We start from the raw sequence: 57155 nt of genomic DNA, 5'->3' as shown, positions 1-57155 counted from the left end.
TCTTCCCCGTCGATTCAGTCGCGGCGCTCCGCGCGAGCGGCCTGCTCGGGCTGGTGATCGGCGAGGACGCCGGGGGCATGGGTGCCGGTCCAGCCGAGTTCATCGAGGTGATCGGTTCTATCGCTGCCGCCTGTGGTTCGACCGCGATGATCTATTTGATGCATATCGCTGCCGCGGTGACCGTGGCAGCCGCCCCGCCGGCCGCGATGCCGGACCTCCTCTCGCGGATGGCGTCGGGCGAGGTTCTGGGCACACTCGCCTTCAGTGAAAAAGGGTCGCGCTCGCACTTCTGGGCTCCCGTGTCGGAATCCGTCGCCGATGGGGACGACCTGCGCTTCACGGCCGACAAAAGCTGGGTGACCTCGGCCGGCTACGCCGATGTGTATGTGATGTCGTCGAAGAGCGCGGTCGACCCTGAGACAGTCGACCTGTACGCGATCCCGTCCGCCACTGCGGGTCTGGAGATCGCCGGTCCATGGAGCGGGCTGGGGCTGCGCGGCAACGCGTCGAGCCCGATGTCGGTGTCGGTGACGATACCGTCCAGCTATCGCATCGGCGAGCCGGGCAGCGGATTCGGCACGATGATGGCAACCGTGCTGCCATGGTTTAACTTAGGCAACTCGGCTGTCTCGCTCGGGCTCTCTCGGGCGGCGGTGGATGCGGCGACGACCCACGTGACCGGTGCCCGATTGCAGCATCTGGATCAGGCGCTGTCCGCGTTGCCGACCATCCGCGCTCAGGTGGCGAAAATGAGCATTGCACTCGCCGCCCAGCGCTCCTACCTTGCGCAGGCGGCGGCACGGGTCACGACCCCAGCGGATGACACCGCACTGTTCGTGCTCGGGGTGAAAGCCTCGGCGAACGACGCCGCGCTGGCGATTACCGAATCGGCGATGCGGGTCTGCGGAGGAGCGGCGTTCTCGAAGCAGCTGCCGATCGAGCGGGCGTTCCGGGATGCGCGCGCCGGCTCGGTCATGGCGCCGACCGCCGATGTGCTCTACGACTTCTACGGCAAGGCCCTCACCGGCCTTCCGCTGTTCTGAGCGCCGGATGTCGCAGCTAATTGGAGCCCCTCTGCTCGTCGGAGCAGTCGCCTACACGCCGAACGTCGTTCCCATCTGGGAAGGTATTCGCGACTACTTTGACGAGCCCGCTTCGGCCATGGATTTCGTGCTGTTCTCCAACTACGGCCGCCTGGTCGACGCATTGCAGGCCGGGATGATCGACATTGCCTGGAATACCAACCTGGCTTACGCGCGTGCCGTGCTGCAGACCGATGGGCATGTGCGGGCGCTCGCCATGCGCGACACGGACGCCGCGTTTTCGACGGTGTTCGTGGCGGCCGCGGGAAGCGGCTGGTCCGGCCCCGGCGACATCGCGACCCGGCGCTTGGCACTCGGGTCGGCGGACTCAGCTCACGCCGCGATCCTGCCCCTGCACTACCTGCGCACGGCCGGGGTGGATGTAGACCACATGCAGCTGCGACGCTTTGACAGTGACATCGGCAAGCACGGTGACACCGGGCGCAGCGAGCTGGACGCGATCGACGCGGTACTTGCCGGTGATGCTGATGTCGCCGCCATCGGCATCACGGTCTGGGAGAACCTCGGCCGCGGCGAGCTGATGCCCGGGATGCTCGAGCCGGTATGGCAGACCGAGACCTACTCGCACTGCATGTTCACCGCACTCGACACCCTGCCCGAGTCGGTGTACGCGCCGTGGGTGGCGAAGCTGCTCGCCATGGACTGGGAGGTTCCTGCACACCGGCGCATCCTCGAACTAGAGGGGCTGACGGCATGGGTCGAGCCGCACCTCGAGGGCTATACGGGTCTGTTCGAGGCGATCGAGGAGCAGGGGGTGGACGCTCGATGGTAGTCATGGCGCTGATGCGCACCGTCGAACAGCTCGCCGAGGGTGACACCGCCGAGTTCGCGGTGGCGTCAGCAAGCGAACTGGAACTCGTGCGCCGCTGGTGCGAGAAGACCGGCAACACCCTCGTCAGTACCCTGATGGTCGAGCAGGACACCGGTAACGTTACCGTCGGCCGGGGCCGGCCGCGCAACCCGGCCTCGATGATCCCCGCCGACCGGATGCCTGGGGCCCGGCTGTGGCTGTACACGAACTTCCACTGCAACCTGGCCTGCGACTACTGCTGCGTCGCGTCCTCGCCGAAGACCGACCCGCGACTGCTCGGGATCGACGCCATCCAGGCGCTCGTCGCCGAAGCCGCCGGGTGGGGCGTGCACGAGCTGTATCTCACCGGCGGCGAGCCGTTCCTGCTGCCCGACATCGATACGATCGTGCGGGCCTGCGTCGACCGGCTGCCGACCACGCTGCTGACCAATGGGATGCTGTTCCGTGGCCAGGGGCTGCGCAAACTGCGGGCGATGCCGCGCGAGGGATTTGCGCTGCAGATCAGCGTGGACTCCCCCACCGCCGAGGTCCATGACCTGCACCGCGGCGCCGGCAGTTGGATGCGGGCGCTTGCCGGCATTCGAGTTGCACTCGCCGAGGGCTTCACCGTGCGGGTCGCCGCGACGATCTCGGCGCACGACGACCCGGCCCTCGACGAGCTGCACGCCCTCTTCGACGGGCTCGGGATCCCGCGAGCCGATCAGGTGATCCGGCCCATCGCGCACCAGGGCGTCGCGGATGAGGGGGTCGCGTTCTCGCGCGAATCGCTCATCCCCGAGGTGACCGTCACGGCGGAAGGCATCTACTGGCATCCGGTTGCCGCGCTCGACGAGGACGCTCTCGTGAGTCGACAGATCCTGCCGCTCGCTCCCTCGCTCGACCGGGTGAGCGAACTCTTCACCCAACAGTGGTCGTCGGTGACGGCCGCCACCTCGATGTTCGCCTGTGCCTGAAACGGAATGAGAACGCCATGACTAGTGGTGTGTCTCCAAAATAGTTTATGACTTGTGGATTAAGCTGGGAACATGTCGAATCCAGCTCCCGCATTGACCCTCACCGACGCCCAGCACCAGGTCTTGGAGGCCCTGTCCAAGTCTCGGCTTGCTTCACATCGCGAGGTGCAGCGGGCGCAGGTTCTCCTGATGGCTGCCGAGGGCCTGGCTAACGAGTGGATCTCCCGGGTGGTGGGTGTAAGCCCGGCGACGGTGCGGGCTTGGCGTGCCCGGTTCGTAGGGGAAGGGCTGAAGGAGTTCGGCAAGGTCAAGGAGGGGCGGGGGCGCAAGCCGGCGATCCCGGAGTCGAAGATCGCCGAAATCGTTGAATTGACGCGGTTTTCCAAACCGGAGGGTGCGACGCATTGGTCGGTGCGGTCCATGGCGGCACGTGTCGGTGTGTCTCCGGCGCAGGTGCAGCGGATTTGGGCGGCACGTGGGCTGAAGCCGCACCTGATCAAGACGTTCAAGCTCTCCACCGATCCGAACTTTGACGAGAAGCTCATTGATGTGTGCGGGCTGTACCTGAATCCGCCGGAGAACGCGATGGTTTTCTGCATGGATGAGAAGACCTCGATCCAGGCTCTTGACCGTTCCCAACCGTCCCTGCCGATGGTCAGGGGTCGGGCCGAGACCGTAACGCATGACTACAAGCGCAACGGAACCACCACGCTCTTCGCGGCCTTGGAGGTCGCCACGGGAAAGGTCCTGGGATCCTGCGTGCCCAAGCACCGGCACGATGAATTCCTGGGGTTTCTAAAAACCATCGAGAAGGAGGTCCCCAAGGGCCTTCAAATCCACCTCATAGTGGACAACTATGCGACCCATAAGCATTCGAACGTGAAAGCGTGGCTGGAGAAGAACCCGCGGTTTCACCTGCATTTCACCCCAACCTCCTCCTCCTGGCTGAACCTGGTGGAGCGCTGGTTCAGGGACCTCACGGAGAGGGCACTGCGCCGCGGGGTCTTCCACTCGGTGCCGGATTTAATCGAGAAAATCGAAGCCTACATCCGCGTCAACAACGAGAACCCCACGCCGCTGATTTGGACAGCGACCGCCGACTCCATCATCGAAAAAGTCCGCCGCGGACGCGTAGCCCTCCAAGCCACAAAACAAAACTGAGACACTACACTAGTACGACCCGGACCGCCGAAGTGTCGGGCATCAACCAGATCGAGACTGGTCGAGCCGCGCGCGCTGTGCTCGCGGCCGTACGGATCGCCGTGGGGCTCTTGTGGCTTCAGAACGTGGATTGGAAACGTCCGCCCGACTTCGGGCAGGCCTCCCAGAGTGGTCTGTACCAGTTCACCTCCGACGCGGTGAAGCATCCGGTGCTCGAGCCCTTCAGCTGGCTGGTGCAGAACGTTATCTTCCCTAACTTCGCGCTCTTCGGCTGGGGGGTGCTGATCGTCGAGTTCTGCCTCGGGGCGTTCCTGCTCGTGGGATTTTTGACGCGCTTCTGGGCGGCCATCGGCATCCTGCAGACCGTGGCCATCACCCTCTCGGTGCTGAACACGCCCGGGGAGTGGCAGTGGAGTTACTACCTGATGTTCGCCGCGCAATTCGTAATCCTGGCGACCGCGGCCGGGCGTATCGCCGGCGTCGACGGGCTGCTGAGACCGCGGTGGTCGTCTGCGGCGGGTCGTCCGGCTCGGATCGCGATGGTGCTCTCATGAGCGGCGCCAGCGGCCCCGCGGATACCCGTTCTGCCCGCACGCCGATGGGTTGGCGTGCCCGCGGCCTGATAGTTGCCGGCTTCACCGCCCTGAGCTCCCTGTTCGCGCTCGTGCACTACACGCCGCTGCAGTTCGTCTCGGTCAACCTGGTGCAGGCACTTGTGTTCGTCGGTCTGGGCACCCTCGCCGCCCTGGGATGCGTGCTGCGGATGCCCGTGCTCCTGTTCTCGGCCGGCACGATCCTGATCGTCATCGGACTGGTGCGCCTCGTCACCTACGGTCAGACGATCGGAATCATCTCCGGCTCGGTCAACGCCGCCTCCTTGATGGTCGGCCTCGGCGCTGCGTTCCTCGCTATATGGCTCACCTCGCGGCCGTTGCCAGAGAAAAGTTGACGAGAACATCGTTAATTTCCGGATACTCGACGAAGACCACGTGCTATCGCCGCGAGATAAGTCGCCGCGAGGCTCAGCTGTCGTGGACACAATTTCGACACAACCATTCGCGGCCACACAGATGGCCAGTTGTCACCATATCTATCAAAGATTCTGGGCTTCTCCAGGTCGTCATTGCACCTCCCGGCCAAGCACACGGCTCACAATCGTTGTCACTTTGCCCCGCAGTCGTACTCCCCGCCGTGAGCCGTCGTTCCGCATCTTAGCCTCGTCGTGAGTGTCCTCGTCAGAGTTCTGATCGTTCTCCTTCTTCCGCGTGCTTTCCGGACACGGAGACCGCCGCGGCGCTGTGCTGGTGTGTATCGTCGTCGTGCTGGTAGTAGGGGTACCGACGGTACTGATAGGACAGTGCCTGGGTCGTCGACTCACTGGTGACCGGATCGAGGTCGCGCTCCGCACGCCAAACGATAGGTGGCAGCATGGTGGTGTCAACGTCGGCTTGGCACACCTGAGCTTTCAGCCTGACCTTTGGCAGGTTCGCATACCCTACGGGCGCCCGCTGGAGCTGGAAGTGAAAGAACTCGGCCAGGATACCGGCGACGCCCCCGGCTAAGCCACAGCTTGTCGATCAATCACATTTTCACATCATCGACGTACCGACCGACTACGGCCCCCAAGAGCTGGCAGCCCTGCCGGGCCAGATCACGGAACTGAAAGATCTGCTCAATGCATCAGGGACCCCAAAACCCTAATAACTCTCAGCAGCGTAGAAGAAACCACTAATTCCGCTGTCCGAAATCCCCGCGGCAGCTCCGATCTGGGCGCCATGGCTATCCCGCGCAGCGGGACCTTTTAGTAGCAGATGTCAACGATACGGAACAGGCTGGGGCCGTGCATTTATGCAGGCCGATTTCTGCCCGGGGCTGTAGGACAAGGTCCGGGCGTTCGATGTATCGTGTTGATCCGCTCGCGGGGTTGAAATGATGTGGCAGATATCTGCGTCGGAGCAGTCGGCGGGATCGAGATCGTGGCTCGATTGAACGAGTCGTCCAAGTTCAGCTGCCAGGGCGGCGAGTTCGAGCTGGCGGGCTCGGACATCGGAGAGTTTTTCCTCGAGGAGGGCCGAGACGTGGGCGCAGGGTGCGTCACCGGAATCACGCTGGGCGAGGATGCCCTTGATATCTGACAGGGTGAGTCCGGCGGACTGGGAGGCGCGGACAAACTGCAGCCGACGGATGACAGTATCATCGTAGATCCGGTAACCGTTCGGCGCCCGGGTTGCGGTGGGCAGCAGTCCCTGGCGTTCGTAAAATCGGATGGTTTGAGTGTCTATGCCGGTGACGGCGCTGACTTCCCCGATGAGCATGATCTCAGTCTAAGGCTTGACCTTATACCGAACTTCAAGGTTTAGGGTTTCGGGTATGGAGATCACCCTGCAGTATTTCGACGGTTGCCCGAACTGGAAAGTCGCCGAGGCCGGGCTGATGACTCTTGCCGCGCAACGGCCCGACGTCGTCCTGACCCGACAGGTCGTGGACACGGTAGAGGAGGCAGAGCGGGTGGGCTTCCACGGCTCTCCAACCATCCTCATCAATGGCGCTGATATGTTCGCCGCCGGTGCGACGGTGGGATTGGCATGCCGCCGGTACATGACCCCGGAAGGGGCCGCGGGCTCCCCCAGCATCGAACAGCTGCGTTCAGCCATCGGCGCGGGCTGAAAGGCGGGGACAACGACGGCGAACCGCAACGGTCTGCTCCGCTTCCGGGGACCCATCAGGCGTGAGTGCTCCTATCAACGAGAAATGTCAGGGCAGCCACGCGATATTGACTAAGAGAAAGTTTGAAATGCCTCAGAACTACGATCTGCTGGTCATTGGTGCCGGGATGGCCGGGACCGCCGCGGCGACCAAATGCTCTTCGGCGGGGTGGCGCGTGGCGATCGTCGATGCACTTCCCTATGGCGGGACGTGTGCGTTGCGAGGATGTGACCCGAAGAAAATCCTGCGGCGCGGCGCTGAGATCGTGGAGAACGCCCGGCTGATGAAGGGCAAAGGAATCGACAGCGACGCACTGTCTGTCAACTGGGCCGAGCTGATGAGGCACAAGCACGGCTTCACCGGCCCAGTGCCGCAGAGCATGGAAAACAATCTGCACGATCAGGGGGTAGAGACCCTGCACGGGACCGCCAGCTTCACCGGACCAGCTCAGGTTCAAATCTCCGGGACGACGTTCGAAACGTCCAAAGTCCTGATCGCCACCGGCGCCACGCCCCGATCCTTGAACTTCCCGGGCACGGAACACCTCATTGACAGCACCGAGTTCCTCAATCTTAAGAACCTTCCTGCCCGCATCGTGTTCGTGGGCGGCGGTTTCGTCTCCTTCGAGTTCGCTCACATCGCTGCCCGCGCGGGCAGCTCCCCGGTCATCGTTGATCGGGGAGAACGCACGCTGAAATCCTTCGACGCGGACCTCGTCGAACTGCTGATCGACCGCGGCGCGCAGGGCGGGGTTGAAGTGCGGCGCGGCACAAGCATCACGGGCGTCGAGAAGACCCCCGCCGGCTACCGGGTACACCTCGATGAGGGCGGCAGCTCCGCAACCCTTGATGCGGACCTGGTGGTTCACGGTGCCGGACGAACCCCGGACCTATCGCGGTTAAACCTCGAAGCGGCTGACGTGGCTTACGGAAAACACGGCGTTGATGTCGCCGAGCACCTGCAGAGCACCACAAACCCCGCTATCTACGCCGCGGGCGATTCGGCAGACACCGCAGGTCTGCCGCTGACTCCGGTGGCCGTTTTCGAGGCGAAAGTCGCCGCTTCCAACATGTTGAACTCCGGTTTCACAGTTCCCGACTACGCCGCCACTCCGACGGCAGTCTTCACGATCCCTGAACTGGTCCGTCTCGGGATGCTGGAGCACGAGGCCCGGGACAACGGACTGAACGTGGAGGTCCGGTATTCCGACACCAGTAAGTGGTACTCGGGCTACCGGATCGGGGAAACCGCCGGCGCGGCCAAAATTCTCATCGACAAATCAACCCAACGCATAGTCGGCGCGCACCTATTCGGAGCCGGATACGCCGAACTCGCCAACACGTTCAGCCTGGCTATGAAACACGGACTGACCGCCCGGCAACTCAAATCCATGACGCCCACCTATCCGTCGGTCGGGTCCGACCTGAGCTCAATGCTTTAAGGCGGGGTCACCGTCACGACATCGAGTTCAACCGCGCCCGTTAGCCAGCATCGCGGTGATCAGCCGAGTCAGCGAGCAGCAGCGAGCCACGCGCCCTGAGGCATCGGAAGTGGGCAAAGCCCAAACGCCGATAACAGCGCATATGTAACCCAGAACCGGGACGGGCTCCGCAAAGTCAGCCCGTCTTCCCAGTGAAGGCCAACCGGTTGTTGAGCCTGTAGGCCTCGTCGAGGACTTGGGTCGCGTCCCACACGCGGCGGCGCTCTAGAACACAGGCCGCTCCAGCAGCCACGGGATGATCTTCTCGTCCGCGGATCCTTTGCGAGACCGGGCAAGTTTCAGCCACATGGCCGGCAGGGTATCGAGTGCGGCCACGGATTCCCGGGCCACCTCCGAAGCGCGGACCGCGGAGTGCGCCAGGTAGAGCACGAACGCATCGGCATCACCAGACCGGTAGTTATTGACCAGCCTGAAATACGAGCCGACGTCGGCGATCATCGCGGACGCGATCGGAGTGAGCGTGTTCTTCGTGAGCCCGCGACGGCGGGAGATCGCACCGATCGGGGTCCGCCCGATGCGGCCGTTGCCGTCGGTGAACGGGTGGATGGATTCGAATTGGGCGTCCCCGATCGCCGCCTGCGCCATGATGGGTACGTCGGGACGGTTGCAGAAGAGCATCGGGTCCGCTATCAACTCCGGCACGAGTTCCGGCGGGGCGGGACGTGAATGGCGCCTCGCGGTGAATGATCGCCCGTCTGCTTGCTGCAAAGGACGGGGTGAAGTACTCCGCCGCGAAAACGGGGGCTCACATGCGCCCTGTGTGGTCATTGCTCCAGCGGTCGATTCTTCGCTCCGAGTAGCGAGTTGCGGGAGTTTTACCCGCGGCGCTGAGGTCGTTACGTCAACCAACGCCAGTGGTGTATCAGCTGTCCTGGAACTGACGGCACCGACACCGGCCGGGAACTGCAGTTCAAGGGCGGGGCAGGTGCGCGCTGCGCGCAACGGGCTTCACCACGTGTCGACGGTGACGTGCATCGCGTTGAGGTATTGGTGGATCTCATCGGCGTCGGCCCCCGAACGCATGATGACCTGCAACCCCAACAGGTAAGTGATAACGAGGTCCGTACGCGCTTGGGCAATCGCAGAATCGGCCTCCCCTTCGGGGAGGGCCCGATCGATGAGGGTGCGGATCTGCTCGCGCATCTGTCGTCGGTAGCTCTTCGAGAAGTCATAGCCCGGCAGGGTGCCACGCAGCTCGTTGGAGGCCATCACCATCAGGCACCCGTCGCGGCCCCGCTCGGAAATCGCGTCTACTTCGAACAGCTCCAGGAACCTGTGGACGCCCTCGGTCCCTGGCCCGGCCTGTTCGATCAGTGCGGCGAACATTGCAATCCGCTCGGCGAGGTAGCGGCGCAGCACGGTCGCGAAGAGTTCTTCCTTGGTGCCGAAGGTGCGATAAAGACTCGGCTTGTGGACCCCGCTTATCCTCACGATCTCCGTCATCGAGGTCTGGCCGTACCCCTGGCGCCAGAACAGAGCGGTCAGCTTGGCGAGTACAGCTTCCTCATCGAAGAGTCTCGGGCGACCGATCGCGGCATTCACGCTAAAGCTCATTTGCTCAGTCTACGTCGCCTGGAACGGCTTTGGTACCTCTCGGTAACAAAGCCCTGAAGATATGGTACCGTTTGGTACAGAACGAGAGTTCGTTCCCCCGGGTCGTGTCTGCGGCCCGCGACCTCAACCAGGAAGAAGCTTCATCGTGGATCTCAACAAACGCCGCGGCATCATCACCGGTGCAGGCCAGGGAATCGGCCAGGCGCTGGCCCTCGAGTTCGCTGCCAAGGGCGGTCACCTGCTGCTCGTCGGACGCAAAGAAGAAACATTGAAGACGACGGCGGATTTGGTGCAGGCCGCCGGCGGCAGTGCCGAACTCCTGGTGCAGGACTTGAGGACGCCGGATGCCGTCGACCGAGTGGTCGAGGCGGTCGCATCCTGGGACACCGTGGATTTGCTGGTCAATAACGCCGGCAACGTCCGGGCTGGCCGACTGGAGCAGTCCAGTGAAGAGGAGGTCCGTTCGATGATCGATCTGAACCTCACAGCACCGTTGCTTCTGACCAGGTCCCTCCTTCCGCGACTGCGCAGCAGTGGAGCCGGCACCGGAAGTCTGGTGCTGAACATTTCCAGCGGGATCGCGCTGGTGGGCATGCCGTTCTACGCGGTGTATGCGGCCACGAAGTCTGGCTTGGCGTCCTTCGGGGAGTCTCTGCGGCGCGAACTGCACGGCACGGGCGTGCACGTCGCGACCGTCTACCCGGGCGCCACGGACACGGCAATGATGAGCACCCAAAACGCCGACTGGGCGCGCCGGCCAGTGGCCGACGTCGTGGCCGACGTGATGGCCGGGCTCGCAGCGGGCGATCACGAAATCAACGCCACTCCCGAGGAAGGCCGAGGTCTGCAGCAGCTTAACGTCACCGACCCGCTTGCGGTCGATGCCGCGATTGCTCCGGGACTGGGCGAGCTGGAAGGTGCAGTCAAAGACCACAACAGCATCTGACCGGCGACTTACCAGACACTCTTCGAAGATTCCCTCAACCTCTGGCCGGCGATGGCCGGCCGAGACTGAAATGGAGACACCCATGATTGATTTCCAACGGCACGACGAAGACACAGCACCCGAAGAGAGCAAGGCTCTGCTCGCCAAGTCGAAGAAGCAGAACGGGAGGATCCCGGGACTGCACGCGACCATGGCCGAGGCGCCCGGCCTGCTCGAGGGTTATCAGCTGGTGCATCAGCTGTTCCTTAACTCGAGCTTCGACAAGGACGAACTGACTGTCGTCTGGCAGACGGTTAACGTCGAACACTCCTGCACGTACTGTGTTCCGGCCCACACCGGTATTGCAAAATCCATGAAGGTGGACGATGCAATCACCGAAGCGCTGCGCAATGAAACGCCATTGCCCAACGCCCGCCTGGAGGCCCTGCGCACCTTCACTTTGGGTATGGTGCGTGAGCGAGGAAACGTGGACGACGACGCCGTGCAGGCCTTTTTGGATGCTGGCTTCACCAAGCGCCAGGTCCTCGAAGTCGTCCTTGGCGTCTCGCAGAAAGTGATGTCGAACTACACCAACCACCTGGCACAAACGCCCGTCGACGCGCCGTTCGAGAAGTTCGCCTGGCACGAAGCAGCCGCAACGGCCTAATGTCGTCGCAACGCCTGCCAAGAGAAGCCTGTCCTCAACAAATCAGTCGTTCGGTTGCCGGAGTAGACACCGTTGCCGGGACATCCACGACAACCTGTTCGTGGGAGACCAGGAACTGGGAGATGCTGTGGCCCAAGCCTTTGGCGCCCTCAACAGCGAATGTTGGGTCAGCGAAAGTCGATGACCATTACACCAGACCGGGCCCGGTTCCCTTGCTCATAGTGAATCTTCGCGTTCCAAGGTTCTTGCCACTGTGATCCACGGCGACCGCCGTGATTGAAGCCTTGTGCGGATCGATGCCAATGATGGTCATGATGCTCATTTCCGATACTTTTCCAAAGGAAAGCACCCGCCGTGGACATCCTGACTCCAAGTAAATGCACGCCTCTGTCGAACCACACCAAGGGCCGGTGACGGCCGGCACGGCACTATGTTTGAGCCAGCTCCAAGAGCGGCAAGGGAGATAGCGCTCGTCATCTTCACCGACGCTACCTAGACAACGGGAAAACCACGGCCGTACGCGGCATTGGTCGAAGCGCTATCCCCCTTCTGCGACGACTCCCGCGTCGACATGCAGTCGACAAATACCATCACCCTGCCGATGGCCACCGCGTATCCCAACTCAGGTGCCGCCGTTGAGCATTTCAAGGGCACTCTCGAAGCCACGGAGGGCCAGGTCGCCATATCGCGGGCCAGAACCCTGTGGGCCATGATCCTCGATACAGGATCAATTCCCGGGACCAACAGACCGGCGAGCTGCTCGCGGACCTCCAAATCCCTGCCATCCGAGATCGGCTGATTGCCGATATCCCCGGGATCGATGAACCCATCACAGAGATCCTCCTCGCACGGACCCATCAGGCACCACAATGGAGCCGCGTGGTGATGCTCAGGGCGCGGCGGATGCGAAGGTCATCTTCCCGGGCGATGATGACGCCTTCGACTGATTGTCCCGGTTCCAATAGCTCCTCCTGTACGTAGCCCATGTAGCGGTGGATCTGGCCGACGACAGCGTCGCTGGCGCGTTCGCGTTTGAGTTCCCCGTGGGCCGTTCCACTGTTTACCGCACCGTCGAACGGGCGCGCCAGAAAGCCGGCATCACAGTCGACTCCTGACGCTCGGCGAAGCCAGGCCAACGGTGCGAAAACCGCCAAACTGAGCTGCGGAAAACCCGCCATTCTCTGTTAACGGTCACCCGCATACCCGATGTCCATCAGTGATCCTCGGATATTTCACTTTTCACAAGCTCTGGTAGCGGATGTAGTTCGACTCCATGCTGGGTTCCATGACGCCCTGTCAATCATGCGTGAACGTTCCCCCGCTGCCGTGACAGAGGCAAGGATCAGTGGCGTTTCGCTTCGCGGCCAGCGGTGGCCGGTCCCACCGTCGCAGGCTCCGTCGGTTTCGATCCTGTTGTGTTTACGGCGTTTCTTGCTGCAGACCGCCGGAATGGGAGCTAGCCGCTACGCGCTGGTGTACGGTATTCGCTTGTCCGGCCGTTAGGGCCAGGAAACCGTCACGGATTTTAACTAGGCTCGGGTTCCTGGGATCCTAGACTTGATGGCGGGATCGTAAATATTCACGCACTTCTTGCGCGATATGAGCCGGGGTTTCAGTGCGACTGGGAAGGCTGGCGCTGTGGCTGCGGCCTGGATGGAGGGTATCCCAAGCGGATTTTTTGCCACCCTCTCTGCCCGAGCCGGGTGCATTTGAACCAAACCCTGGAACAACCGTGTTCCAGACTGGTCCTGTTTGCGTTATCAGCATCGTCTCGCCCAACGGAATGAAGATGGGCTCCACAGTCAGGAGACGGAGGCTAAAGTGATCCACGTTTAGGTTCTCAGCTGCCACAGCGTTCCGCTGGTGGTTCCGAAGTCTGTTGCGCAACGTGAAGGTTTCTACGCCGTCGCTCAGACCGAGGCCTGTCCGCCCACCCTCCGGGATGGCCTTGCCGACATAGATTGGGTACTGGGGGCCTTCGGGGCCGGAGTTTAAATCCGATAGCAGTTGGTACGGCTCAAAATCGCCGGCGTAGTAGATCGCATATATGCCGGCTCCGGGCTGATTTGGTACGGCTGCCAGCGGTACCGGCTCCATGAGCATCATGGCATTGGCAACGCTTATCCCTAAGTTTCTCTTATCCAGTGGATTGAATGGGATCATAGGGCGGGTTGCAGCGCGTCCTGCGCCAGCATATTGGCGCGGAACTCGGCCATCGCGAGATGTTGTGCGACACTTCCGGCAACGACCTGGGCAAGCTTTACAGGTACCGCGTTTCCGAGCTGGCGCATGGCTTCACCCCAGGCGCCGTGGAGTTCGTAGCGGTCCGGGAAAGTTTGCAGGCGGGCACTTTCCCGGATTGTGAAATAGCGGACTGTGCCGTCAACTCTGCGCAACATGTTCTCGCCTCCCGGAACGCCGTGTCCTCCTGCTTTCAGTGCCTTGGCTGGGAGGTCCAAGGGACTTCCGGTGTGGCCCGGATAGGCCTTCGCCCCAGGTTGCAGCAAATGATTCAAATGGACCCTTGAGCCCTTGACCGTCGGCTCCGGAAGATCTTCAAATGCGTCACGGACCGTTCGCCACGGGCGGCCTCCCAACTCACTCTGTGTCAGTTTCCTAAGCCCTTCCACCCTCCGATTCTCGCGATCAGTGAGCAGTGGACGTTTACTGACAGGGACCTTGTGTCGTTCCCAATATGCGCCTGTCACCCACTGATCATGGAGCAGAGCATCGTAGGAGTGCGTGGGAGCAGGGAAGGACCACTCGGCTTCCTGATCTGAGCGGAATCCCACAAGAAACACCCTGTGTCGCTGCTGGGGAACTCCGTAATCAGCGGCGTTTACCAGTGTAGGAACCAGTTGGTATTCAAGATCCTCGTTGTGACCGGAAGTGTGCTCAGCCTGTAGTCGCGCGTAGTGATCGGCCCAGGTTTCTGCGTCGCGGGCAACCATGAGCGGATGAGCCAGACGCAATTGAATGTAGGAAAAGTAGTTGCTGAATGCCGATCGGGTCAGGCCCCGAACGTTCTCGAGTATGAACGCACGGGGCTTGAGCTCACGAATGACCTCCGTTGCCGCAGGGAACATATCCCGCTTGTCGTCGGCGGACCGTGCTTTCCCGCCCATGCTGAAAGGCTGGCAGGGCGGTCCTCCGGCGACCAAATCGATTTCGTCAACACCGGACCAGTCGACCAATCGGACGTCCGATTCAACGACGTCCCAGTCAGCTACGAGTGGGTATTGATGCGCCTTGTTCTCGCGCATGGTGTCGCACGCCCAGCGGTCCCATTCGACGGTCTTGACAGAGTTGAACCCTGCCAGCTCGCATCCCAAAGCTAGTCCACCGGCGCCGGCAAAGAGTTCAACTGATCGCATTCGAATATCGTAGCCGAAAGCTGCCGTGCTCTTTTGCCTTCATAAGGGTGTCAGATCAGATTGCACCACGAGCATCCACTCACCGTCCCCGAACCTGATCTCAAACAACGGCTCACCCCGTGCATCGTTTCCGCGCGGATTGGCCTCAAAATATGGCCACCCATCCCTTGTCTGAGCCACAGCATCTCTCGTCTGAACCGAGTGGAAGATTCCCAGCGCAGGAGCGCCTCGGTACGCGTCATCATGATCTTCCACGGACTTATTCTCCCCTGAAGCAATGGCGTCCGTCCGACAGGACGGATGAGGCGTCCTTGAGCATGCCGGGACGGTGGCGGGATCAGCCTTAGCGGGTTGACTTGGAAGTCCGGTGAGCTAAGGAAGACCGTTGGGACAGCCGGCAGCGCAGCCGTGGCGAAGCTCCACAACCATCACGTTGGTGTTGAAAATGACGAATAGGGAGCATCCCTCTTGGAGTCCGAATTCTTGCGCGAAAGTCCGCAAGCTCGAGATACTTGGTCCGCCCGAGAGGCGGCGAACGGTGACCGGGGTAACCCCATCGAAGTCGAGATGAGAGGGATAAGTATGAAGGCCCAACTTCCAGGTCAGCCAGACGTTGACGCCGATTCCGCTGCCCCGCAACAACTCGGCGTTGACAGAAAGTTTCACTGCTACCGTATTACCCGACTCAGCCATATATTCCGGCTTGACAGGCTCCTGCAAAAGTATCGGCGTAGCGCCGCGACGGATGAGATCATACGTACCGTCTTCTGTTTTCCCCACGTCTGAGCTGAAAATGCATTGGTTTACCCGCCACGGGGTGACCGGATAGCGGCGGATTGTCTCCGCCGTTAGTTGCGGCAGGGTCAGCGGACCCAAGTCCTGAAGGACGTCGATCACGGCTTCCGTGGCGTCTCTATAGGTAGTGCCACTGAGATGGCTCCATTCTCGGAGGGCCCATGTTCCCTCTGGCCTAATCTGCGTGAAACGGGCGTCATTTCTGCGCATCACTTCCGACAGCGCCCTGGCGGATACAGCGCCGATTTCGGCGGCGATTTCTTCTGCCTCGGCCGGCTCCACCCGCTCCGATAACCAGAGATAAGCTGAGTCTGCGCTCTTGCTGGAGCGGCGGATCCAGCCGCCGCTTTTGTCTTGAAGAATCCCGGATCCCGGTGCCGTCAGGGCATCTTCAATAGGAAAGCCCGCAGGAACCTTCGCCGATGAGCAACGGTCAGCGAACTCGTCGCCCTTGAACGGGGCATCCTCAATCAGCGCGCTGAGTGAACTGAGAACGATAGTGGGGTCCTTCACCCACCAGTCCGGAAATCGTCGCCCCCACACTTGGCAGTGCTGATACCCCATGGACTGCAAAAAGGCAGCAATGCCATGTGAGCATTTGGTTTCAGCCGTATCTTGCACACTGTTGATATTGAAGGCGCCGACGTCGTCGGCCAACCGGTCCAGCTCGGCTGCGAGGGTTGGAAGGACCAGGGAAATTGCCGATTTCAGCAGGTTCCGGCCCTTCTTTTCCAGCTGACGTACGCGTTCGCGCGTGACAAGCAGGTCCTGTCCTATTTCGTCGAGCGTGAAGCCCAGCAACCGAAGTTCCAGAATGTTACGAGTACGGGCGTCCAGGCCATGCCATATCGCCCCGACGAAGTCGACGTTTTCCTGCGAAGTTTCGTCGCTGGTCATTACCCCTCCGTCAGTGAGAGATGGATTACTTTCAGTCCGCAGCGCTCGGCCAACCGGATGTTGTGGGCTTGCACGTTCCTTGGGGTGGGATTGACGAAGGAGGCTGTAAGGCACAAGACCCAGCTCCGGGTCTCGCCTCCGGCAAGTGATGACAATGCAGCCCAGACGAGATGCTTGTAATCGCGTACGGGACCCCATGCAAAGGTGATCTCCTCGTCATCACCATATGCAGTGACCCTCAACGGTTTTATTTTCTGACTTCCCGGGATCACCTGCCATTCGTCACCGAGGGCCTTCCGAACGATATGCTCTGGCGACGGTGCGCGTCTGGCTATGAGGTGCCCGTACTTCCCCTGGCCATGGACGGCTCGCGCGAACTCCTTCATGGGGCCGTCTTTGATCCATACGCGGGCTTCCTCGCTGGCCATGAATCGGCAAAGAGTCCCCCCGATGCGCGGGTCCAGCAACCATTCCTTGTACTGTCTCGACCGTTCCGTCAGGTTCATATGCGTCCATTTCAGGCGCTCGGCGTCAGCGAATAAGTGGGTCACAACCTCAAGTTCGATCTTTTCCGGAAGCAATCCCGCCATCGTTCAGTCAAGCCCTATCGGCGAAGGGAAGTTCAGCTGAACCTCATCGGATGCGGTCTCCAGGCTTGCGGCATCCTCTATCCAGTAATTCAATAGAGATCCTGCAGGCGTGTCATTGAAAGTTACGGAAGAGGCACTCGGTAGGGCCAGTTCCTCCGTTTCTAAAGTCTCCAGTGACCGCTTCAGATTCAAGGTCGCGGCCACACGGCGGATATCCGTGACAAAGTCCAGAACCCGCAGGGAGTCCTTGCCTTCACGCAGGCGTAGTCCCCGCCCCAGCTGTTGGACGAAAATTCGGCGGCTGTGGGTCACCCGCAGAAATCCTATTAGGTTGACATCCGGGACATCGACGCCCTCGTTGAACACATCGACGCAGGTAATAATTGGTACGCGGCCCATCCGGAATGCGTTCAGCAGGATTTGACGTTTTTGTCGATGAAGTCCGCTATGAAGGTATGCCGCATTTTGCCAAGCCGGGTCGGCCGTCTTGAGCAGCTGGGCAATACGCTCAGCATGGTCGATCGTCTGGCAGAACAGGATCGCCCGCGGCTGCCTGGTCTGATGCCATGCGATGCGCAGCTCATCAATTATCTGTTCGTCCCGTTGAGGCAGGAACAACGCCCGGTTCAGCTCGCGCAACGAATACCCGTGTTCACTGGCGGATTTCACGAAGTCCCAGTCGAGGTTGTCGACATACATCCGATAATCGATTTTTGCCAGGTAGCCCTGGGACATGCCTTCGGCGATGCCTAAGCTGTAGGATGAAGGACCAAATCTGTCCGTAATGTCGAACTTGTCGCCCCGCCAGGGCGTTGCCGTGACACCGAACTGTTGTGAGTCAGGGCAAAGGTCCAACAGCTCCGAAAACATGCCCTCCTCACCCATATGATGTGTCTCGTCAACCATGATCAGCCCGGGGCGGTATCCAGACTTAACAGCCGTAAGGGCGGAGTCCACGGTGGCGACGGTTACCCCGTCCAAGGAGCGGGCCTTGCTATCACTGTGAAGAGCCTGAGTGGGCGTGTTCTTGTCCAGATGACCCCAAATGGCCTTCTCCAGTTGATCGACTAGCTCCTTCATATGCGCAACGATTAGAACTCTGGCGCTGGGATCTACCTCGAGGTGGCGGCGGATCACCTCGCCTCCTACGACTGTCTTGCCCAAGCCGGTTGCGAGAATTAAGAGCGCGCGTCCCGCGCGTACCAGGTCACGTTCGATGGCTTCGACTGCGCTCTCCTGATAGGGGCGGAGCGCATAGCGTTGAGGAACCCGATCCGGCATTTCAGACCAAATCTTGCTCAGGGTCGCACCGTGCCAGACGAAGGTCCGTATTCCGACTCCCCCGAGGGCCGCAAGACGCTCAAGAGCCGGCCTATTGAGGCTAGTATTGGTTGCGATAACTGCCTGATCCGCGCCATATCGTGTCCGGGCGCGTTCGATATCATCAACGCCCGTACGGTCGACAGGCCCACGACTAGACCATTTGCATTGCACAACCCACTGCGCCCGATCCCGTACGGCAAGGATGTCAGCTCCGTGATCATTCGCACCGTCAATCACTCGGACATCCGAGAACCCCAAATGCCACAACGCGCGCTCCACCGCAAGGGTCAAACCAACGGGTCCCCGGGCCAGGAGCGCTTCGGCGCTAAGGAAGCTGGTCATTATCCAGAAAGTTCATTGGAGAGCAGGTCGCAACTCCATCGGATGCGCTGAAGCTGCGCCACCGAAGGGGTCGTCTGTGCGGTCAGGACGGTGGCAAGATCGTTGAGATAGCCAACAACCTTAGCCACGCTCAACCGCTGGGTGGCGGGTGACGCCAGGGAAGAGTACGGCCCGCGGAACACCTTGCCATCCATGAAGGCTTCAGGCCATGACTCCAGGAGCTTAACGAGGTAGAGCGGGGGTGCGTACAGGAGGAAGGTTCCGTCCTTCCATACGTCAGACGTGTATTGACCACCCTCGCTGACTATGCCGTTTTCGATCGTGGTGCGCTCGTCGGGGGTGAGATATTGAACTGCGCGCTGGGGTTCGCCCTCAACCTGCTTTGAGACCAGCATCCGGATCTCAAGGACCAGGTCGTACGCCTGGCCTTTGATAGTGGCAAAGTCGATCGCGGTATCTATTAGACAAGCCGTGCGGAGTTCAGCGATGATCTGGGTGAGGCTCAGCGTAGTCTCCGCGCGGACTTTCATCAGAGGAGCCACCTCCATGAGCAATGCGTCAGCATAGGTAGCACCAAAACGCGCAAAAAGCGGGTGTTTGGGATCGAGAAACGCCTTGGCTGCGCGTCCAGCACCGAGTTTTAGCCACACCGGTGTGCGGTTGCCCAGTTCGTCAAGCAAGGGAGTCGTCTTTGAGGCAAAGGTTTCAACGTCCAATGATCCCAGTTCGGGCAAGCCGAACGTGCGGGAGAGCTCAGGAATGTTTACGGAATCGACGGCGAGGCGATCCAGTCGTTCCTGCACCGTTTCATTGGGCGGGGCAACTTTCGCCGCCTCCCGCCCAGCTTCCTCCGGCGCCTCAGGCATGGCGGTGGTAATCCCCCCAAGGGCCGCCAATACAGCATCCACGTCAGCTTGATCCGGTGATCCTTCAGTCGCGGTGGCCACCTTGTCAGAGTTCTTGCGACTCTCGTGGCTCTCTACCGCTTCCCACCACTTCGCGTCTGTTTGATACTCCGGTACGCCAGCCCAAAAGTGCCGCGCCCATTCGCGCGTCTGGTTGTGGATGGGGCCCTTGCCGTCGCCGGGGACGAGATTCCGCCTGCCCGCATCGACCCGCCGGTAACCTTCCACGAGCCGGGCGAGCGGACTCGTATTCCTTGGATAGCCGAGACGTTCCGCAGATTTGGGCAGCAGCGGTCCTTGTCCCCTTAGAAAGTCCATCGCTCCCCGCCAGCTACGGTCGCTGTACTCGAACGCGTCCTTGCTGTAGGTGACAGGAACGTGGTCGAGATGGATCTCGCCGACGATGCGGCCACCCATATGCACCAGTTCCACGGGGTACTCAGGGGTGGTTCCGGCGACAGGATCATTGGGGTCAGTCCAGTCGAAGACTTTCTTATCGAACTGGAGAATCTTCCGGCCGTTACGAAGGAAGTCGACGCCGTACTCACGTTTGTCCAGATGACGTTGGATCCCGAGCCAGCCGTGGATACGCCGTTCACGTGTCTGCAGGATGGGAGAAGCGCACTCCTGGCACGTGTTGTAGCCGATCTCTTGCCAATTTCCGCATTGACCGCACGCATCCGCGGCGCTGTACGGTTGATCGATTTTGATGACAGCGGGGATCTGTTCGGTGTTTTTCCCGGAACCATAGGTAACGTAGCGGTCTTCTCCCCAGACGCAGGCACGCCGTGGACGGACCTGTACACCTCCTACCCAGAGTTCGATGGGGGACGAGTCCAGAATCCAGCTGTATGTGCGGCCAAGTACTTCGCGGAGCTGGGTTGCATTGCGTTGGAGCCATTGAGCATGCCGCGTTTTAAGCTGTCCGATGATGATCTTGGTTCCATGTTCACTCAGATCAGTTTTGGCCTCGCTCAGATCCTTAGCCTGAAAATCCTGGTTGATTCTTCCCAGATCGATTTCAACACCGGTCCATTCCGGATCCCCAGCTTGGGTCGTGAGGACCTGCGTCCTGCCACCGAGACGTGCGGTGCTTACGTTGAACCCCATGCCGAAGAGCCCCAATTTGTCCCAACGGTCATTGCTCGACCAGCCGGCACGAACGGCATTTTCGAGCGCTGCCCGGCTCATCCCGCGACCAGAATCCTGAATCATGACTTCCGCATCCTCCAGCCGGCCTCTAACGTCCGGGAGCGCCACACTCACTCTGAAACCGCCTGGCCAAGCCATGCCTGATTTGAGGATTTCGGTGAAATCATCGAAGGCATTGTCAATGAGTTCCGCTATGCACTGCCACTCGGCGAACTCGATTTCCCCGAGCATGCGCAATATCCGGGGTGAGGGTGTAATATCCACAAGCCACTTCTTTCTTAGGCAGTAGCAGTGGAGTCCACTTTCCCCAAAGCACGATGGATCTCCAGCATAACGTCTAGATCTGACAAGTTTCCGGTGTCGGTCCTCCAACCGACGCTGTTGACCATTGGAGTCCCCTGGCAGGCCATCGAGCCGATGGTCGATTCTCGGTTCCAGTACACCTCACGGCCTTGTTAGTCGGGATTTCGGCATCCGGGGGCTGCGAGGTGGTTCGGGTAGGCCAGCAACGAACGCTTAGGTCCTTGCCGACCACGTGGTCGTGAGAGTTGGTGGCGGCTGTCGAAGCTGTAGGCAGAGGCGCACGCTTGTTAGAGAGATGTCCATGACGGGAGTGGAAGGAGCACCGCCGGGTGAATGAAGAGAATCCCGTCGAAATCGATCCGCTGGTCAGTAGCCGTATGGCGAAGGTCCGAGCCGGGGACACTAAACCTGAAGTCGCACTCAGGAAGGCCCTGCGTTCTCTTGGGTTGGGAGGATACAGGGTCAATTTTCGGCCAGTCCCCAAGTTGCGGCGAACCGCCGACATCGCCTTCCTGAGGGCCAGGGTTGCCGTAATGGTTGACGGTTGCTTCTGGCACCGCTGCCCCGAGCACTACAGACCCGCAGTCCAGCGTTCCATTTTTTGGTCAGACAAGATCTCTGGCAACGTTGCGCGGGATCAAGAGACAAATCGTGCCCTCGCTGAGCATGGCTGGCTCGTAGTCCGCATCTGGGAACACGAGGACTCCCTGGCTGCGGCGCACCGTTTAGCCGAAATAGTGAAGGGTCGTCTACCCTCGAAGCCACTAAGAAAAGAGCCAAAGCTTTCCTCATTCAAAGGTGATCAGTCCAACGGACGAGACGGCCGAAACTGACGGGCACGAATACCAATTACGATGGGCTTATGATGACAGGTCCGCGGTGTGGCTGGTCCCAGCCGGGGAGCGTTTTATCTAGCTGGTGGCCCTGTTCCGGGGATATCAGCCGCCGGTGTTTGTTATGCCGTTGACCATGCAGCCAGACACCCAGAACCCGTTCTTCTTCAGTGTCGAAGCCGTGGTAGCGGGGCCAACGGATCTGATCTTTGAGGAACTGTTGCGTCTGGCCGAGTCTGTAGTACCAGCGGGCAGTGTCCTGTAGTTCCCGGACGGTGGTTCTCCACTCCCCTGTATCATCCAAGGCTTTTTGCTGCGACTCAGTGAGCTGTAAATGGCGCTCCTGCACGCGTTGCCTGCTCAACCAGTGGGCGAGGCCTCTTTCAATCTTTGTGTGGCCGGTTGTGACGGGTGTCCTGCTGGTTTCTGCCATGAAGCTCTGCAGCTGCTGGAGTCGTCTTAGCCATTCCTTGGAAGGTTTGAGCTGCTGTGGAGTTTTCGGACAGTGGGCCCTCTTAAAATGGGGGTCTACTGAAAGTAGAGATCAGCATGACTGCAGCACGCCGGCGTTTCACCCAGGAGTTCAAAGACGAGTTGTGTCGTGAGGTGATCAACACGTCCAGACCCATCAGGGATGTTGCCACCGCTTACGGTGTCGGCCCCGAGACTCTGCGCAACTGGCTGAACAAATACCGTGAGGCCAACGGGGGCACCGAGACGGACCTGACGTTGCCGGAACGGGCTCGCTTGAAGGAGCTCGAGAGGGAAAATCAGGAGCTTCGAGCCGAGACTCTCTTCTTAAAAAAAGCGGCCGCTTACTTCGCGCGGGAGCAGCGGTAGTGAGCAAGTACGAATACATCGACTCCCAAAAAACTGAGCCCGCCAACCTGAATTCGGTCGTGAAGATGTGCCGCTGGTTAGGCGTCTCGACGTCCGGCTTCTACCACTGGCTGACGCGCCCGCAATCGGCGACTGCCACTCGCCGGAAGGCCCTGATAGCGCGGATCCAACACTATTTCGAGGAGTCTGAAGGCACCTACGGGTATCGTCGGATCCACGCCGACCTCGCCGCGGAGCAGACTGAATGTTCACCCGAACTTGTGCGGCAGCTCATGGGCCAGGAGGGCCTTGTGGCCTGCCAACCCCGGCCATTCCGGGTCACGACCGAGGCCGACGCCTTGGCTGCGGCCAACATGCCCGACCTCGTCAACCGTGACTTCACCGCCACTCGCCCCGGGGTGAAGTTTGTCGGCGACATCACCTACATCCACACCTGGCAAGGGTTCATCTACCTGGCCACCGTCATTGACTGCTACTCCAAGAAGGTCGTCGGCTGGTCCATCGCCGATCACATGCGCACCGAACTCGTCGCCGACGCCCTTAACAACGCCGCCGCAACGACCCTGATAGAGCCGGACGCGATCTGGCATTCCGACCGCGGCAGCGTGTATACCTCGGCCGGGTTTCGGGCCTTGGTGACCGGCTTGGGGATGCGCTCATCGATGGGCCGCACGGGCGTGTGTTGGGATAACAGTATGGCGGAATCCTTCTTCTCGATGCTCAAGAACGAGCGTGTCTACCGGACCGTTTACGCGACGAAATCACAAGCCCGCAGCGACGTGATCCGCTATATTGAGGGGTTTTACAATAGTCGGCGCCGACACTCTGCGCTCGATTACCGACGCCCTAATGAAGTCCACTATGGTTATCAACAGCCAGCCCTTGCAGCGTAGAAGAATCCACCAATTCCGCTGTCCGAATTCCTCGCGGCAGCTCAGTTCGGCGCGCACTTGTATAGGTTTATTGGCCAGGTAGTCGTTCCGCAAGCCAGGGTCGAGAATGGACCGTCGCTGTAGGTGGCGATGCACGGTACTGCCCGGAGCACCGCACAGGTCCGCGATTCGGCGGAAGGAGAGGCCTCTCCGGTACATCAGATCCCATTCCGGGTGGAGGCTCTCCCGGACTTCTGGAGACATGCCTCGATTCTAGAACCATCCGGCGTTGGACGCCGTGGAATTGGCCACGGTGCTGGCCGGAAGTGAGGGTAACCGAAGCCTGTCCCTGTGTGGGGTCATAGGTCTAACCGTGAACGCCAAAGCGGTTCAGGCCCGTTTCGAGATCTGCTCGGAGGGTGTGGTCACGCCTGCCTTTTATCGTGACTCCTCTTTCGTTCGTTGTCCTGGGCGTGCTGTGCCGGGGCTGCCGGGGCTTGCTGTGGTTGTATTCAATTCCACAGAACTAGCATCCCATTTCGACCGATCGTGACCGCGCGGCGCCTGTCGCGTCCTTCTACCGAACCCAAAGCGGGACATCAGCCGGCGGTCCAAGCCAACCGCCATGCGCAACGTGTTTCGCCATTGGACGTCGACCGGGGTGCGGTAAACGGACGGCTGCAGTGAATGAGATTATGCTCGCCATATGGACTCCTTCGAAGTCTCCGTTGATCACGAACTGTTCCGCATCAGCGAGAGATACGAGCCAAATGGGACAGTCAACTACAACTTCGCTTGGCTGAACGGGCCGGCTGATGGAAACTACGGGTTCACTATCGGCTTTCCCACGGCTGATCCAGCGTCAGCCCAGTCAGGCAGTTCTTCAAAAATGTCCAGAGAGCAATTAGTCGTCCAGACGCAAGGCTTCCTGGATTCGTTCTATGGAATCGGAGGCATCGGGGAAGAAGATTTTCCGGATCATGTTCCAGCGCGAATGCGTGGAACGAGTAAAAGCTAGTTGTATTCTTGCAGAGTGACAGTTGGACCGTAGAGCGCATCAAAGCCCAAGCTTGGACGCACCGCTGTCCCGGCGGGAAACCTTCAGCGGGACGGAATTCTAGATCTTGAGGTCTTCCCATTCGAAATCGGTTATGATGCCGTTTTCCCAGTCTTGTCGCAAGATCGAGTAGGCGATGGAGGCGACGCGCCCGCCCGGCTCTTCCGCCCACCTTTACCTCATCTGTAACGGCAGCTGGCCGTCAGCAACAGCAATCCCACCGATCCCGGTTCGTGCACACACTTCCGTCACTCGCCAACATTCCTGATCGAGCCGCCTATAGGACCGCCCAACTCAGCCCATTTCACACACTTCCGTCACTCGCCAACATTCCTGATCGAGCCGCCTATAGGACCGCCCAACTCAGCCCATTTCACACGTCTGGCATCCAAGGTCCTGCCCGTCTGGTTAGATCCCGACGGGCAGTCATGCCGTGGAGCTTCACCAGCCCTATGAACGGGTATGAATACGAAGATATGCAACCAGTGCGGAGAGTCGTTTGAACCGAGGCGGTCCACCCAGCGGTATTGCTCTCCGGAGTGCTCGCATAGGCATCGAGATCGGGAGTGGCGTAAGCGTCACCAGCTAAAGGCGGCACAGTCACTGCGCGCGCAGTTTGCCGTCGCCGCGATAGAGAATCGAATAAATCGAGAAGGCGCCGTCACAAAGTTCCAGCGTCAATTGGTCGAAGCACAGCAAACCGCCCGTGACCAACTCGAGCATGAAGTCAACCGGCACGATCAGGAGTTAGGGAAACTCCACACGAGACTCCGCGATCTGGCATCAGTCAACGTCGACCTATGTAGTGAAATCCCCGAGCTGAAGGCACAGGTCACCGAGCTGCAGCTGGACAACGCACGTCTGCTCCACGGTCAGCATGCCGATTCCGAGGAGCTGATGCAGATCGCGGGCAGGTTGTTTCAGCTGTCGTCGCGGCTGGGCATCCCGTTGGATAAGGCCACCAAGGAGATTTTCCAGCGTCGCGGATGGCGGACAAATAGTCTGGTCAGCGAACCTTGACCGTCTCGATTGCCAAGCTGACCGCCGGCGTCGGTCTCAGATACCTGCTGAAAACCACGATGCAGGACGACCTGATCAAACCCGTCGCCGACGTCACCAGTTACTACATCAAGGCCGGGACCCCACAAGGACGCTGGCTCGGCCTCGGGCTGGCCGGCATTGACCGAAAACTGCAAGACCCAGTGACGTCCGCAGATGCCAACGCCTTATTCACACACGCTGCCCATCCAGACACCAAGGTAATCCTGGGCCGGCCACATGGCCGGATCACCGTCGCCTACCAGAACGGCGAGGAGAAGCAACGCCATGCGGTCTCAGGATTCGACCTGACATTTAGCGTCCCCAAATCCGTCTCCGTGCTCTGGGCGCTCGCCAACAAAGACGTTCAGGAGCAGATACTGAGAGCACACCACTCTGCCGTCACCACCGCTCTCACGTGGCTGGAGCAGGAAGCTATCCACACGAGAACCGGCCGCAACGGCGTCGCCCACGTCGGCACAAAAGGAGCCATTGCCGCAGCCTTTGACCATTGGGACTCCCGGGCCGGCGACCCCCAGCTCCATACGCATCTAGTCATAGCCAACCGTGTCCAACGCCTCAGTGACGGGGCATGGACCACTCTTGATTCCCGGATGCTGTACAAGGCCGTCGTTGCCGCCAGCGAACACTACAACGGCCTGCTTTTCGACGAGCTGCAACGCAAGCTGGGTACTGACGCCGAGTTCCGTCCACAAACCACGGCGCAGAGAAATCCCGGCCATGAGCTCTTCGGCATCGATTCGGAGCTCATCAAGGAGTTCTCCAACCGTTCGCGGCTCATCGACGCCGAAGCTGAGAGACTCAGCCAGGAGTGGACCCGCGAGCACCGCCGACAGCCCAGTGCCACGACGATCATCAAGCTCCGCCAGATAGCCACCCTATCCACACGCAAACCGAAGGACGAATCCCCCACACCTTTGCCTGCGCTCCGCGCGAGATGGCGGCAGCGGGCGGAAGCCAAAGGGCAGAACCCGAGTGCCGTCGTCGAAGGCGCCATCCACCGTTCCATACAGCGGCCTGTCAGGGCAACGGACCTCTCGCCGGATTGGATCAACGCCGCCGCGTTACTCACGCGCGAAGGAGTCGCGCAGAGGAGGGCTACCTGGAACCGTTGGAATCTGCTTGCCGAGGCCGAGCGCGGTTGCGCCGACATCCGTTGCTACTCCCCCGCCGATCGCCGCTTCTTGATCGACGCCGTCACCACCGCGGCAGAATCCCATTCCGTTCCGCTCAACCACGACCGCTACCGGCTGCCACTAAATGCCAGCGAAGACCTCGGCTACGCCGGTCGCAGCGTCTTCGATTTCCCAGGTACTCGGCTTTACACGGACTCCAACACGCTCGCCAATGAAGAGTTCGTCATGAATGCCAGGAACGACGACGGCGGTCCAGCCGTCCGTTCGGCCGAAGCCGCCGATCTGCTCTCCGCGTACCGGCACACCGCCAGCTATCGGCTTGCCGCAGACCAACGCGCCGCCGCGGAGACCGTGCTGACCAGCGGCAACCGCCTGGATGCAATCGTCGGACCGGCCGGGTCCGGCAAGACGACCACTTTGGCGGCCATTAGGGCCTCGTGGGAATGCAGCCACGGTGAGGGAAGCGTCGTCGGGCTTGCGCCTGCTGCTGCGAGCGCTGAGGTTCTGTCTAGGGAGCTGGGTATTGTGGCAGAGAACGTGGCCAAGTGGCTCTATGAGAGTGTTGGGCAAGGTGCCAGCAATAGGGCCGATCGTTTCCACGCTTTGGAGACGGCGCCGAACAGTCCACGCGACTTGACCGCAAAGTACCTCGCCAGCCTGTCGCTCCAACAGGCGCTGTGGCAGTTCACGATGCACCAGCTCGTCATCGTGGATGAAGCCTCGATGCTCTCCACCGTCCAACTCGCGGGGCTGGTGCACCAGGCGCGGGACGCGGGCGCGAAACTGCTGCTGGTTGGTGACCCCGCCCAGCTCGATTCCATTGACGCCGGCGGTATCCTTGGCTGGCTGCACCGTGAGGGAAAAGCGATTGAGCTGACGAGCATTCACCGGTTTACGCACGCGTGGGAAGGCGATGCTTCGCTCATGCTCCGCGACGGCAATATTGAAGCAATCGACCAGTACACGGCCCACGGTCGTATCTCGCACGGCGATTTCACCGCTATGGTCGAAGCCGCCTACCAAGCCTGGGCCAGTGACCTACATGCCGGTAAGTCATCCATCCTTATCGCCCCTGACAACGACACCGTGACCACTCTCAACGAACGCGCACACGCTGATCTGGTCGAGTCAGGCCGCGTCGATGCCGAACATACAGTCGACCTCAGTGATGGACTGACTGCGGGGCGCGGCGACAGGATCATTGCCCGCAAGAACAACCGCCAGCTGACCGATAGCAACGGCGACTATCTGCGCAACGGCACCCTTCTCCAGATCACGGAGCGACCGCGGAGGGGCAATCAAGTCGCTGCCCGGCGACTGGACACCGGCGCCAACATCAGGTTGGACCCGGTCTACCTACTCACCTCGGCAGAGCTGGGCTACGCGACAACTGCCCACCGCTCACAGGGCATCACCGTGGACACCAGTCACACCGTCCTCACACAAGGCCGCCTCACCCGCGAACTCTTCTACGTCGGCATGACCCGCGGCCGCACCAGCAACACCGCATACGTGTGCGAGTCCGACCCCGCTATTGACGAACCCCGAATTACGCAGCCGGCAGAGAATTGGCTCCAAATTCTTGGCGAGGTCCTGGCCTCCGAAGGCTCCGAACGCACGGCGCATGAAGTCCGCCAGACTCAACTCGCCAAGGGCGACACGCTCCAGCGCCTCGCGGCGGAATATGACTATCTTGCCCAGCTTGCCGCTGCCGAGCACCTTACCGCTGTCGTTGAAAAACTGATGCCCGACGGCGGCACTCACCTTCAAGAATCACCCGCCTGGGGTGCAGGAGTGGCGGCGTGGCGACGAGCCGTGGCCGTCAACCCGCTGGCTGCCGAGCGCGTGCTGGAGAACGCGCTGCGCCATCCCGGGGACGCCGAGGACCAGATGGCCGTTATCCACGCACGACTTCGCCAAGTCGCCGGCAATGCATCCCATGAATCTCTGGGCGTCCTTCAAGAGTCGCTGCACAGCGACCGGGCAGACTTGCGGGACATGATCGATCAGGTTCGCTCCCGCACCGTTCAGCGCCGTGTTCGCGTGGCTCGAGAGGCTCTTACTGCCCGTCCTCCTTGGGTCCATGCGCTAAACGTAAAAGTCGGATCCACAGTCGCGGTGGACCGCTTGGCAACCGTCGTTACAGAAGTCGCCGCGTACCGTGACCGATGGAGCGTTGATGCCCACATCGAGCCGCTCGGTCCAATCCCTGCGCACTACGAATGGGAGCAGATGCAGCATCGAGCGGACCTCGAATGCCGAATCCAGTCGATGACGGAGGGTGCGGCGCATCATGCACCGGCGGACCAGACGGCGCTTCCTGAACCTATTGCGCGACAACCCCTTATCTCTGTCGGCCCCGCGATCTAAGCTAGGTCTCGAAAGGAAGCGCTGCGGTCATGAACCCAATGATCAAACCAACGATTATCTCGATGCCCCTCCTCGTGGCGAGCATCTTAGTGGGCTTGTGTGCGGCGTATTTAGTTCCCGCAACTATGGCCAACTGGCCAGCCCCCGCATGGCTGGCGACCATTGCTTCCGTATTTCTCGTACTGCTGGCGTTGCTGGCAATTCGCTGGACCATCAAGGTCCGCCGAGCCCGGCATTGGTACGAAAACGCACGACTTCAGTGGCAACAACTCGAGGTAGCCAGACAAACCGGCGGTACAACGGCCGAAGTCACCGTCCTCAGTGTCCAGGAAGTGCAGCCTACCGGCGCCTGGGTCACCATCAACTGGGACCAATTCGGGTACCAACAGCCAGCGTGGATCGAGGGCAAAGGCGGTACATACTGGCCAGGCTCCGTCCTACTCATCACTCCCGATCCTGCACAGGTACACATCGGACGGCCTTGGCCGCCAACGTACCGAATCGCCGAATCGGACTGCCGAGCTGTTGCGCCCGCCGTGGAGTAGGTCACTGCTGGAGACGGCGAACGTTTGGATGTCTCCAGAGAGCCGATAATCCTGACTTTCGATGCGTCGAGCACCTCCAGAGCTCGGCATAACTGCTGACGGCTATTCGGATCCGGCCATTCAAAATCGACCATGCTCGAGCTACTTTACCGTCGTACCAGTGTCGGTGAAACTAGTCCGGCTCTTGCGGCGTCTTCAGGAGCCTAATATGTCGTGATCGGTCGACAACCTTTGTAAATCATTCCTCAAGGAACAGAATCCTCTCGCCATGGTCAGGATCATAAAGTGCGGATCCTGACAGGCCAGGACGAGGCTCCTCGACAACGGTGAACGTTAGCTAAATAGGGCGGTCCTCGCGAATGGGTAAAGCGGTTGAATCGGATGCCGAGGACGAGAACCACCGATGATCTTTGAGTCGGGCGCTCCGGTTTTTGACACGAAATGCCGTCTTCTCAATCACATCCCGGCCAGGACCGCTACCGGCGCCAGGAAAAATCCCCAAGGCTGGCCCAGGCAAACCGGGTCCGAACTGCTCGGGACCACTGTTGTCCACCCCTCACCCATTGCGGCATAGGACGCCGTTCACGGCCGTCAGGCAACACATCCACCGTCAAGCCGAGTTCGAGGCTAAGGCAAACAGGGAAAACTGATCAACTGGATACGAAAGCCTTTCAGAAGAATGGCCCCGGCGCGCCTTCGAGCCTATGCCTTGATTTTGTTCCAAGCTGAATCATGACATCACCTTCACAGCGGAGGGCACGCCGACGCTCGACCAGAGCCACAAGCAGGCCTTGGACCGATGGTCATAGGTCAGAAAAGACCGTGGCGCAAGAAGAGACTAAACCGACAGCCTCAAGTGACGGCCTTTCCGCCCTAGCTGCAAAGGTATTGGATCAGCTGAGCCTGACGTCCTGGTTGCCAGCCGCACTGCTCACGGCCGGAATAGCCGTCTTATTTCAATTTCGCACACTTAACTCGATTGACCTTCCCTTGGCAGTGTCAGAACTGGCAGAGGATCCGTTTCAGTTTTTAGTTCTAGTATTTCCGCTATTGGTTATAGCGACAGTCATCACACAAGCATTCTCGTTTTCCGCCATCCGTATGCTCGAGGGATATTGGCGGAGAGGCTGGCTCGCAAATCTTTTCGTAGTACTCATGACGAAGTGTCAGGAGCGAAAGAAAAAATCAAGTGAAACAACTATCTTGAAATATAAACGTCGAGCATTCAAGACGGCGCGAGAGCGGATGCTTTCCGCGGGGATTTCTGTTGCGATAGTGTGTTCGATTGAGGAACTATTTCGCGACCAAAAGCTCAGCCTTCATCTTACGGATAGACAGACTGCGGACATGGACAAAATTATGTGGAAAGACTACTGCAACCCTTGGCAGGTCTCAAAGCTTGACCACCTCGAAGGCGACCTTCCTTATTACCCGCGTCCTTCCAGACTTCTGCCGACTACTCTCGGCAACAAATTGCGGGCCACGGAAGACAATCTTCTTAACACTAATGGGGACTTAGAAGGCTTCATCCTAGGTAGATGGTCGTTGATGCCTCAACATTTGCGTATTCAACACGACGAATTTCGTGACCGTTTAGAGATGTACTGCACCTTAGTATTTGTTGCTATAATCCTGAGCGGAGCCACAATTCTAGTTTTTCTTGGCAGTAACATCCAGATTTGGCAGACGATACTTCTAGCCCTTAGTTTTCTGGCCCTTGCCGCCGTGAGCTACTCGGCGGCGATCACAAGCGCAGCTGGGTACTGCACGGTACTCAAGCAGGTAGACGACTTGTAGCAAAGTTGGAATGATTGGCAGGACCTAGTCTGCACGCGTCATTGTGCTTCGGTGGACCGGGCATTCAGGGGGCTTGCCGACGGCAGCATTCCGTGTTTGGTCGCAGGATGGCACCACGCATCGGTAAGGAACCTGATCAGGGCGGTCAATTCCAGGGACTCTTCGGTCGTTCATAATTTCAATCTCCTCTTATCCAAGCTCGTCGTCAAGGGAGGGCGGTGTCAAGCCGTCTTAGCAACATTGTCGTTGAGTCGTTTGGTGAAGACTTCTCGTGGTGTGAGGAATCCCAGTACGGCGCGGGGACGGTCGTTTAGCTCGTCGGCGATGGCGTCCAGATAGGGTTGGTGGCTGGTGAGCTCGATGCCCTTGGGCAGGTACTCCCGGATCAGTCCGTTGGTGTTCTCATTGGACGGTCGCTCCCACGGCGAGTGCGGGTGAGCGAAGTACACGGGAAGGTCCGTTGCCACGGTCAGTTGAGCATGGCGGGCCATCTCGGTGCCTTGGTCCCAGGTCAGAGAACCGCGCATCAGCGCCGGCAGGTTGTTGACCCGATCAATGAGGACATCGGCGAGGCCGGCGGCCTTCTTGCCCTCGGGCAAGCCCAGCATAATCAAGAACCTCCTATGCCTCTCGACCAGGGTAGCGACAGCGCTCCTACCGCCCTGGCCGACGACCAAATCCCCCTCCCACGATCCAGGAACACGGCGATCCGAGGCTTCTTCTGGCCGGGCATCGATGCTGACCATGCCGATGATCCGCCCACCCGTCCGCTCGCCCAACGGCTTGCGGGATTTGCGGTGTGTGCGCTTGGATTGGAGCAGGATCCCCGACTTCGCCAGCTCTCCCTTGGGCAGGGCATAGATCCACCGGTAGATGGCCTCGTGCGAGACGGTCCGGCCCTGCGCGTCAGGTGATTTCGTCATGATCTCAACGCTGGCGTCCGTGGCTTCCAAACGCAAACGACCGGCGATTTGCCGCGGCGTCCTGGACCTCGCCAGATCCACCTTCACCCGTGCTGCCAGGACCGGATCTGTCTCAATTTTCCGTTCCTGTGGACGCTTGCGCCGGCGCTCCGCAGCACAGTCAGCACTCACCGGACGGTAACCACGGGTCCTCGTCGAGTTCCGCAGCCGCTCCCGCCAAATGACCGTATGATCCCGGCCAAGATCAGCCCCAATCTGCCGATCCGTCCTCCCAGCCAGGATCCCCACGGCGATGTCCGCCCGATCCGAAAACGACAACGGCCTACGCCCCACCAGCAGCTCCTCTATTCAACCAACGTGTTGCTTCGAGGGTATGACACCGCCGAGTGCTAGTGACTTAATCAGGCACAAGCGTGGCGTCGTTCAAAGAATCACTTGGTACTGCGGCGACAAGTGGTGTTTCAAGGGGGCGCGGTGCATTTACGGGACTCATCCGGGCCGATATGGCCGAAGTCGGATCCTACAATTGGAACGTGGATCCTGGTCCTTCTAGCTGACCGACCGTCTGCGGCCTGAACGCAGCCTGAGGTTCGTCCATATGGGGCGGGGAATTCAAAATTACCTTTGTGTCCACGCTTATCGCAGTAAGGCGGCCGCCAGATGCGGCGGGAGCCGTAACGTCCAAGATGCACTTGGACGCCGATGTCACTCTTCCAAGTACTGACTTGGCGATGTCGGTTCGGGATAGCAGCTTGCAGCCGGCTGCTGATTGCAGGATGGAATTCGCTTCGGCAACGAGGACAGCGTCAGCCCAGCCCGCCAGGTAGCTGGACGACTGGGCTCCGTGGTCAATACCGTGGGCCTTGAGCACCGTGTAGGCAACGGATTCGACCTCGATTTCGGCCAGTCCACGGTGCTCGACGCTACTACCGTAGAGCTGGCCGAGCGAATCGTCAGGCCCGTGGAGCAAGACGTGCCCGAGTTCGTGGGTGAGTACTGCCAGGCGTTCGTCATGGTCGAGCCACGTCCCGATGCTGATGAAATGGCCGCCAAAGTTGGTATAGCCGCTGGCCAACGACCGTTGGCTGTCGGAAACCTCGACTGAGAACCCGCGGTTGCCGGCGGCGGCTACCAGTGACTCCCACAATTCCTCGTGCGTCGTTCCGATGGGCTGCGCGAGTCCGGTGTCTTGGCGGGGAACCATGAGCGGCTCCCCTTCGGTTTGGGAGACGTCGAAAACCGCCTGACCTCGCCAGCCGACGATACGTGCACGGTGCGGGTCGACGGTTGCTTCCATAACGGCTGGCCCGGGCGAGTGCTGGTGGTCGACGTCTTCGTCCGCCGCCGCTCGGGCCATCCGTGGTGCGATGACCCAGAGCGCGTGTTCGCCCTTGAGCACGTAACGGCCGTGACGTTCCCATTCCCTGTAGCCGGCGACGAGTGTGGGCGGTTCCTTGCCGCGTTGCGCCATCTGAACCATCAGCATGGCCGCGTTGCCGCCGGAGTAGCGCCATAGCGTGGCCGAGTTATCGAGGAGTTTCTGCCAACGCCATGGTTCGTTGACGGCCTGGTCCAGGAGGTCCACCAGGCCTTGCGTCAAAGCAGCTACCCGCTCTTCCGGCCCCGGATGGGTCGGCGGCGGCGCCGGTTGACGGTCCACTGGTCCAGAGGCCTCCGGAACCCCGGACCCCAACGAGTTGATGCCCATCGCCGCGACCTCCACAACTCCACGTGCCGGGCTTTCCGCCCGGCTACCTGTTCATGGTGTTGTGAAGCAGGAACGGCATGAACCCGGGTTAGCCTCCTGACTCAGGGTCCCAGCCGGATGATCCGGGGCCGCCCGCCGGCAGGTTTCGACGCGACGGTTCCCGGTGGGCCTGCAGACCCACGCACCCTGCCGTACGGGTGTGTTCACGCATCCGCTCAATGCTGGATGTCAGTCGTTCGTGGAACGTGACGGGCCCGAAGCCGCCGTCGTCCTCGGTGTAGGAGGCCTGCTCCGCTCGCTGTAGCCCGTATAGCTCGGCGACCATATCGCTGTGCCTCCACCAGCAATCAGGCACCACAGACGTGGACAGATGGTACGTATCCACGAGCCACTGAACCCACAGTCCAAGGTGTTTCCACACTGCCTCGGCCGTGCGAGCGTCCATGTCGCGCCAGCGGTACGTTATCGGGACACGGTTGGAGCGTTTGCCCTCGGTCGATCCGAACAGCATCGCGGCGAATTCGTCTTCAGCTCCCCCACCAACGGTGTATTCGAAGGACTCGTCCTCATCCATGGTGTTTTCCTATTCCTCTGCCGGCGCGATAGTCCTGCTGGCCTGTTGGCGCTGCCGGTGCCCGGCGGCAAGCTCGAGTTCGGTTTCGTTCTTGGACACACCGAGTTGCGCGGCGTCCTTGCGTTTGTGCCACTCACGCAGGTCCAGCAGGATGGGACGGGTTCGCCTGCCCAGCATGATCGCCGTGCCGACTGGAAGCCTGCGGATCTCGTGCAGTGGGATAACGGGGGTTTCACGGATCTGTTCACCGTCTTGGCGCCCCTGAGCGGACCATGATCGGGTATTGACGGTGGTGCTGCGTTCACCGATGAGTCCGGCCAAGGCCCGCAGGTCGCGTTCATCCGACCCGCCGCCAAAGATGATCTTGATGATGGCGGCGTCCCAGATGGTTGCCGCTTCATCGATGGACCAGCCGGAGCGTGCCTGGGACAGGGATTGGAGCACGACCATTGTGGAAATGCCGATGCCGCCGCCGTCGGAGAGCGCAACCGGAAGCCCCGGCCAGGGTGAGAGGTTCGCGATCTCGTCCAGGATCAACGACAGCGGTGGGTCCAGCCGTCCTCCTTGGGCAACGAAAGCCATCTCGCGGGCTGCGTAGTCAATGTCGTCGACCAGCGCCGAGAGGTATGGTCCTGCGGCGGCGGCCCCGGATTTTGTGCCAATCAGGTAAAGCGTGCCGCGTTGACGGATAAACGCTTTCGGATCGAATTGCTCGGCTTCACCGTGCGGGTCAAGTGCTGCCAAGACTTTCGGAGATGAAAGAGGCGCGACGGCGGCGGTAACCCCGATCCACGAGTTTGAGGTGTTGCGCGGGTCATCTTCAATGATTCCCATCAAGTCTGCCTGCCAGCCAAGTGCCGCTTCCGGCCGCCCCAGAATTTCCAGCGCTTCTTTCGCCAGAACCGGGCTGGAGGACCAGCGCCGAAACGCCCTCACCCCGTCGCCGGAGAGGGCTGCCGCATGGAGCAGGCATTGCAGCACAATGACTGATCGTTTCTGCCACGCAGCGTTCTCGCCCTTGAATTCGGTGTCCGCGGTGATCACCAAGGCCCGCCGCGTGGCCATGTCGGGGTCCTCGCAGCCCCGGACGGGCGACCATCGTAGCGTCGTTGGCAATCCCGACATGCCCTGTGGATCGAACACGGTGACAGGCCTGCCGCCGGAGGCTCGGGCGCGCATCGTCACCACCAAGTTGTCGGCCCTAGTCGACGTCGTTACGACAGCACCCGGTGCATCGAGAATGGCGTTGATAATTACATACAAGCCCTTGCCCGATCTAGGCGCTCCCTGGATGACCATGGATTCCTCCGTGGAGACGTGCACGGTGACGCCGCGGGACCGGCCAACTGTCCAGGAGACTTCTTCCACCCGTGGTCTTTCGAGTCCAGGGCGGGTGAACCGGCCGTGTTTGACGACGGAGCGGGCGCCGAAGTCACGGACGATCTCCGCACGCCGGGCAACGCCCTCACGACTGAGGATGTCCCGACGTAGCCAGGACCCGGATTGACGCCAGCTCCGCCACAGGAAATACCCACCCAACACCAGTAGTGCCAGGACTGCGAGCGCGGGACCGATGACGAACCACACGGATCGGGTTCCGACGGTGCATCCCGCGGGGGTGTCGATGATCCAGCTCATGCGTCCGATGAATAGTCCGATGCCGGCGGTGGGGCTGAAGGTCCAAGCAACCGAGGACTGGCATCCCCACCGCACGACGGTTGCGGTGGCCAGTTGAACGATGAACGAGAATCCCAGGTAAATGGCTGCTGCGATTAAGGCGGCGTTCAGCAGCGGGTTGCCGTCATCGAGTCGGCGGTGCATTAGAGCATCCCTTGGTCCGTGCCGAAGACGGCCATCTCGTCGGTGGTGATGCGGTTGGCGACGATGAAGGACCTGTTGCCGACTTTCCACAGACCCATTCCTTTGGGTAGGTTCTCGACGTGCTCGCATTCGGCCTCGGTCAGTCCGAGTGCTTCTTTGGTCAGGCGCATCGCGTCGTGTTTTTGCCGGTAGATGATGCGGGTGTCGGCCTCGGTGAGGAGACCGAGCGCCTTCTGCCGCAATCCGCTGGTGCCGTCACCGATCTCGTTGAGGTCTGCGACTTTGTGCATGATGAGCAGGTTCGCGATTCCGTAGGTGCGTGCCAGCCTCCATTGTTCACTCATTTTCGCCAGCATGTAGGGGTCTGCGAGCATTCGCCAGCCCTCGTCGTAGACGACGATCCTTTTGGCGCCGTCGGGGTTGGTCACTGCTGCTTCTAGCCATGTCGCACCGCACGCCGCAGCCAGGGAGAGCGCCTGCTCGGAAGCCCCGATCAGGGCGGAGGTGTCCATGACCATGATGGGTGCGTCCGCATCGAACGCCACTGTGGATGGGGCGTCAAACATGCCCTCCAGATCACCGGCAACGGTGCGCCGCAGGGAATGGCCGACGCCGGTTCCCCCGTCGCGTCCGACCAGCGCCACCGTCGCCGGGGTTGGGTTGAGCAGGTACTCCAACACCATGGGTAACGTGGGTGTGCTGTTGGCGGCCACCGCGTCGGTCAAGGCCATGTCGAGTGCGGTGTGTTCCACCGGGCTCATGGCTTGGCCCTGACGCATCAACGACACCAGTGCCACCAGCAGGTGCCGGCGGCGTTGCCGCACCACGGCCTGCCATTGGTCATCGGACAACAAGTTGGACCTGGGCCCGGCATCGAGCGGGTTCACTCTGGCGGGCTTACCCGGACCCACGGAGATGACTTTCCCGCCCAGCGCTTCGGCGACCGGCACCCACTCCCCTTTCGGATCCGAGGCCACGGCCGCCTTCCGGCCCAAGGTCACCGATCGGGCAACGAGCGATTTCCCGCACATGGACTTTCCGGTCCCAACGGTGCCGATGACCACGATGGAGGGCCCGCTGATGACGCCCTTGTCGTAAAGAATCCACGGATCGTAGGAGAACGCGCCGGAGCCGAACACGTCCGTGCCGATATACGTCCCCTCATGTCCCAACCCTGATTCGGTCAGGAACGGATAAGCAGCCGCGAACGTCATGGTCGAGGCCCGGTGCGGCGCCGGCCGCAACCGGTGCGGGCCCCGCAGCGACGCTGCTTCCCCGCTCCCCCAGTCTCCCTTCGAGCGTGAACTTGAACCGGCTGCATCGGTTCTTATCAGCCGATCCAACAGCGACGCGCCCGGTGAGTCGGACGGCGGGCTCTCACGCCGACGTCGTGCCTTCCGATCAAAGCGGGACTCTCCCGACGGAATGAAACTGACGTGCTGTGCGTGCTTGCTCATTTCAATCCCCTCCCCAGCGGCAGCGCACCCGCAACGAACGCGGGCCACTGCTGCCCGGCCAGTAACCGCAGCTCGACGAACGCACCGGCCGCCGCCGATTCCAGTTCCTGCCGATACCGTGCCAGGTCATCGAGCGTCTCGGCAGTGATAGTGACGTAGGCAGCTGGGCGAACGTCGCCATGGCCGGCAACAATTTCCTCCTCCCGCTGAGCGACTTCCTCTTCCTCGGCGCGCTGCTCACGGGTCAGCGGCCTGTCGAAGCGTGCGTTGACGCGCCGCCGGGTGTCGTGGGCCTCGTGGGCGGAGCGGATGTCCCTCAACGCCTGCTCGGTCGGGATGGCACGGACGACCTCGGTGACCGTGTGCCGGAAGTCACCCACGTACACGAGTGGGTGCATGAACCCCGGGAACACTTGTTGCCGCGGCCATTCGGCGATCCAAAACGTCTGATGAAATCCCGAGTCCGTCCGCAGATAGGACCAGTGCTCCTCCACTGCCATCGGCCCGGCACTAACCCTCATGGTCTCGGATGGGTTCCCCTGCAATGCTGCGGCCAGCCGGGTCACGGCCTGCGGATCAAAGGCCCCGCGCATCACGGCTGTCACCTTGTTCTCCGGCAGCCACTCCTCCACCGTGACGCCGTGGGTCTTCAAGCCGGTGCTGAGCGCCTCGACCTCCGAACGAATCACATGCTCCAGCCCGATGAAGTTACCGCCGGCGTCCCGGATTCGCCGCCGCGCCTTCGACGTATCAATAACCAGGCAGACAAGCAACTCATGGCTCATCGCGGAACCGGCCGCAGCGATCAGGTCCAGGTACGACTTGTCACCCCACCGCACCTCCTCGATCCGCGCCGGCGCCTTCGCACGATCGTAGAACTCACGAAGGGCAGTGGACGGGTACGGGACCGTGTAGTCCTGCACCGTAATTCGGGCCACGGCTGGGCGTTGCGCCATCGCCGTCTGTACCCGCGACCATGCCTGCACGGCGTAGGCCTTGTCATCATCGTCCAGCAGCGCGAACGACGTTGTGCTGCAGCGCAGGATCGCCACCGCTTCATGCCCCTGATGGTCGACGACGAAAACCGCACCTTCAGCGGTCTGCCGCAACTCCAGCGTCCCCAAGCCGCCCGGAAGCTCAAGCCGGCCCGCTGATCTGGGTTGCTCGGGTTTGGCCAGGAACTTGGTCTGTCCGATCTGTTGACGCCAGAGGAAGACCGTTGCGGCGAAGGCCCACACAGGATAAGGAATCCTCTGGTATTGCACGCCGCCGAACAGGACCAGTACCAGCCACACGGGTGTCGTAATGATCAGGGTCGGCGGTCCTCCTGTTGCTGAGGCCACGCTGGCTACCAACACCCCAGCGCCAATCAGCATCAACTGGTACCACTGCAAGCCCATGAATAGGCCGTGCCGCTCATAGCGGGGAAACTTCACCGACTGCAGCGAGCGCGTATTGTTAGACATCTTTGTCCCTTTCCGGATCAATGGTGGTCGGACGCGGCAAGGACGGCGTCGGCGGGGCTGGGGCATGCCGGGGTGCGGGGGCCGGTTGCTGCCCCTGTGGCCGAGTTTGCCGACCGTTCGTCGTGCCGCCACTGATTTGATGCCCCGATGGTTGCGGCATTGACGAATCCGGCGGTGAGGAGATATCCGATCCCGTGGTGTTGCTTCGCGCACTTGTTGCAGGTGCGCTCGTTGAAGGTGCGCCGTGGTCCCTATGAGCTCTCCCCGAGCGCTTGTTGTACGGCTGTCCGTACGTCTTGTTCCCCGACCCCTGCGGCGGGTGCGGGTCACTGGAAGCCAGCTGGCCGCCGTCGTGCTTCAAGTTCTGCTGAGGATTTCGCGGGCGATCAACGATGGGGGCCGCTAACTTTGGTTGCGGGCTCGACTGGACTAGAGCCGGCTTCCGCGAACCAAGGTTCGCCAAGGTCAACTTGCCGCCCAACTGCCGGCCGACCTGCCTCGCCGCGATTCCACTGCTCCGCGTCAGGATGTGGCCGCCGCCAGCCACTTGGGCGGCCGCGGCCAGCTCACCGCCGGCAAAGCTCACCAGACGCAGCGCCATCAACGGCGCGGCGCAGGCGAGCAACATGCCCACCGCACCCGATGCCAACCCGGCGAACGAGGTGGAGTTGGCGAAGAGCTTGACGGCAACCGCCAGGACGGTGGCAGCCAACGGCTTCGCAATCAGAAGGGCAACGACGGTCTCGCACCAGCGACGCGTCCACGACTTGGTGCGTTCCCACGGCATCAGCATGATCGCAACGGGCGCCGTGGCCGCCAGCACCAGGAGTGCGAATGACCGGAAGATCATCGAGCACATCAGGACGAACGAAAGTATCCAAACGATCGCAACGGCAACCACGGTGGTAATGACTGACCCGACGGGACCGTCATTGGTGCCCGGAGTGGACAGCGAGATCAGGTTCCACTGTTGCGCCGAACCGGCAGGAGCCCGTTCAAATCCGAAGAGCCGCATGAAAACGACGAAAGGGTCCGAGCCCAAGGTGGCCAGCACAGCGGTCGACGCAGAGTCGGTGAAATCGGTGAGCTGCCGCATCAGGCTGACCGCCCCGATCACCACCGGGACGGCGATAGCTCCGGCGATCAAGGCGCGCCCGATCCGTCGCGGCTGTTGGCTCACCAGGCCGCCGAGGACCTGAAGGATCATCGCGACAACCAGCGGCGTCATCATGACGACGATCCACCAATTCATCAGGCCACTGACGATGGTCCAGTCCGAAGATCCGATGTCCGAAACGCCAAACGCACCTGAGATGAACGACCACATCCACGAGGCCATGCTCGCCAAAACGCCGGCGAACATGTCCGTGATGGTTTGGGTCGCAGCGTCCTGAGTCTGCGAGAGCAGGCCGCAGCCAGGCGGCCACCACCCGCCCGCCTGGCACTCCACCATCGGCAGCATTTTTGATTGCCTAGAACCCGAGGTGAAATGCGGTTTGCGACCATAAAATGTAGCCGTTGATGCCGCCGAGGATTGCCGCCACAGGCCCTGTCCACAGCAGGATCATCCCGCCCCCCGAGGCCAACCGCGACGATTGACTCAACTTGCCGGCCAGAAGCATCGCGGCACCCAGAATGGCCACGATCGCGATGATGATGAAGGCACCGACCAGGATGCCGCCGCCGATCTCCTTCAGCGACTCAAGGAAGGGAAAGCTTGTGTTCGGTGTGATTCCAGGATCCACCGGCGCGGCGAAGAACATCGTGAACTCCTATCATTGCCTTCCCACGTCTGTGAGCAGGATTCACGAGTTCATGGTTGGTCGAGAGCTAAACGACATGAGGAAGTGACTCGAGGTGGAATCCGATGCGATCAACATCCGCTTCCGCCTCGAAGCCATGGTTGTTCCGGCGGAGTCCCAAGGATCCCGAGTTCTAGGGAATCATGTTCGGCTGTCGTCTTTCGAAGTCGACTGCACGGAATATCCAAAGTCGTCTGCACGAAGTGGGCAGCCGACGACCGTTAATCTCGTGTCCGCATGGTGAACCCTCAGCGGGCACGGTGCAGGAGGAGCCTGCGTTGTCTCTACCCGCCAGAGTCGCTCCTCAGTACTATGGGACCGTTAGCAGGGAGGGCTTCTGATCCGCAGTGTGACGTACTCGATGGCCGTGTCGCTGGACGGCTACGTCGTCGGGCCGGACGGCGCCTTCGACTGGGCGGAACCCGACGAGGATGTCTTCCGCCTCGCCACCGACGAGGTGCGCGAGGCAGCCGTCCATCTGCTGGGACGACGGCTATACGAGGCAATGCTGTACCGGGAGACCGCCGACCAGAACTACTCGACCTATGACTTCGCGGCGACCTGGGTGACACTCCCGAAGGTGGTTTTCTCCACCACGTTGTCGGCGGTGCAGGGCAATGCCCGGCTAGCCTCCGGCGACGGGGCGGACGAAATCGAGCGCTTGCGAGCCGAATCGGCCGCGGGCAACATCGCGATCGGCGGCGCGACTCTCGCCTCCGAAGCGGCTGCGTTGGGTTTGGTCGACGAGTACGGGTCAGGGTCTACCCGGTGCTGTTGGGTGGTGGCATTCCGTTCTTTCCCCGGCGAGAGGACCCAGGACTCTGGACCTAGGGCGTGACCCTCGGTAGGGCTTCCGTGTGATTCCGGGGTTTTGTTGCTTGTCTGCCTGTTAATTTTCCCTTCACTGCGATAGAATCTATACAAGATAATTAGCGTTTCCGGGAGGGGTGGGATGATGGGCGTGATGACTGCTCAACTGCCCCTTCCGGCCGCGATGGATGCTGGTGCGGTCCCGATTGGACTGGCGGTGTCGCTGGTTGAAGATAACGATGGTGGCCGGGTTTTCGTGCATGGGGAGCTCTCTTACGCCTGGGATGGAGAGGATACGGCGACCCGGCGGTTCGCGGCGGCGAAACTGGCGGATATCAAAGCCGCTTCGGTGGCAGAGATCGCTGCCGTGTTCGGGGTGGAGCCGGGCACGTTGTGGCGCTGGCGCCAGGCCCTGATGACGGATGGGGTGCTGGGCCTGGCCCCGGAAAAGCCGGGTCCGAAGGGGCCCAGCCGGCTGACGGATCCCCTGAAGTCCCGGATCCGTACCCTGCGCTCCGCCGGCCTGTCACTGCGGGCCGTCGGAGCGGAAGTGGGAGTCTCCGAATTCACCGTCCGCCGGGCACTGGCGATGGAAACCCCTGCACCTGCCGGGCCGGCCACTGCGCACCCGGTCCGGCAGGACACGGACGCGGATGCCATCGCCGCGGAACCGGCGAAGGAACTGCCGGTGTTGCCGGCGCCGGCGGACCGTTCCGGGGAGCGGGCCTGGGCCCGGACCAGGCTGTTGGAGTGCGCGGCCCCGGTGTTCGCCCCGGCGGCCCGGGTGCCTTTGGTAGGGCTGTTCCTGGCCCTGCCCGCCCTGGAAAACACCGGGCTGCTGGAGTGTTCGAAGGAGGTGTTCGGGGCGTTGCCGAACGGGTTTTACGGTCTGGACACCATCCTCACCGGCGCCGTATGCCAGGCCCTGGCCGGGGAACCACGGGCCGAAGGGGCCACCCGGATCGACCCGGTAGCGATGGGCCGGGTGCTGGGCCTGGACCGGGCTCCGGAAGTGAAAACCCTGCGCCGCAAACTTTCTGCCCTGGCCGGCACCGGCAAGGCCGGGGAACTGCTGAGCGCGATGGCAGCCAAACACCTCCACGCCGGCCGTGAGCAGGACGGGGAGCCGGGCCTGGCGGCGGTGCTCTACGTTGACGGGCATGTCCGTGCCTACCAGGGGACCAGGAAGATCGGGAAGGTCCACTCCACCCGGTTGAAGTTCCCGGTCCCGGCGACCGAGGAAACATGGGTCGCCAACGCGAACGGGGCACCGGTGCTGGTGGTCATGGCCGAACCCGGTGCCGCACTGACCGGGGAACTGCGCCGGCTGCTGCCGACCCTGCGCACCATCATCGGCGACGAACGCAGGGTGCTGGTCGGTTTCGACCGGGGAGGCTGGTCCCCGGCCCTCTTCCAGCACATGGCAGAGAACAACTTTGATGTGTTGACCTGGCGCAAGGGCACCACCGCCGACATTAATGACGTCCTCTTCACAGAAGTCACTCACACCGACGACCACGGACAAACCCGGACCTGGGATGCCGCGGACACCCACGTCGAGCTCCCCGTTGGAACCACCGGGGAAGTCTTTTCGATGCGCCAGATCAGCCGGCAGATCAACACCCCAGGCGGCGGCTCCCGGCAGATCCACATCCTCACCACCACCGGCATGGCTACCGGGGAGGTTATCTACCGGATGGGGGCCAGGTGGCGGCAGGAAAACTACTTCCGCTACGCCAGGATGCGCTTTGCCCTGGATTCCCACGACGCCTACGCCAGTACCGATGATGATCCGGAGCGGTCGGTGCCGAACCCGGCCAAACGCCGGGCCTACCAAAAAGTCCTGACCGCTAAAACCCGGTACGAAAAGACCATCGCCGACACCGACGCCGCGTTACTGGCAGCCCGGACCCCGGCACCGGGAACGTCCACGGTCCTGATCACCAATGCCCTCCACAACGCGATCACCGCGGACCTGTTCGCCGCCGAAACCGCCCTGGATCAGGCGCAGGAAGCCCATAAGGAGGTCCCCGCCAGAGTCCCGCTCGGTGAGATAGCCCCGGGCCAGCAGGTCCTGGAGACCGAGACGAAACTACTCAGCCACGCCATCCGGATGGCCGCGTTCAACACCGCCACCACCCTGGCCCGGGAAATCCGCACCAACACCGGGTACGCCCGCGCCGACAACGAAGCCCACGCCCTGATCCGGCAGGCCCTCACCTCCAGCGGAGACATCGACCCCAGCCAGGACGGCTACCTCACCATCCGCCTCGACCCACTCCCCACCCGCCGCGCCACCGCCGCGATCGGCGAACTCTGCGACCATCTCACTGCCACGGAAACCCGCTATCCCGGCACCGACCGAATCCTGCGCTACGAAACCAAAAACCGCGAAACGCCGCTCACCAATTAAAGCGCTAGGTCAGGAGCCCTGAGGACCGAGTGAACCTTGAACTCGTCGAGACCCGCACCTTTAGCTCGGGAGTCGTGTGCCACCGCTACCGCGTGGCGCGTTAGCTCCACCCGGGCAGTCTGCTCGGCCAAAACACGCGGAGCCGTCGCGACCGCAAGACGGTCGGCACACGGGCCACCGAACCCCGCTCAGCACCTTGGCGGTGACACTGATCGTCGTGTTCCACTAGGGAACGGCATACGGGACGCTTTTCATGGTTTCAGCTTCGGAGGTAGTGCTGGGCGCCATTGGGAGGGAAGCCTGATGTAGTGATTGTTCTCGGAGCGGAAGTCCCTGGACCACTGGTCGGGACCCTCGTCGCAGGATATCGTTTTTCAACATTATTGCTTTTCGATACGGGGCGTTGTTGTGAGTCGATGGTTGACTGCCGGGCTGGGGTTCATCCAGGCGTTGCTGTTGCTATGTTCAGCTGGCGCAGCGGTTCGATATGCCCGGCGCCGTAGCTCATAGGATTCATTTTGGGGGCCACTCTAAATTATTTGTCTCCTGGCCTTCCGAATTGGCTTTTTGGTATTTGTTGAGTCGGTCAGCTTCGAGGTTGGCGACCAATTTTTCGACATTTACATTAATGCTGTGTCTTGATGCAGGCTCCCGCTGCCAATCTGAGGCGCGTTGTAGAAGTGACATGGAAGCCAGCTGTACGAACCCCCAGCGGGCTTCCCCATAAGTACATGCGTTGGCGGCATGGATAACTTCGTTTTCGAACATTTGCAGTGCGGTCGGTGAACAGGGCGACCGCGCATGCTGAAGGTGCCAGATCAGCCCGGCAGTAGCCACTGTGGTGATGGCTTGATCAACGTCTGCGACGCTCGACAGTCCTTGAATTAGCTCGTAGTTCGGAGGGAGAAATCTTGATCCCCCATCAACGATTAGCGGTGCTGGCATGCGGGCCAATTGGCGAAGGACTGCTGCGTAAGTTGAAAGTGCCTCAACTTGTCGGCCCCATATTTGGTCATCAACTTGGGCTTGTGCGGATTCTTTAGTGACGGTTTCTTGACTGCGCATTAGTACGAGAGTTCTTCTCGAGGCATGCCACGCCAGTACCGCGAAGAGGGCGAGAGCGACGGTGGCTATCGCAGTTATCATTGTCCATATTTCTGTAGCATTCATCGTCGGTGCTCCCCTATCGCAACAGCGATTACGGCAAGCATTTGGTGGAGGTCCTTCTCGGCGTCCGACAGTGAATCTATGGGGTTAGGACCGTCGGCGGGTAAGGGAGCTAACTTGTATATATTCGTGTCGACAACAAATTCATCCTCGAATTTCTTGCCTTCGAGGTCGTGATAGCGAACGGTCAAGGAAGCGGATTGGGGCATCCCGACGGGATCCGTTGTGTTATCACTCCACGTTGATCCCTTCGCTACTTCGAGTCTCCAGTAGTTTCGTGTTCGGGCACCCCGCCCTAGGAAAGTCACGACTTTGAAGAGATCGCGAATGCTCTCTGAGACTTTATCCATTTTGTTGGGAAAGTCGGTGCTAGAAATCTCGATTCCTAGCGCGGGACTGCCCCCGACATTCTCGATGACGAGGTCAAAGTTAGGGGCGCCTGCAAGACTGGGGAGGACCTGGACGGTTAGGTATGGCCGCCACGCGGCGTAGCTGTCTTTCTGCTGCTGTTTCAGTGTATTTAGCGCGGTTCGGCCAGCCCAGATAGCAGCCACAACGAGTGCAATGGTTGCGATCGCTGTCAGGGTCGAACCTGCAGCCGTCCATTCTGCTAGCCTGTAGGCCTCAGGCTCGTTGCAGTATAGGATTCCGGACTTGACGCCGTTGTCGGACAGTTGGCAGGTGATTTCCCCCAAGATTCTCATGTTGCCCATTGTGCCTCGCTGTCGTGGCGACTCGTTAATCACCACTTCGTTCACCTTTTCTGCCACGATGCGCTGACCGGGCAGCAACCTGACCGTGGTGCGGGTGTTGGCGAGTTGCCAGCTATCGCTGCCGCCGTAGTTGCCGTCGTCGATGGTCTTGGTGTCGCGTTGGAACGTCCTGCGGTCGCTTGCGCTTGCTAGGGTCCCCAGCGGATCATGCCGCACCCTTGCGCGGGAGTCTTCTGCACGGCTGGCGCCGCTCAGCCATCCCAATCGAGCTGCAACGCCCGGCTGTAGCTGTCAGGATCGATTCTGGTGGAGCGCGACACAGCGAGGCGTCGACGGGTGACACGCTGGGCGAAGTACCCGTCGTAAGGGATCACAATGATGGTGTCCAGCCCGGATTCCCAGGCAGGGATGAGTCTGTTCCGCATCCGCAAGAATTTTCGGGGCCAGGCTTTGGTCCCATGCGTTGAATGCGTCTTGGTCAATGCCGGCCCAATCGTATTCCGCGGTCCACAGGGGCGGAACTGGCGGGTGGAGGGGTTGGTCAGGCCGCATGACTTGCCGCATGGTCTCCTGCATCTGGCGCATTCTTTCCTGTGTTGGGTATTGCGGCTGGGAGGGATCAGCGATCTGATACCAAGCCCAGGCCCGCTCCCAGGCCGTTCGCCAACGACGCTCCCACTCGGCGAGACTGGCCGAGGCCGGAGCCTGGGATGTTCCCGAAGCTGGCGCTGGCAGGAGTTCGGGAATGTCGGCATCGGCTGCAATCACCCAGGCGTGGCGGATGAACAACAGTAAATTCAGCGCCAGGGGGCGGCTTTCGACGGTAATTGCCATGCCGTGTGGCCACGGGTTTTTTGCCCACGGATTGCTGAAACGCATGTCACTTTCCCCTCGATCACCGGACTCCCAAGCATGACATCTGCCGCTGGCTACCGCCAGCAGCAACCCTGCCCCGTTACCTTTCTTGTAGCCCTTAAATGAGTAAGAATCGGGGTTGCTGGCCTGTTGGTTCCCGGCATGATTTATGCCCCCAGTCTTCAATGATCCGGGGGGGTGATGTCACCGGGATCCCATAGGTGTCAGGGGATCGCTAATAGGGACCGGACAAGCCGCAGTTTTTATCGTGGCAGGTCAGCCGTAACGAAAGATGCCGATTCTTGTCACCGCACGATAGACCAGCACTATTTTACAGGTCTCGGATGCAGGAGGTTTTGAGATTGATTAAGGATTACGAGAGTATCGATGTCTTCATCGGAGTCGATGTCGGCAAGAGCAATCACCACGCGGTGGCGCTGGATAAATCCGGGAAGAAACTGCTCGATAAGGCTTTGCCTCAGGACGAAGCGAAGCTGCGGGCGATCATCGACACACTGGCCAAAAACGGCACGCTACTGCTGGTCGTGGACCAGCCCGCCACCATTGGTGCGCTGCCCGTAGCGACGGCCCGGGCCGCCGGAATCCTGGTCGGTTACCTGCCCGGGTTGGCGATGCGCCGCATCGCTGACCTGCACCCCGGCGAGGCTAAAACCGACGTGTTAACCGAACTAACCGGGCCCACGCCGGAGAACCGTAGGCGGCGCCGGCTGGTATCGGCTAGGTTCTGTTCTCATGGTCAACGAAGAGAACATGCCGCGGGTACTGTCCGAGCTGGTGGTGCCGCCCTCGGGTGCGTTGAAGGCCACCGGCAATCCCTTCGAACCGTATCGGCTGGTTGATGGCGCCGGAGCGACGATAGGACCGGCGGCGGCGTTCTTCTGCGAGCTGGTGGCCTGCGGGCGGCCGGCGACGACACTGCGGTCCTATGGCATGGACTTGTTGCGCTGGTTTCGATTCCTGGCGGCCCTTGGGATGGCGTGGGATCAGGCAACCCAGGTCGAAGCGCGTGATTTCTGCCGTTGGTTGCAGGTGGCGCTCAAGCCGGTTCGGCGTCATTGGCGTTACCCCGAGGGTGGAGGGCCGGGTTCAGACGCGACGCCCGGGTCGGATAGGGGGAATCCAGGGCCGGGCAAGGCCCCGGACGGCGACAGGTATGCTGCGGTAACGGTGGCGCATTGCGAGAGTGTGTTGCGTGGCTTCTACGACTTTCACCTGGAAGCGGGCACCGGGCCGATGCTCAACCCGTTTCCTCTGGCCCGTGCCCGTGGAGGCAGCCGGGCGGGGGCGCATCACAACCCGATGGATGCGTCTGCCGGGCAGCGCCGCGGCCGCTACCGGCCCAAGGTCGTGACCCGGGTTCCACGGGCGATCCCGGATGACCAGTTCGATCGGTTGTTCGCCCAGCTGGGGTCGCATCGGGACCGGGCGTTGGTCGCGTTCTGGGTCTCGACCGGTGCCCGGGCTTCGGAGCTGTTGGGGGCCACGGTGGCTGATGTTGATCCCGGGCAGCAATTGGTCACCGTGGTGCGCAAGGGAACCGGCGCGTTGCAGCCATTGCCTGCCGCGCCGGACGCGTTCGTCTGGTTGCGTCTCTATCAGGCACAAGTGTCGGGCTTGGTTCCGCCGGGCAGGGATGAACCGTTGTGGTGGACGTTGCGCCGTCCGTTCCGGGCCTTGACCTATGATGCGGCACGGGCGATGTTCGATCGGGCGAATACATCGCTGGGCACGGCGTGGTCGCTGCACGACCTTCGCCACACGGCCGCCTACCGGATGGCCCAGGATCCGAAGATGCCGTTGACCGACGTGCAATGGGTCCTGGGTCATGCATTTTTATCGACCACGCAGCGCTATTTGAACCCCGTGACTGAGGACGTGATTGCCGGAGTGCTTGCCTTTCATGCCCGGCAGCTCCTGCGTGACCCCGTGCCTGCACCTGCACCCGGTTACCGGCCCGAAAGCCTGCAGATCCTCTTCGGAGGGAACCAGCCATGACGGGCAGCGGACAACTGCATGCTCCGCCGGTGGCCAGTGATGCGGCGGCGGGCCGCACAGTTGCGCAAACCGGGGCGCAGCTGATGGCCGCGTTCCCCGCGCGCGGGGTTGATCCTTCGTGGCCTTCGACCTGTGATGATAGTTCCGCGGTGCTGGCCCGCGTGCTTGCGGCACCGTTCAGCTTGGAGAATCCGAACAGCCAGCGGATCCGCCGCACGGGAGTGTTGGCGGTGCTGGGCTGGCTGGCCGGTTTCCCCGGCGGGAACTGGCAACAACGGTGGCAGGCCAGCGGCGCGGAGGCTGCCGGCGACTGGCGGGACTTGTTCGTTGGCGAGTCCGTCGGCCGGTCGCGGAACGCCCCTGGGGAGCCCGCACCCCACCTGAGCATCGGCCTGATGGTGCTGATCTGCGCCGATGTGATCCGTCCGGGCCTGAACTGGCTGTTGCGTTTCGCCCCGGCGCGACGGGCATTGGCCCCCGAGATGGCGCGCACCCGCGACAGCACGGCGTTCGCCGCCCTGAACCGGGCCTGCACCGAAGCGCACCTGGAGTCGCAAACCAGGCAACAGGCCCTGACACGGATCGCGGTCATCATGGCCGTCAAGGGAGGACCGGTCTCGGCGGTGCGGGTTGGAGACTGCGTTGAGCTGCTCGCGACCGTCACCAGTATCGGCACCGGGACCCAGACCAACGCCCGCAGCCCGCTGTTCTATCAACTGCTGCGCCAGCACGGTGTCTTGGGCGAGGATGCCCCCGCCGCCCTTGAAATGTTCTCCGGCAACGGCCAATCCACCTGCGAGCAGCTGATCGACCGGTACAAGATCAAGTGCCTGCCGGTCCGGGACGTGCTCGTGGACTACCTGCGGGAACGCCAGCTGGCGATGGACTTCTCGTCATTGCAACGCACCGCCTACCTGTTGGGCAAATTGTTCTGGGCCGACCTCGAAGCCCACCAGCCAGGGATCGATTCACTGAAGTTCTCCCGCGAGGTCGCCGCGTCTTGGAAAAAGCGGGTCATGACCCGTGCCCGCACCAGCACCTCGGCCAACGGGGAGCAGATCCAAAGGACGTCGGCACGGCTGGATGGACGCAGCGTTTTTTCTGCCGTGCGCGCCTTCTACCTGGACCTGGCCGAATGGGCCGATGACGACCCCGCACGGTGGGGTGAGTGGGCAGTGCGTTGCCCGGTCAGCGCCACGGATGTCTCCCACAAAAAAGACCGGTTGGCCCGCAAATCACGCACGGACCAACGCACCCGCGAACGGCTGCCGGTGCTCCCGGCACTGATCTCATGGGTGCAGACCGAACGGGCACTCACCAGCGACCTGCTGGCAGCCGGGACACGCACCGTCGCGGGTGAACTTTTTACCGCTGCCGGCCAAACACTGCGCAGAACGGCCATGAAAACCGAAACCACCAGCCGGGTCTGGGCCGAGGACCCGGACGGCGGACCACGCCGCGATCTGACGTTCGGAGAGCATCGCGGTTTCTGGACCTGGGCCATGGTCGAGGTGCTGCGCCACACGGGCATTCGCATCGAAGAACTCGGCGAACTCTCACACCACAGCCTGATCCAATACCGGCTCCCCGACACAGGGGAACTGGTTCCCCTGCTACAGATCGCCCCTTCCAAAACCGACGCCGAACGCATACTGGTCATCTCACCAGAACTCGCCGACGTGCTCTCCCAGATCGTCTCCCGAATCCGCGCCGGGCAACCCCACGTCCCGCCGGTAGTGTCCTACGACAAAAACGAACGCGTCTACAACCCGCCCCTGCCCCTGTTGTTTCAATGGCGGCGGCGACTGGACCACCGGGCAGTATCCGAAGGCGCCCTGCGCCAATACCTCGACCACGCCCTGGAAGAACTCGGCATCAAGGACGGCGGCGGCACCCCGATGCGCTACACCTTCCACGACTTCCGCCGGATCTTCATCACCGACGCGATCATGCACGGCATGCCACCGCACATAGCCCAACTCGTCGCCGGACACCGCGACATCAACACCACCATGGGATACAAGGCTGTCTACCCCGAAGAAGTCATCAACGGCCACCGTGAATTCATCGCCCGCCGCCGCGCGCTACGCCCCAGCCAGGAATACCGAACCCCCACCGACGCGGAATGGGCCGAGTTCATCGGCCACTTCGAACACCGCAAGGTTTCCGTCGGCGACTGCGGCCGCTCCTACGACACGCCCTGCATCCACGAGCACAGCTGCCTGCGCTGCCCGCTGCTGCGGCCCGATCCCACAGCCAGACCCCGCCTCGCACAGATCCGCGACAACCTCATCGACCGCATCGCTGAAGCCGAGTCCCACCGCTGGCTCGGAGAAGCCGAAGGCCTCAAAGTCAGTCTCGCAGGGGCGCGGGCCAAACTTGCCGAAATGGACCAGATCACCGAACGCCGAACCACGACCCAACTCGGCATGCCCACCTTCACCCAAGCCGCCGGCCGCACCAACATCAACCCACCCGACCCCCGAATCGGCCCGTAATATGGACGATTTCCGGCTCTTGTGACATATCCGTGGGCGTGACCTGCGCGCCTTAACGACCACACGCCGCTTTCTACCTAGGATTTTTGACTGTCAAAGGTACAAAAATCGAGGTTGGAAAACGGCGTGCAGAAATCAAGCATATGGTGCACCCTGCTGGGTGTCGAAAAAACGATTGTCCGGGGTCTGGATTTCGAGGAGGACACCGGTGTTTTCATCGCCTTGGTGAGCCCCATGAAGTCCATGCGCAACCGGTGCGGGATCTGTTCCAGGCGGTGCCGCCGATACGACCGCGGCGGTGGTCCCAGGAGATGGCGGACCCTGGATCTGGGAACCATCGAAACCTACCTGGTCGCCGAATCACCGCGGGTGCGCTGCCCCGAGCACGGGGTCACCGTCGCCGCCGTCCCGTGGGCCCGGCACCAGGCTGGCCACACAGGATCTTTGACCAGCAGATCGCCTGGCTGGCCACCCAGACTTCCAAGAGCGCTGTCACCCAGTTGATGCGCATCGCCTGGCGCACCGTGGGCTCGATCATCGATCGGGTTTGGAAAGACACCGCCGCGACCTTCGACCCGTTCGCGAACCTGACACGCATTGGCATTGACGAGATCTCTTACAAGCGCGGACACAAGTACCTCACCGTGGTCGTGGACCATGATTCGGGCCGGCTCATCTGGGCCTCGCCGGGACGGGACAAGGCCACCCTGGGCAAGTTCTTCGACGCTCTGGTGGACGAACGGTGCACCGAGATCACGCATGTATCCGCGGATGCGGCCGAGTGGATCGCCACCGTCGTGGCCGCGCGCTGCCCCCAAGCGGTCCGCGTGGCCGACCCGTTCCACATCGTCATGTGGGCCACCGACGCCCTGGATGCAGAGCGGCGCACCGCCTGGAACCGGGCACGGAAAGCGGCCCGGGAGAACGAACCGGCCCGTGGCCGCGGACGACCACCCAAGGTCGCGCCGGAGAGGCCCGACAGTGAGCGGGCCACCAAGCTGAAGAACAGCCGCTACGCACTCTGGAAGAACCCCGAGGACCTCACCGAAAAGCAGCAGGCGAAGCTGTCCTGGATCGTGCAGACCGACCCCGTCCTGGGCCGGGCCTACTACTTGAAGGAAGGGCTGCGCACGGTCTTCAAGCTCCCTTATGCCGAAGCCGTGGTGGCCCTGGACCGATGGGTGTCCTGGGCCAGGAGATCCAGGATCCCCTCCTTCGTGAAACTCCAAAAGGCCATCGTCAAGCACCGCGACAGCATCCTGGCATCCATCGAACACGGGCTGTCGAACGGACGGATTGAATCCATGAATACGAAGATCAGGCTGATCACCCGGGTGGCGTTCGGGTTCAAGTCCCCCGAGACCCTGATCAGCCTGGCCATGCTCAGCCTGGGTGGCCGTAAACCGGTGCTCCCGGGACGGAAATGACCCACGGATGTGTCAGGAGAGCCCGATTTCCCTGCAATTTCATAGTTCGGAGAAGATGCCCGGGACGCTTACATCATCGCCGAGGCAGCCCGCACGATGCCACACACCCTGCGCTCGATCGAGATCGCCGATGAGCAGATCGCCGAGCTGTCGATGCTGTGCGGTTTTGATGATGATCTGACCCAGCAGGCCACCGCTACATCAAACCGTATCCGCGGGCTTCTGACCCAGATCCACCCGGCCCTCGAACGGGTAATCGGCGCACACCTGGACCACCCGGCCATGGCGGAGCTGCTGGTGAAATATCCGACCCCCCGCCGCCCTGAAGACCGCCGGCCAGGCACGGGTGGCGACGTACCTGGCCAAGTTCGCCCCGCGGGCAGGCAAACACTGGGCAGCCGATATCTTTACCGCCCTCGGCGAGCAAACCGTGGTCGTCGCCGGCACCGCCGGAGCCGGCATCGTGCTGCCCCAACTGGCAGGCATGCTCGCCGGTCTGCGTAAGGCCCGTGGCGAAGTCCATACCCGGGTCGAGGCGCTCGTGGAGGCCCACCCTCTTCACCTCGTCCTGAGCTCGATACCGGCGGTCAGGATCAGGACCGAAGCCAGGATCCTCACCGAAGTCGTCGGTAAACACTTCGCCACCGCCGGGCATCTGGCCTCCTATTCCGGACTGGCCCCGGTGACCTGGCGATCAGGGACGTCCATCCGCGGAGACCACCCCTCCAGAAAGGGCAACAAGATCCTCGCGCTCTCTTCCTGTCCGCGTTCGCCGCCCTCAAGGACCCCACCTCACGGGACTACGACGACCGAAAACGCGCCCAAGGGAAACGCCACAACCAGGCCCTGATCGCCCTGGCCCGGCGCCGCTGCGACATGCTCTTCGCCATGCTCAGAGACATGAGCCTCTACGAAGAAAAACCCCGAAAGCGGCTTGACAAAACATAGGAACACCCCCCCACAAGGGGTGTCCCGTATAAGGGCATGCCAAAGTCCCGTAAGCCGGTCCTCCACCGGTCAAACGCGCGGCTGACGTGGGTAGTGGAAGCCCTGCCGCCGGAAGCGTCCCGCATAGGATGTCCGGTGAACTGTAGAATCCCGCCGGGCCTTATAAGGCACACCATTTCCGTTGCCTGAGCTGCTAGTCCGCTACGCAAACTTATCCACCGACTCCGGGTTCTCATCGCATATCTCAACCCCGGGACCAACAGAATCACGTCCGGCCTGTATGGGGAGTTTGCTGACGCCAATGCGGAGATACCTTCGTCGTCGCTAAGGTAGGTCGTCTCGCCAATCCATCGGGGATGCCCACGGACCGTCGACGATCTGGCAGGTCCCGAGATATAACAAGGACGCGCAACCAGGGTCCGATGTGTCGACTATATTTTCTTGATCAGGACAAAATACTGCGTACCAGAGTTCCACGCTACTGGATGCAGCAGCGTTCCCACCGCGGGGTTGAGCGCGCTGAACATCAGACCGTTGCCGGCGTAGATCCCCACGTGTCCCCAGTGATTGGGCCCGTCAGGATTTTGCACCACGAGGTCGCCAGGCTGGGGCGTTGTAGTCGGAGTTCCTGTGAGCCATTGTTCCGTTCGCGGGAGCTGGATGCCGACTTGGCCGTAGACCCACTGGACATAGCCGGAACAGTCCCACGCCTTGAATGCCGTTCCGCCCCATACATATGTACCGCCGACTCCTTCTTGTGCATATTGGATGACGTCCCGGCGCAGCTTGCTCAGGTTGCCCGGTAGAGAGGGAAGGCTGGCATCACTTTTGTCGACGTCGCAGCTCGTCACGTCGGCGCCTGACTTGAGCGCAGCCACGATCGCATGCGCCTCGCCTTCCCACTGCGCGTACAGTTCGGGAAAGGCCGACGCCTGAACGGCTTGAGCTGCGCCGCTCTTGGACATCGTCTCCCAGCCGGGAGTGTCGAGCAGTCCAGGTGGTGAGCCGTGATTTGGTCCCTTTGGGCCGCCGAAGAACGCTTGGGCGTCGTAAACGGGATTCATGAGCTCTGCCGTGCTCCCCCATCCGGCCGATGGGCGTTGCTGGGCTGTGCCGAGCGAGTCATGGTCGGCCCCAACCCCATCATGCCGATAGGTAATAGACTCTGGAATCGAGGAGTTGGCAAGCACTCGGAGGCCTGATTCCTGCAGCGACATCATGATAGCGATCTCGAGTCCCGCATCCGGTATGCCTAGGGATTTGCCGACACCGATGTTGTCCCGCGCCACCGTCACCTGGGCAGTACTGAGGACAGTGGGTGGGCCAGAAGTCGTCGGGATCGACAGCCCGGAACCGGTCCCGGGTTGGGCCGCAGTGTTCGCCGCGGTGGTGAGGCACGCCGTCGTACTTCCTTGTGCCGCGGAGGCCACCAGCGCCAGCCCGCCGCACATCACCACGGCAAGCACCGGAACCATGACGCCGGCCACGTAGGCAGTAAGCCGGAGCAGTGCTCGGCGCTTGATGGCCGCCAGGACGAGCGCCGGGACAGCCATCAGTAGACGATTCTGTCAGCCGAGGCGTAAAAGGCCACCATGGCACACCGGTCAACGGGCGCCGTCGACGCCGGCGGGCAGTTGACCATGACGCTAACTGGTACGGTGTAAGCATTTTTCCCAGCGGTTTGGTGTTCCTCGACTTTGACCGTGAAAGTGCACACGTGCAGGCCCGCCCATGGTGCTGGCTGTTGCTGCACCTGGGTGAGTTGTTCGTCGCAGGAGGATGTTGATACCGAGGCCGTCCGGTACGCGTGCATGCCGGATAAGGATGCGAACGACGCCGGCGTGACTCCCGTCACCTGGAATTCATGAGCCATGGCTGTCAATGGGTTCGACCCGTCGGGCAGCAAGTCCCACCATGAACGCAGCCGTTCATAGACTTCCGAATACGTCGAAGATCTGGCGTCCCACGTATAGATCGCCTCCGCTGCGGCCTGAGCCAATATTCGGTAATCCGTCGTGTTTGGCTCGTTAGTTGCGAGTGGGAGTTCCGGTTTTTGGGACGGAACGACGGCGACGAAGGAAGGCCCGCTTGCGGGCATCTTCGGGCTCGCCGTGGTTGCCGTTGGGGCGGGCAGCGCGGACTTAGCCGGTGAGGGCATCCGTGCGGCGAAGACGACCGCGATGGCAGCAACCAGAACCACGGTCACCAGCAACGACAGCCACAACCGCCAGCGCCTGGCTACGTAGGGCATCAATTTCGCAATGGCATGCATGGTGAACCCCTTTCACCGGGCTCATGGTTGCTGTGGCGGTTTACGACATGACTACGCGAACGTCATGCGTGAAGTCGTTGACGTCATTGAAGGCAGCCTCGGAACGTTGGCGCGCGGCTACAGCACGCTCGAGAACGTCGAGTGCGGCGAGATACAGGTTGCGCGCGTAACCAATCCTGCCCTCAAGGTACTTTTTACTGACGCCGGTCTCAGCCGATAAAGCGGCGATACCCGCCGTTCTCTCGGCGCCGCGAATGCCCGTCAAGACCAAACGTTCAGCAACAACTTGGAGGAGCACCGTTGGTATGCAGCACACCGCCGTCGCGATGATCGTCGGTAAATCGTCGAGCGTTTGTGCATCGACTTCCAGCGCTGCCTTCACGGTCATGGCTGTTTGGCGGACCACGGTAACCGCATGCCAGCGCTTGCGTTCTTCCCATTCGGGCGTGTGTGCTTCATGCCGTTGCCGGGGCGTAGTCAGGCACTTGACCGCCCTCTCCCAAGTTTCGGCTGGGACGTGCTGGCGCACTTCGGTCAGGACCTCGGCCACCCATTCGCGTTCGGCAATCTGCTCGACGCTCTCCGTGGTTGCAAAGTCGACCGGTGATGCCTTCGATACCTCCGGGTCAGCGGTAAGTGACATCCACGGATGAGCCAGAGTCCGCCTGACGTGATCGGCGCACAAGTGGACTGCTATTCCTTGAACCCATCCCC

General features: G+C 61.5%; 49 protein-coding genes and 5 pseudogenes (2 of these 54 running past the window's edge). 26 read left to right on the top strand and 28 right to left on the bottom strand.

Features of this window, described 5'->3' with window-relative positions:
• The 6 genes from fadE16 to ACLLJI_RS07565 form a co-directional block, all read left to right on the top strand.
• Positions 1 to 1043 carry the 3' portion of an Rv1679 family acyl-CoA dehydrogenase gene (fadE16, locus tag ACLLJI_RS07590; protein WP_434619808.1) on the top strand. Its footprint begins 91 nt before the window's first position, so 1043 of the gene's 1134 nt are visible here — the last part of the coding sequence; its start codon lies beyond the left edge, outside the window; it ends in the stop codon at positions 1041 to 1043.
• A 7-nt stretch (positions 1044 to 1050) separates the two neighbouring features.
• Positions 1051 to 1875 carry an Rv1680 family SBP-like protein gene (locus ACLLJI_RS07585; protein ID WP_434619805.1) on the top strand — a complete coding sequence of 275 codons (825 nt, stop codon included), beginning with the start codon at positions 1051 to 1053 and terminating at the stop codon, positions 1873 to 1875.
• A gap of 2 nt (positions 1876 to 1877) precedes the next feature.
• Complete coding sequence (locus ACLLJI_RS07580; RefSeq protein ID WP_434619802.1) at positions 1878 to 2867, top strand: Rv1681 family radical SAM protein; 990 nt, start codon at positions 1878 to 1880, stop codon at positions 2865 to 2867.
• Between the two features lie 72 nt (positions 2868 to 2939).
• Complete coding sequence (locus tag ACLLJI_RS07575; RefSeq protein WP_434615129.1) at positions 2940 to 4028, top strand: IS630 family transposase; 1089 nt, start codon at positions 2940 to 2942, stop codon at positions 4026 to 4028.
• 32 nt (positions 4029 to 4060) lie between these two features.
• A complete protein-coding gene (locus tag ACLLJI_RS07570; RefSeq protein ID WP_434619799.1) occupies positions 4061 to 4582 on the top strand; it encodes a DoxX family protein in 522 nt (173 codons plus the stop codon).
• Entirely contained in the window at positions 4579 to 4977 is a 399-nt protein-coding gene (locus ACLLJI_RS07565) for an Rv1678 family membrane protein (protein ID WP_434619796.1), read from the top strand. The genes ACLLJI_RS07570 and ACLLJI_RS07565 overlap by 4 nt, the downstream gene beginning before the upstream one ends.
• 286 nt (positions 4978 to 5263) lie before the next feature.
• Here ACLLJI_RS07565 and ACLLJI_RS07560 read toward each other — a convergent pair whose 3' ends face one another.
• Positions 5264 to 5458, bottom strand: a complete 195-nt coding sequence (locus tag ACLLJI_RS07560) for a hypothetical protein (RefSeq protein WP_434619793.1) — start codon at positions 5456 to 5458, stop codon at positions 5264 to 5266.
• Between the two features lie 384 nt (positions 5459 to 5842).
• Complete coding sequence (locus tag ACLLJI_RS07555) at positions 5843 to 6343, bottom strand: heavy metal-responsive transcriptional regulator (protein ID WP_434619790.1); 501 nt, start codon at positions 6341 to 6343, stop codon at positions 5843 to 5845.
• A gap of 55 nt (positions 6344 to 6398) precedes the next feature.
• Between ACLLJI_RS07555 and ACLLJI_RS07550 the strand changes: the two genes are divergently transcribed.
• Together ACLLJI_RS07550 and ACLLJI_RS07545 are read left to right on the top strand one after the other, a co-directional pair.
• Positions 6399 to 6695, top strand: a complete 297-nt coding sequence (locus tag ACLLJI_RS07550; RefSeq protein WP_434619787.1) for a thioredoxin family protein — start codon at positions 6399 to 6401, stop codon at positions 6693 to 6695.
• Positions 6696 to 6822: 127 nt separating this feature from the next.
• Positions 6823 to 8175 (top strand): dihydrolipoyl dehydrogenase family protein, encoded by a 1353-nt coding sequence (locus ACLLJI_RS07545; protein WP_434619784.1) that lies wholly within the window; start codon positions 6823 to 6825, stop codon positions 8173 to 8175.
• A gap of 264 nt (positions 8176 to 8439) precedes the next feature.
• Here ACLLJI_RS07545 and ACLLJI_RS07540 read toward each other — a convergent pair whose 3' ends face one another.
• Together ACLLJI_RS07540 and ACLLJI_RS07535 are read right to left on the bottom strand one after the other, a co-directional pair.
• Entirely contained in the window at positions 8440 to 8877 is a 438-nt protein-coding gene (locus tag ACLLJI_RS07540; protein ID WP_434619781.1) for a Fic family protein, read from the bottom strand.
• A 306-nt stretch (positions 8878 to 9183) separates the two neighbouring features.
• Positions 9184 to 9789 (bottom strand): TetR/AcrR family transcriptional regulator, encoded by a 606-nt coding sequence (locus tag ACLLJI_RS07535; RefSeq protein WP_434619778.1) that lies wholly within the window; start codon positions 9787 to 9789, stop codon positions 9184 to 9186.
• A 145-nt stretch (positions 9790 to 9934) separates the two neighbouring features.
• Here ACLLJI_RS07535 and ACLLJI_RS07530 point away from each other — a divergent pair, with 145 nt between their 5' ends.
• Both ACLLJI_RS07530 and ACLLJI_RS07525 read left to right on the top strand, forming a co-directional pair.
• Positions 9935 to 10735 (top strand): SDR family NAD(P)-dependent oxidoreductase, encoded by an 801-nt coding sequence (locus ACLLJI_RS07530; protein ID WP_434619775.1) that lies wholly within the window; start codon positions 9935 to 9937, stop codon positions 10733 to 10735.
• A gap of 82 nt (positions 10736 to 10817) precedes the next feature.
• Positions 10818 to 11381: a carboxymuconolactone decarboxylase family protein gene (locus tag ACLLJI_RS07525; protein WP_434619772.1), complete on the top strand. Its 564-nt coding sequence runs from the start codon at positions 10818 to 10820 to the stop codon at positions 11379 to 11381.
• A 187-nt stretch (positions 11382 to 11568) separates the two neighbouring features.
• Here the strand turns inward: ACLLJI_RS07525 and ACLLJI_RS07520 are convergent, their stop codons facing one another.
• Entirely contained in the window at positions 11569 to 11703 is a 135-nt protein-coding gene (locus ACLLJI_RS07520; RefSeq protein WP_434619769.1) for a hypothetical protein, read from the bottom strand.
• 249 nt (positions 11704 to 11952) lie between these two features.
• On the opposite strand from ACLLJI_RS07520, the gene ACLLJI_RS07515 reads away from it, so the two are divergent.
• A complete protein-coding gene (locus ACLLJI_RS07515) occupies positions 11953 to 12180 on the top strand; it encodes a hypothetical protein (protein ID WP_434619766.1) in 228 nt (75 codons plus the stop codon).
• A gap of 58 nt (positions 12181 to 12238) precedes the next feature.
• On the opposite strand, the gene ACLLJI_RS07510 is transcribed toward ACLLJI_RS07515, so the two are convergent.
• The 7 genes from ACLLJI_RS07510 to ACLLJI_RS07480 all read right to left on the bottom strand — a co-directional run bounded on the left by ACLLJI_RS07510 (position 12239) and on the right by ACLLJI_RS07480 (position 21023).
• Entirely contained in the window at positions 12239 to 12559 is a 321-nt protein-coding gene (locus ACLLJI_RS07510; RefSeq protein WP_434619763.1) for a hypothetical protein, read from the bottom strand.
• A 373-nt stretch (positions 12560 to 12932) separates the two neighbouring features.
• Positions 12933 to 13544, bottom strand: coding sequence for an Eco29kI family restriction endonuclease (locus ACLLJI_RS07505; protein ID WP_434619760.1), 612 nt, complete (start codon positions 13542 to 13544; stop codon positions 12933 to 12935).
• Positions 13541 to 14755: a DNA cytosine methyltransferase gene (locus ACLLJI_RS07500; RefSeq protein ID WP_434619757.1), complete on the bottom strand. Its 1215-nt coding sequence runs from the start codon at positions 14753 to 14755 to the stop codon at positions 13541 to 13543. The genes ACLLJI_RS07505 and ACLLJI_RS07500 overlap by 4 nt, the downstream gene beginning before the upstream one ends.
• Positions 14756 to 15127: 372 nt before the next feature.
• Positions 15128 to 16447 (bottom strand): sigma factor-like helix-turn-helix DNA-binding protein, encoded by a 1320-nt coding sequence (locus tag ACLLJI_RS07495; RefSeq protein WP_434619754.1) that lies wholly within the window; start codon positions 16445 to 16447, stop codon positions 15128 to 15130.
• Positions 16447 to 17037, bottom strand: a complete 591-nt coding sequence (locus ACLLJI_RS07490) for a hypothetical protein (RefSeq protein ID WP_434619751.1) — start codon at positions 17035 to 17037, stop codon at positions 16447 to 16449. Before ACLLJI_RS07490 ends, ACLLJI_RS07495 begins: the two co-directional genes overlap by 1 nt.
• A gap of 3 nt (positions 17038 to 17040) precedes the next feature.
• Complete coding sequence (locus ACLLJI_RS07485) at positions 17041 to 18702, bottom strand: DEAD/DEAH box helicase family protein (RefSeq protein WP_434619748.1); 1662 nt, start codon at positions 18700 to 18702, stop codon at positions 17041 to 17043.
• Complete coding sequence (locus ACLLJI_RS07480) at positions 18702 to 21023, bottom strand: ATP-binding protein (protein ID WP_434619745.1); 2322 nt, start codon at positions 21021 to 21023, stop codon at positions 18702 to 18704. The genes ACLLJI_RS07485 and ACLLJI_RS07480 overlap by 1 nt, the downstream gene beginning before the upstream one ends.
• Before the next feature lie 416 nt (positions 21024 to 21439).
• Here ACLLJI_RS07480 and ACLLJI_RS07475 point away from each other — a divergent pair, with 416 nt between their 5' ends.
• Positions 21440 to 21895 (top strand): very short patch repair endonuclease, encoded by a 456-nt coding sequence (locus ACLLJI_RS07475; RefSeq protein ID WP_434621346.1) that lies wholly within the window; start codon positions 21440 to 21442, stop codon positions 21893 to 21895.
• Positions 21896 to 22019: 124 nt separating this feature from the next.
• Entirely contained in the window at positions 22020 to 22160 is a 141-nt protein-coding gene (locus ACLLJI_RS07470) for a hypothetical protein (protein WP_434619742.1), read from the top strand.
• Positions 22161 to 22196: 36 nt separating this feature from the next.
• Here ACLLJI_RS07470 and ACLLJI_RS07465 read toward each other — a convergent pair.
• Positions 22197 to 22355, bottom strand: a pseudogene (locus ACLLJI_RS07465) (hypothetical protein); the annotation flags it as partial.
• A gap of 89 nt (positions 22356 to 22444) precedes the next feature.
• Between ACLLJI_RS07465 and ACLLJI_RS07460 the strand changes: the two are divergent.
• Positions 22445 to 23628, top strand: a protein-coding gene (locus tag ACLLJI_RS07460; protein ID WP_434612585.1) for an IS3 family transposase whose coding sequence is annotated in 2 segments (ribosomal slippage) — positions 22445 to 22685 and positions 22685 to 23628 — 1185 coding nt in all. Because the reading frame shifts where the segments join, the coding sequence is not laid out codon by codon here.
• A 126-nt stretch (positions 23629 to 23754) separates the two neighbouring features.
• Here ACLLJI_RS07460 and ACLLJI_RS07455 read toward each other — a convergent pair.
• A pseudogene (locus ACLLJI_RS07455) lies at positions 23755 to 23826 on the bottom strand (helix-turn-helix domain-containing protein); the annotation flags it as partial.
• A 487-nt stretch (positions 23827 to 24313) separates the two neighbouring features.
• Between ACLLJI_RS07455 and ACLLJI_RS07450 the strand changes: the two are divergent.
• The 5 genes from ACLLJI_RS07450 to ACLLJI_RS07430 all read left to right on the top strand — a co-directional run bounded on the left by ACLLJI_RS07450 (position 24314) and on the right by ACLLJI_RS07430 (position 31571).
• Complete coding sequence (locus ACLLJI_RS07450) at positions 24314 to 24625, top strand: hypothetical protein (RefSeq protein WP_434619739.1); 312 nt, start codon at positions 24314 to 24316, stop codon at positions 24623 to 24625.
• A gap of 720 nt (positions 24626 to 25345) precedes the next feature.
• On the top strand, positions 25346 to 25684 hold the full coding sequence (locus ACLLJI_RS07445) for a hypothetical protein (protein WP_434619737.1): 339 nt from the start codon (positions 25346 to 25348) through the stop codon (positions 25682 to 25684).
• Positions 25681 to 29229 (top strand): MobF family relaxase, encoded by a 3549-nt coding sequence (mobF, locus tag ACLLJI_RS07440; RefSeq protein WP_434619734.1) that lies wholly within the window; start codon positions 25681 to 25683, stop codon positions 29227 to 29229. Before ACLLJI_RS07445 ends, mobF begins: the two co-directional genes overlap by 4 nt.
• Before the next feature lie 29 nt (positions 29230 to 29258).
• Positions 29259 to 29774 carry a hypothetical protein gene (locus ACLLJI_RS07435; RefSeq protein ID WP_434619731.1) on the top strand — a complete coding sequence of 172 codons (516 nt, stop codon included), beginning with the start codon at positions 29259 to 29261 and terminating at the stop codon, positions 29772 to 29774.
• A gap of 822 nt (positions 29775 to 30596) precedes the next feature.
• On the top strand, positions 30597 to 31571 hold the full coding sequence (locus ACLLJI_RS07430; protein ID WP_434619728.1) for a hypothetical protein: 975 nt from the start codon (positions 30597 to 30599) through the stop codon (positions 31569 to 31571).
• Between the two features lie 221 nt (positions 31572 to 31792).
• Here ACLLJI_RS07430 and ACLLJI_RS07425 read toward each other — a convergent pair whose 3' ends face one another.
• The 8 genes from ACLLJI_RS07425 to ACLLJI_RS07390 form a co-directional block, all read right to left on the bottom strand.
• Positions 31793 to 32827 carry an IS30 family transposase gene (locus tag ACLLJI_RS07425; protein ID WP_434619725.1) on the bottom strand — a complete coding sequence of 345 codons (1035 nt, stop codon included), beginning with the start codon at positions 32825 to 32827 and terminating at the stop codon, positions 31793 to 31795.
• Between the two features lie 187 nt (positions 32828 to 33014).
• Entirely contained in the window at positions 33015 to 34154 is a 1140-nt protein-coding gene (locus tag ACLLJI_RS07420) for an ArdC family protein (protein WP_434619722.1), read from the bottom strand.
• 136 nt (positions 34155 to 34290) lie between these two features.
• Entirely contained in the window at positions 34291 to 34776 is a 486-nt protein-coding gene (locus tag ACLLJI_RS07415) for a hypothetical protein (protein WP_434619719.1), read from the bottom strand.
• A 9-nt stretch (positions 34777 to 34785) separates the two neighbouring features.
• Positions 34786 to 36597: a type IV secretory system conjugative DNA transfer family protein gene (locus ACLLJI_RS07410; RefSeq protein WP_434619716.1), complete on the bottom strand. Its 1812-nt coding sequence runs from the start codon at positions 36595 to 36597 to the stop codon at positions 34786 to 34788.
• Positions 36597 to 38054 carry an ATP-binding protein gene (locus ACLLJI_RS07405; RefSeq protein ID WP_434619713.1) on the bottom strand — a complete coding sequence of 486 codons (1458 nt, stop codon included), beginning with the start codon at positions 38052 to 38054 and terminating at the stop codon, positions 36597 to 36599. The genes ACLLJI_RS07410 and ACLLJI_RS07405 overlap by 1 nt, the downstream gene beginning before the upstream one ends.
• Positions 38051 to 39520 (bottom strand): SCO6880 family protein, encoded by a 1470-nt coding sequence (locus tag ACLLJI_RS07400; protein ID WP_434619710.1) that lies wholly within the window; start codon positions 39518 to 39520, stop codon positions 38051 to 38053. Before ACLLJI_RS07400 ends, ACLLJI_RS07405 begins: the two co-directional genes overlap by 4 nt.
• Positions 39513 to 40982: a type IV secretion system protein gene (locus tag ACLLJI_RS07395; protein ID WP_434619707.1), complete on the bottom strand. Its 1470-nt coding sequence runs from the start codon at positions 40980 to 40982 to the stop codon at positions 39513 to 39515. Before ACLLJI_RS07395 ends, ACLLJI_RS07400 begins: the two co-directional genes overlap by 8 nt.
• A 10-nt stretch (positions 40983 to 40992) precedes the next feature.
• Positions 40993 to 41283: a hypothetical protein gene (locus ACLLJI_RS07390; protein WP_434619704.1), complete on the bottom strand. Its 291-nt coding sequence runs from the start codon at positions 41281 to 41283 to the stop codon at positions 40993 to 40995.
• Positions 41284 to 41671: 388 nt separating this feature from the next.
• Between ACLLJI_RS07390 and ACLLJI_RS07385 the strand changes: the two genes are divergently transcribed.
• Both ACLLJI_RS07385 and ACLLJI_RS07380 read left to right on the top strand, forming a co-directional pair.
• Positions 41672 to 42160: a dihydrofolate reductase family protein gene (locus ACLLJI_RS07385; RefSeq protein ID WP_434619701.1), complete on the top strand. Its 489-nt coding sequence runs from the start codon at positions 41672 to 41674 to the stop codon at positions 42158 to 42160.
• A 126-nt stretch (positions 42161 to 42286) separates the two neighbouring features.
• Positions 42287 to 44545 carry a putative transposase gene (locus ACLLJI_RS07380; protein ID WP_434619698.1) on the top strand — a complete coding sequence of 753 codons (2259 nt, stop codon included), beginning with the start codon at positions 42287 to 42289 and terminating at the stop codon, positions 44543 to 44545.
• A gap of 513 nt (positions 44546 to 45058) precedes the next feature.
• On the opposite strand, the gene ACLLJI_RS07375 is transcribed toward ACLLJI_RS07380, so the two are convergent.
• Genes ACLLJI_RS07375 through ACLLJI_RS07365 form a run of 3 tightly spaced genes read right to left on the bottom strand, consistent with a single transcriptional unit; the run spans position 45059 to position 46850 of the window.
• Entirely contained in the window at positions 45059 to 45715 is a 657-nt protein-coding gene (locus ACLLJI_RS07375; protein WP_434619695.1) for a hypothetical protein, read from the bottom strand.
• Entirely contained in the window at positions 45712 to 46641 is a 930-nt protein-coding gene (locus tag ACLLJI_RS07370) for a hypothetical protein (protein WP_434619692.1), read from the bottom strand. The genes ACLLJI_RS07375 and ACLLJI_RS07370 overlap by 4 nt, the downstream gene beginning before the upstream one ends.
• 35 nt (positions 46642 to 46676) lie before the next feature.
• The gene (locus ACLLJI_RS07365) at positions 46677 to 46850 is read right to left on the bottom strand and encodes a hypothetical protein (RefSeq protein WP_434619689.1); all 174 of its coding nucleotides are present in this window, start codon (positions 46848 to 46850) and stop codon (positions 46677 to 46679) included.
• A gap of 774 nt (positions 46851 to 47624) precedes the next feature.
• Between ACLLJI_RS07365 and ACLLJI_RS07360 the strand changes: the two are divergent.
• The 5 genes and pseudogenes from ACLLJI_RS07360 to ACLLJI_RS07340 form a co-directional block, all read left to right on the top strand.
• Positions 47625 to 47957: pseudogene (locus ACLLJI_RS07360) on the top strand (IS110 family transposase); the annotation flags it as partial.
• 76 nt (positions 47958 to 48033) lie between these two features.
• A complete protein-coding gene (locus ACLLJI_RS07355; RefSeq protein ID WP_434613174.1) occupies positions 48034 to 49296 on the top strand; it encodes a tyrosine-type recombinase/integrase in 1263 nt (420 codons plus the stop codon).
• Positions 49293 to 51794, top strand: coding sequence for a tyrosine-type recombinase/integrase (locus ACLLJI_RS07350; RefSeq protein WP_434613171.1), 2502 nt, complete (start codon positions 49293 to 49295; stop codon positions 51792 to 51794). The genes ACLLJI_RS07355 and ACLLJI_RS07350 overlap by 4 nt, the downstream gene beginning before the upstream one ends.
• Before the next feature lie 126 nt (positions 51795 to 51920).
• Positions 51921 to 53221, top strand: a pseudogene (locus ACLLJI_RS07345) (ISL3 family transposase).
• A gap of 54 nt (positions 53222 to 53275) precedes the next feature.
• A pseudogene (locus ACLLJI_RS07340) lies at positions 53276 to 54169 on the top strand (IS110 family transposase); the annotation flags it as partial.
• 431 nt (positions 54170 to 54600) lie between these two features.
• Here the strand turns inward: ACLLJI_RS07340 and ACLLJI_RS07335 are convergent.
• The 3 genes in view from ACLLJI_RS07335 to ACLLJI_RS07325 are tightly spaced (at most 40 nt apart) and all read right to left on the bottom strand, a layout consistent with a single transcriptional unit that may run on beyond the window.
• Positions 54601 to 55722, bottom strand: a complete 1122-nt coding sequence (locus ACLLJI_RS07335) for a C40 family peptidase (RefSeq protein WP_434619686.1) — start codon at positions 55720 to 55722, stop codon at positions 54601 to 54603.
• Positions 55722 to 56441 (bottom strand): hypothetical protein, encoded by a 720-nt coding sequence (locus tag ACLLJI_RS07330; protein WP_434619684.1) that lies wholly within the window; start codon positions 56439 to 56441, stop codon positions 55722 to 55724. Before ACLLJI_RS07330 ends, ACLLJI_RS07335 begins: the two co-directional genes overlap by 1 nt.
• A gap of 40 nt (positions 56442 to 56481) precedes the next feature.
• Positions 56482 to 57155: the 3' portion of an RNA polymerase sigma factor gene (locus tag ACLLJI_RS07325; protein WP_434619681.1), read on the bottom strand. It continues 262 nt past the right edge of the window; the window shows 674 of its 936 coding nt (coding positions 263-936); the start codon falls outside the window, past its right edge; it ends in the stop codon at positions 56482 to 56484.

Origin of the sequence: Arthrobacter sp. A5 (genome assembly GCF_051131705.1) — a bacterium.
GTDB lineage: Bacteria > Actinomycetota > Actinomycetes > Actinomycetales > Micrococcaceae > Arthrobacter_M.
This window is presented reverse-complemented; position numbering and strand designations above follow the sequence as displayed.

Excerpts from the sequence above, each read along its gene's own strand:
- ACLLJI_RS07525 (WP_434619772.1), top strand. The coding sequence starts at position 10,818 with ATGATTGATTTCCAACGGCACGACGAAGACACAGCACCCGAAGAGAGC.
- ACLLJI_RS07335 (WP_434619686.1), bottom strand. The coding sequence starts at position 55,722 with ATGGCTGTCCCGGCGCTCGTCCTGGCGGCCATCAAGCGCCGAGCACTG.
- ACLLJI_RS07470 (WP_434619742.1), top strand. The coding sequence starts at position 22,020 with ATGCCGTTGACCATGCAGCCAGACACCCAGAACCCGTTCTTCTTCAGT.
- ACLLJI_RS07485 (WP_434619748.1), bottom strand. The coding sequence starts at position 18,702 with ATGACCAGCTTCCTTAGCGCCGAAGCGCTCCTGGCCCGGGGACCCGTT.
- ACLLJI_RS07580 (WP_434619802.1), top strand. The coding sequence starts at position 1,878 with ATGGCGCTGATGCGCACCGTCGAACAGCTCGCCGAGGGTGACACCGCC.
- ACLLJI_RS07510 (WP_434619763.1), bottom strand. The coding sequence starts at position 12,559 with ATGGCGGGTTTTCCGCAGCTCAGTTTGGCGGTTTTCGCACCGTTGGCC.
- ACLLJI_RS07535 (WP_434619778.1), bottom strand. The coding sequence starts at position 9,789 with ATGAGCTTTAGCGTGAATGCCGCGATCGGTCGCCCGAGACTCTTCGAT.
- ACLLJI_RS07555 (WP_434619790.1), bottom strand. The coding sequence starts at position 6,343 with ATGCTCATCGGGGAAGTCAGCGCCGTCACCGGCATAGACACTCAAACC.
- ACLLJI_RS07575 (WP_434615129.1), top strand. The coding sequence starts at position 2,940 with ATGTCGAATCCAGCTCCCGCATTGACCCTCACCGACGCCCAGCACCAG.
- ACLLJI_RS07395 (WP_434619707.1), bottom strand. The coding sequence starts at position 40,982 with ATGCTGCCGATGGTGGAGTGCCAGGCGGGCGGGTGGTGGCCGCCTGGC.
- ACLLJI_RS07545 (WP_434619784.1), top strand. The coding sequence starts at position 6,823 with ATGCCTCAGAACTACGATCTGCTGGTCATTGGTGCCGGGATGGCCGGG.
- ACLLJI_RS07375 (WP_434619695.1), bottom strand. The coding sequence starts at position 45,715 with ATGAATGCTACAGAAATATGGACAATGATAACTGCGATAGCCACCGTC.
- ACLLJI_RS07475 (WP_434621346.1), top strand. The coding sequence starts at position 21,440 with ATGGCGAAGGTCCGAGCCGGGGACACTAAACCTGAAGTCGCACTCAGG.
- ACLLJI_RS07365 (WP_434619689.1), bottom strand. The coding sequence starts at position 46,850 with ATGCGGAACAGACTCATCCCTGCCTGGGAATCCGGGCTGGACACCATC.
- ACLLJI_RS07380 (WP_434619698.1), top strand. The coding sequence starts at position 42,287 with ATGACTGCTCAACTGCCCCTTCCGGCCGCGATGGATGCTGGTGCGGTC.
- ACLLJI_RS07585 (WP_434619805.1), top strand. The coding sequence starts at position 1,051 with ATGTCGCAGCTAATTGGAGCCCCTCTGCTCGTCGGAGCAGTCGCCTAC.
- ACLLJI_RS07415 (WP_434619719.1), bottom strand. The coding sequence starts at position 34,776 with ATGGATGAGGACGAGTCCTTCGAATACACCGTTGGTGGGGGAGCTGAA.
- ACLLJI_RS07495 (WP_434619754.1), bottom strand. The coding sequence starts at position 16,447 with ATGACCAGCGACGAAACTTCGCAGGAAAACGTCGACTTCGTCGGGGCG.
- ACLLJI_RS07550 (WP_434619787.1), top strand. The coding sequence starts at position 6,399 with ATGGAGATCACCCTGCAGTATTTCGACGGTTGCCCGAACTGGAAAGTC.
- ACLLJI_RS07400 (WP_434619710.1), bottom strand. The coding sequence starts at position 39,520 with ATGTCTAACAATACGCGCTCGCTGCAGTCGGTGAAGTTTCCCCGCTAT.
- ACLLJI_RS07500 (WP_434619757.1), bottom strand. The coding sequence starts at position 14,755 with ATGCGATCAGTTGAACTCTTTGCCGGCGCCGGTGGACTAGCTTTGGGA.
- ACLLJI_RS07490 (WP_434619751.1), bottom strand. The coding sequence starts at position 17,037 with ATGGCGGGATTGCTTCCGGAAAAGATCGAACTTGAGGTTGTGACCCAC.
- ACLLJI_RS07390 (WP_434619704.1), bottom strand. The coding sequence starts at position 41,283 with ATGTTCTTCGCCGCGCCGGTGGATCCTGGAATCACACCGAACACAAGC.
- ACLLJI_RS07450 (WP_434619739.1), top strand. The coding sequence starts at position 24,314 with ATGGACTCCTTCGAAGTCTCCGTTGATCACGAACTGTTCCGCATCAGC.
- ACLLJI_RS07330 (WP_434619684.1), bottom strand. The coding sequence starts at position 56,441 with ATGCATGCCATTGCGAAATTGATGCCCTACGTAGCCAGGCGCTGGCGG.
- ACLLJI_RS07560 (WP_434619793.1), bottom strand. The coding sequence starts at position 5,458 with ATGCTGCCACCTATCGTTTGGCGTGCGGAGCGCGACCTCGATCCGGTC.
- ACLLJI_RS07505 (WP_434619760.1), bottom strand. The coding sequence starts at position 13,544 with ATGATCCCATTCAATCCACTGGATAAGAGAAACTTAGGGATAAGCGTT.
- ACLLJI_RS07350 (WP_434613171.1), top strand. The coding sequence starts at position 49,293 with ATGACGGGCAGCGGACAACTGCATGCTCCGCCGGTGGCCAGTGATGCG.
- ACLLJI_RS07410 (WP_434619716.1), bottom strand. The coding sequence starts at position 36,597 with ATGCACCGCCGACTCGATGACGGCAACCCGCTGCTGAACGCCGCCTTA.
- ACLLJI_RS07435 (WP_434619731.1), top strand. The coding sequence starts at position 29,259 with ATGAACCCAATGATCAAACCAACGATTATCTCGATGCCCCTCCTCGTG.
- ACLLJI_RS07515 (WP_434619766.1), top strand. The coding sequence starts at position 11,953 with ATGCAGTCGACAAATACCATCACCCTGCCGATGGCCACCGCGTATCCC.
- ACLLJI_RS07405 (WP_434619713.1), bottom strand. The coding sequence starts at position 38,054 with ATGAGCAAGCACGCACAGCACGTCAGTTTCATTCCGTCGGGAGAGTCC.
- ACLLJI_RS07520 (WP_434619769.1), bottom strand. The coding sequence starts at position 11,703 with ATGAGCATCATGACCATCATTGGCATCGATCCGCACAAGGCTTCAATC.
- ACLLJI_RS07565 (WP_434619796.1), top strand. The coding sequence starts at position 4,579 with ATGAGCGGCGCCAGCGGCCCCGCGGATACCCGTTCTGCCCGCACGCCG.
- ACLLJI_RS07355 (WP_434613174.1), top strand. The coding sequence starts at position 48,034 with ATGGTCAACGAAGAGAACATGCCGCGGGTACTGTCCGAGCTGGTGGTG.